We start from the raw sequence: 57,671 nt of genomic DNA on the forward strand, positions 1-57,671 counted from the left end.
TAACAGTTCAGCAAAATCTTTTGGCTTATAATTTGTGATATTTGATGTATTCATAATAATTTACTCCTTTGAGTATATTTAAACACATTTAATCACATTTGACAATATATTCAATTACTTATTTTCTCCTCCTTTACCTCTAGCGGTTACCTTTTTAGAATATAATATCACTTATAATACTGTATTTCAAACTGCAGTGACTCATTTTCCCTGAATACATTTATCTTTGGTGAATATACTACGGACAGCACTATATTATTGAACCTTCCTCTTTGTGCAGCTTCAAGTGCGTCCGCACCAAACCTTTGCCTGATATAGTCAAAAAAGCTTTCTATATCACCAAAATAAATTGCATTGATCGGCGTGCCATATGAGGATATCAGTGAAAGCCTAAGCACATTGTTGTTTTTGCCAACCACCCACATGCGGCTCACACGTAGATTTTTATCCGCAAAAACAGGCTTTGGATTGTCCTTTCCAAACGGTGCCAGCACTGAAAACTCAGACACCAGTCGCATTGATACATAATCCACCGGCATCGGCACATCTATATGTATTTTGGGCACGAGGTCATCGTCAGTAAGCGACGCATACTCATTTATTTTCTGACGGAATGGCTCAACATTTTCTTGTGGCAGTGAAAGTCCTGCAGCCATCGGGTGGCCTCCAAACTTCGTAAACAGCTCACTGCATTTGCACATTTCCTCATACATTGAGTATTCCTCTATCGAGCGCCCTGAGCCCTTTACACCGTCCTCACTCTTTGTGAGTATAAAGGTTGGCTTATTGTATTTCTCCCTGATACGGCCTGCTATGATTCCTGCTATGCTCTCATGCACATCCGGCAGATATATGACAAGCACCCTGTCTTTTTCGTAATTGTCCCTCTCATATATCTCAACTGCGGTTTCCACACCCTTTGCAGTCATTTCCTTTCTGTCATCATTGAGCGCTACAAGCTCTGATGCGATGCACATGGCATCCTCCTGCCTGTCGCATAAAAACAGCTCAAGTGCTCTTTTGGCTGTATCCAGACGGCCGGTCGCATTGACACATGGCCCAAGGACAAATCCAAAATGATATGCATCTACATTTTCAGCCTCTATATTACAACATTCCAGCAGGGCTTTCATGCCGATATTTGTCGTATGATGAATACTCTTTAAGCCGGCCTTTACGAGTATACGGTTTTCACCTGTCAGCGGCATGACATCACCGACTGTTGCAAATGCCACATTCTCTATAAAGTCCATGGCCTCTTTCTCATCTATGCCGATTTTTCTATATAGTAATATGACGATTTTCCAGGCAACCGCTGCTCCGCAAAGCTCCTTGTACGGATAGCTGCACTCTATCTGATGCGGATTTACAATGGCATCTGCTTTGCTTTCCTTGTAAATCTTTTTACCCTCTATATCATCAAACGGCACTGCATGGTGGTCTGTTACGAGAACTGTCATTCCAAGCTCCTTTGCATGGGCGATTTCCTTAATCGCTGCAATTCCGTTGTCACAGGTGACCACAGTGTCTATCCCATCCTCATAAGCCTTGTCGATCAGGTGCACATTCAGACCATAGCCATCCTTAACTCTGTCTGGAATCATATAGTCCACACACGCACCTGCTCTTTTAAGTGCCTTCACAAGAATATATGTAGACATCACTCCGTCTATATCATAGTCACCGATTATCCTGATTTTGGCCTTGTCAGCTATCTTTTGTGTAAGAATGTCAACCAGCCTTTGACCATCCTTTAAAAGAGCCGGGTCTGCAATGTCTGAGATTTTGCCGTTTAAAAATTCATTTACCGCGTCATCTCCTATCACACCTCTGTTTCTGATTATCCGCGCCGTCACCTGGTCTATTCCAAACCTCGCTCCGATTGCCGCAAAATCAGCTTTCTTCGCACTAACATACCACTTTGCCATAATCTACCCTTTCCAGGCGCAGCCCACACGCCGGTGCTGTGTAGCCTGCCTGTGCCCTATCCTTTGAAGCTAAAATTCCCATCACAGCATCCGGATTTTTCCTTCCGTCGCCCACCTCGATAAGCGTTCCTGTGATGATTCTTATCATATTCTGTAAAAATCCATCTCCGGTGTAGCTGATAACAATATCGGCTCCTGTTTTTTCTATATCTATAGAAAAAATCGTCCTGACCGTTGACTTTTTCATATGTTTGTTGCCACAAAAGGCTTTAAAATCATGCTCTCCGAAAAGATATGCTGCTGCTTTTTTCATCCTGTCTGTGTCAAGCGGCTTATCATAGTCGTATACATATTTTCTCCTGAACACATCGGACACGATACCGGTGTGTATTGTATACACATATGTCTTTGACACGGCATTGTACCTGGCATGAAATCTGTCAGGCACATTTGAAATATCTGTCACCGCAATATCTGCCGGCAGATGCTCATTCAGCCATATAAATATCTCCTCCTTGGAAAAGTGCTTCGGCATGTGAAAGCTTGCCACCTGCCCCACCGCATGCACTCCCGCATCCGTGCGTCCTGAGCCTATGACCTCAACCGGCTTTCCTGCCAGCGTGAAAAGCACATGCTGAAGCTTTCCCTGTATTGTATCATCTGTGGATTTCTGCACCTGCCAGCCCTTGTAGCGTGTGCCGTCGTATGCCACAATTATCTTGTAATTTTGGGTTTCTGTGTTCATAAAATTTTCTTTCTTTATCTAAAAATAGGGTTCTGAATAGTTACTTTTAATTTATATAATATCACATCGTTTTTTCTCTTTCCAGCACTGTTTTGCACCTTTAATCCAATTAAGCAAGCTCCGCAATACGTGTCACCGCTACATATATATTTGATATCTCATACCATGTACTGTAGTCCACCACGCCTGATACCGGAAGGCCGAATACAGCCTGAAATTTTTCCACGGCTTCCTTTGTCTTTGGTCCGTATATTCCATCCGGCACAATAGACGGAATTGCCGGATATGCCTTTGCGATGCGGGCGAGCTGCCTTTGTATCTGGTATACATTCTGTCCGGACGAGCCTATGCCTATATTGTAGCCCGGCCATGACGCAGGGATTCCTGATACAGCCTCCGCGGTATTGATATACATGTTGCTGCCGTAAAAATATCTGAGTATCTCAATTGCACTGTAGCCCTGATCCCCAAGGCTTTTAGAGCCCCACTGTGTCATCCAGCTCGGGCAGGAAACCTTTTGTCCGTCACAGTACTGCGTCAGAATCGGCTGCTTCACATTAGGTCTCGACAGATAGTTTTCAAACATTTCATTTACTATCAGCGAGATATTGTCATATATATTTCTGCCATAGATGAATTTGTGGTCATATGCCGTGGATGAGGTGATATTAAAATTATAGCCCTTTCCGCGATAAAACTCCGTATATATCCTGTTTAACGTAAATGACATAATTGCAAGCACATTTGCCCTTATAGTGGCATCAGGCCAGGTCGCATATATCTCACTGGAAGCGACATTTTTGATGTAGTCCTTATATCTGACATAATAATTTGCCGCAGTGGAATCCGATGGCGCTCCATCATGCACAATAACATATTCCGGAATCACCACACGGTTAAGTACAATCTCACCTGTCTCAGCAACCGGTATAATCTCCGGCTCAGGTATCTTGGCAGGATAATCACCGTAGAGTGTATGTGCCGGAATAACAATATTGTCCACAGCATTTCCCGGTGCATCAAGTGCTTCCAGCTCAATATCCTGTATGGAAAGTCTGTCTGGCATCACCTCAACGCCCGAAACCGTGATATTTCTGTATCCGTTAGCTGAAACAGTCACCGTCACCTCAGAATACGGCTGTGACTCACTGGGCGACATAGAATACTCAAGTGGCGGAGTGGCAATCTCAACTGCCTCTATGCTTCCCGATTCATTGGTATCAGTCTCCTCTATCCTCCCCTGCGGATCCCCGGAATAGCTGACTGCTACCCTTGCATCCGCAACCGGCGTCCCCATGTTTTTCTGTCGTACTCTCACCTGAAGCCGCCCCTCATCAATGGACTCCTGTTGTAAAATGTGCAGATTTTTCATGAATATTATTACCTTAATATCTTTTTACAATAATATGCACAAAGTTCGGCGCATATGATATAATGAGCGTAGGCAACGAGCAGTGCCAAATTGAAAATATATAAAAAGGCCAGCTTGCTGAGCACTTTTTATATATTTTTAATTTGATAGGGCGACTGCCCGTACAGTCAGGAAAATCTCTGATTTTTCTGACTTGCACTGCGTGCAATACACTTACTAAGGTGGTTGGGGGACGTGCTCTCATCTGATCCGAGTCTTACGGAAAGGATGATTTTATGCACATAAAACATAAGAAATAGCCGTCCTGCCTCTGGTAAAGTCTGGGAACGGCTATCTCTTACGATAACTTATTAACTTAATTTGCCGGATCAGGTGAAGTGCACTCACCTACCGACTGCCTTACTAAGTGTATTATATGTCACTTAGCAGCTTTTGTCAATTTTATTAATATTCAGGAGGAAATTATGCATACATTTCAACCATATCCCATCGACATGCTCGATATCAATCCATTCACCAAGCTTAGCAAGGAGTGGGCTCTCGTGACAGCCGGTGACAAGGAAAAATCAAACACCATGACTGTTTCATGGGGTGGAACCGGTGTCCTCTGGGGCAAAAATGTCGTATTTATTTTCATCAGGGAATCCAGATACACTAAGGATTTCATAGACAATGGTGAGTTTTTCTCACTTTCTTTCCTAAGCGAGAAATACCGCGATGCCTTAAAATACTGTGGTGCTCACTCTGGACGTGGCGAAGACAAATGGTCAAAGGCCGGTCTGACTCCTGCCACACGCCATGGCATCCCATATCCGGACGAGGCAAATCTCGTATTCCTCTGCCGCAAGATGGCTGCTGTGCCTGTTGACGAGGCTTCATTTACTGATAAAGCCATTATGCATCAATGGTACGGTGATCACGATATGCACACTATGTATGTTGGTGAGATTATTGAGGTTGCGGCTCGCTAGATATATGCTTTGCGTAAATGACTACGGGACGAGAAGAACCCTAACATATATTTATGCGCTTAAAACTACGTGACTAAGACATTGTAAGAATTATGCTTTAGGGTTTTCTATGCTTGACGAAACCGGCTTTTATGCGCCGTCCATGGTGCATAACGCCTTGCCCTGCCTTCCATGGCAGGGCATTTCTGTGTTTCATGGCATAATTCTAACAATATCTAAGTCACTTCGTAAGCGCTTATAAATACATATTAGGGTTCTTCTCGTCCCTTACTCTATGGTAATATTACACAAATTCAACCATTGTGCAACAACACATACTAATTATCCAGCCTATTACTGTCACAAAAGTCCATATATAATCTAGCGGCAGCCGGTGCTCATAGCTTCGATTGCCACGGCACCACCGCGCACAACCGATATATGCTTATACTGTGATTTGAGCAGTGCAATAAGATCATCATTGCGGTGCTCTGTGAGCTTGCTCTCTAAGATCACGCTGTCGGCATTCTTGTCCACCACGTCAATATTAAAAACCTGCGCTGTCTGGAATACATCGGTGATTTCCTCGCGGGTGAGCTTTGATACCCTGACATAGAGGATTTCCTTCATATGCAGAGGCACATCAGTCAGGTCAATCACCTTGATGACCTCGACCATTCTGTTGAGCTGCTTTTTTATCTGCTCAAAGGTAATATCATCGCTTGTAACACAAATAGTCATTCTGGAAATAGTCTCATCCTCTGTTGTTCCAACCGTAAGAGACTGTAAATTGTAGGATTTTGCGGAGAAAAGTCCTGAAACCTTTGCTAAAACACCGACCTCATTCTCCACATAAAGTGCAATCCATCTGTTTTTCATTTCAATATTGTTCATCTTATGCACCTCCTACTTTAAAATCATTTCGCTCATAGGATTTCCGCTCTTGACCATTGGAAGAACAATCTCATCCGTAGCAATCATAAACTCAATAATTACAGGTACATCCTTGTATTTCTTTGCCTCTGCAAAGGCTGCATCGATATCCTCTTCCTTTTCCACACGGATTCCGTGTCCACCATAGCTTTCAACAAGCTTGATGAAATCCGGTGTGTATGGCGGACATGCCTCGTTTGGTCCCTTGCACTCATCAGGGCAGCCCTTTCTTCTGCGAAGACAGGTTGCAGAATATCGCTTGCCATAGAAAAGCTGCTGCATCTGGCGCACCATGCCAAGGTAGTAGTTGTTGAGCACGCAGATGGTCACTCCCGCTCCCTGTACAACTGAGGTGGCAAGCTCCTGTATATTCATCTGAAGTCCGCCGTCACCGCTTATGCATACAACATCCTTGTCAGGATTTGCAATCTTGGCACCTATTGCCGCCGGAAGACCAAAGCCCATGGTTCCAAGACCTCCCGATGTAAGAAGCTGGCTGCTATTGTCAAGCTCTAAGTACTGTGTAGCCCACATCTGATGCTGACCTACATCTGTAACGTAGATTGCATCCTTATAGTTTTTATTGATATGCTCCATAATCATCTGAGGTGTCATGCCCTTGTCTCTTCTCATGCCAAGAGGATTTTCCTCATCCCATGCCTTAATCTGCTTCTGCCACTCAGCAGTCTTTTTCGGCTCGGCCCACTCGTTTAACTTGTCAAGTGCCACATTGGCATCGGCAACGATAGGCACATCAACCACGACATTTCGTGAAATAGATGCAGTATCCACATCAATATGTACTATCTTGGCCTTTGGCGCGAACTCGTTTAAGTCACCTGTTATTCTGTCGTTAAATCGTGTACCTATTGAAAAAAGTAAATCACACTCACTGACTGCCTTGTTTGCCGCATATTTACCGTGCATACCGCAGTTACCCACATAAAGCGGATGAGTGGTCGGTATAGCGCCCTTACCCATTATTGTGGTGACAACAGGCACATTCTCTGCCTCCGCAAAACGGCGCAGGTTTTCGTTGGCTCTTGCAACATTTATACCGCCTCCGGCAAGGATAAGCGGCTTTTTGGCACTCCTTAACATCTTGTAGGCACGCTTAAGCTGTCCGACATGTACTGTATCATTTACACGGTAGCCTCTGATTTCCACCTTGTCCGGATACTCTGCAGGACCTGATGAGGTCTGGATATCCTTTGGCAAATCAATCAGTACAGGGCCCGGCTTTCCGGTCCTTGCAATATGAAATGCCATCTTTATAATTTTTCCAAGGTCATTTCTGTCACGGACTGTAACAGAATATTTTGTGATATTTCTGGTGATTCCGACTATATCCACTTCCTGAAAGGCATCATTTCCTATGAGCGGAAGCGGTACCTGTCCCGTAAAGCAAACAAGCGGGACATTGTCGTAATGCGCATCTGCAAGACCTGTAACTGTGTTGGTAGCACCGGGGCCGCTTGTCACAAGGCAGACTCCGACCTTTCCTGTAGACTTGGCATAGCCCTCAGCCTCATGAATCAGGCCCTGCTCATGTCTCGGCAGAACCAGATTGATTGAATTAGTCTTGTATAACTCATCGAATAAATCTGTAACTGTTCCTCCCGGATAGGCGAAAATAGTATCTACGCCTTCCTCCTCCAATGCTTTTACAAATAATTTTCTTCCTGTGATGTCCATACTGCTGTCATCCTCGTTTCTATATTTAATAGTTTATTTTACTTTCTCATATCGAAGGAAATAAAACTCCAAATCAAAGTATGTCTGCTCTTCGCTGTCTCCTGTAATCTGCCACTCAGGCTTCTCATCAAGATTTGGGAAATATGCATCCGCATCATACTCGAAGTCCACCTTTGTGATGTGGGCTACATCGCATTCATCCACGAGCTGCTCATAGATTTTCTGTCCACCAATGATATAAATATCCTCTGAATTGTATTTTTCAAGCTCCTTGTGAAGCTCGTCAAGTGAGTGAACCACGACAGCGCCCTCCACCTCATAGGATGGGTTGTGTGTGAGCACTATGTTGGTTCTATTCTTAAGTGGTCTGCTGTTTGGAAAGCTCTCAAGTGTCTTTCTGCCCATGACTACAACCTTTCCCGTAGTCATCTCGCGGAAAAACTTCTGATCCATAGGTATTCGAACGAGCAACTGGTTGTTTTTTCCAATTGCCCAGTTATTATCAACTGCTGCTATTAAATTCATGATTTTCTCCCTGTTGTAATCGTTGCTGTTCACACTGACAGGTGAACAATAGCCTTCTATTACTTGCTTCTTATACTTGCTTCATATCCACGTTCTTTAGACTGCAATAGGTATATCCTTAATCTGCTCACCTGTCACATAGTCTGTTATCTTGATATCATCCGTCGTAAACTGATAGAAATCCTTTATATCAGGATTGAGCCAGAACTTTGGAGCATCGTACTGTGGTCTCTCAATCAGCTCCTTAACGATTGGCACATGCCTGTCGTAAATGTGTGCATCTGCAATCACATGCACCAGCTCTCCGACTCTCATGTCACACACCTGCGCCAGCATATGCATAAGCACCGCATACTGGCATACATTCCAGTTGTTTGCCGCAAGCACATCCTGTGATCGCTGGTTCAAGATACCGTTTAATGTGAGCCTGTCATCACCCTTTTTCTGTGTCACGTTGAAGGTCATGCTGTATGCGCACGGATACAGATTCATCTCATGCAGATCCTGATGCACATATATATTGGTAAGTATTCTTCTGGAAAAAGGTGTATGCTTCAAATCATAGATGACTCTGTCCACCTGATCCATCATGCCTTCCTTATACTGATGCTTTACACCAAGCTGATAGCCGTATGCCTTGCCGATTGAGCCATCCTCATCTGCCCACTCATCCCACACATGGCTTTTTAAATCATGGATATTGTTGGATTTCTTCTGCCATATCCAAAGCAGCTCATCCGTAGCACTCTTTATATATGTTTTTCTTAAAGTGATAGCCGGAAACTCCTTAGACAAATCATATCTGTTGACGACACCGAATCTCTTTATTGTATAGGCGCTCGTGCCGTCCTCCCAGTGTGGACGCACCAGTTCTCCCTCAGTGCTTGTGCCATTTTCCAGAATATCCTGACACATCGCTACAAAAACCTTATCTGCATAACTCATATTATCTGCTCCCTAATCATATATATTCAACCGATACAATTACCCGTTTACTGTCTATTGTATCTAATTATAAGTTTTTTTTCAATATATACAATGTGCAAATTCAAATGATTTTTTTAGCTTTTTTCTTCATAAATAATTTAAGTTTTTTATTATTCTTTTCGATTAAGGACACAATTTGGACAAATTTATTTAGTATAGTATTACTCGTAAAGGAGATACACCTTTACAAATTCCCTTTTTTAAACATTTTTTCATAAACTAAACTCCTCGAAAAGAAGCCGCTTCCCTCGGCTTCTTTTCACGTTATGGGGGTTTACATTTCAAGCTTTTTCCAATATTATGATTAAAGGATCAAAAGTTAGAGTCAGATTACGGGAATGCGTAGCATGTAGTAATCTGATTAATCATAAATGAGGAGATTCACAATCACATGAAATTTTTTCTCGCACCGATGCAGGGGCTGACCGGATATATAGTAAGAAACGCTTTTCACCACCATTTTGACTACATAGACAAATACTACACACCGTTCATTCCTGCCGCAAAGCGCATGAATGCCAAGATAAAACGAGATATAGACCCGGTAAACAATGATGGGATTACTCTCATTCCGCAGGCCATGTCTATAGTGGCAGACGAGGTCATTGACCTGCACAGGCAGCTTGCACCTTACGGATATGATGAGATAAACGTAAATCTCGGCTGTCCGTCAGGCACCGTCGTATCCAAGAAGCGAGGCTCCGGCATACTCGCATATCCTGATATGCTGGATAGCTTTCTCGATGAGCTGTATACAAAGGCCGATTTTCCTGTTTCGATAAAAACCCGCGTGGGCTTTAACGATGATGAGCTCTGGCCCGAGCTTATCGAAATATACAGTAAATATCCGATAAGTGAGCTTACCGTGCATCCGAGAGTCCAGAAGGATTTTTATAAAAATACACCTCGCCTGGATGATTTTGCCCTCGCCGTGCAGAAGATAAATCCTGATAAAACCATACTCTGCTACAACAGAGATATCACTGATACCGGTAGTTTTAAAGCACTAACCGACCGCTTCCCTGATATTGATGAAATCATGGTAGGCCGCGGACTGTTTGCTAATCCTGCTCTTATTGCAGAGCTTACCGGTGTCCGCATGGATAAAGCTGAGCTTCGCGAGCGCTTAAAGAATTGGCACGATGAGATTTTATCCGGTTATCTGTCTATCTTTTCCGGTGAAAAGGATGCCATTTTCCGCATGAAGGAAATCTGGGCATATATGCATGGGCTGTTCCCTGACTCTGAGAAGCTCTGGAAGAAAATAAAAAAATGCCAGACGCTTAATGACTATCAGTCAATCGTTCGAATGGCATTTGATGCTTTTTAAAATATAAACACTTTACTTTCTTGCAATTCTGTGAAGCTGTGGCCTTATGGTGATATCTGTCATCACAAGGCCTTCTCTTTGCTCTAAAACATAAAGCACTGCGTCTGCAACCTCATTCGGCTGCAGCCTTGCGGCTTCATTTTCATCCACTGTAAAATCAGCATTCCTGTACAGCTTGGTGTCGGTCATATCAGGCTCAATATTTACCACGCGCACACCGTACTTTCTCGCCTCCTCAAACAGGCTGTGGGAAAAGCTCGTAAGCCCCGCCTTTGTGGCACCGTAGGCACAGCCGTGCGGATTCGTCTTCTCGGCAGTGATTGATGAGATATTTATTATCGTTCCTTTGTTTTTCTTTAAATCGCGAAGCAGCAGATTTGTGATAATCATCGGCGCCTCAAGATTTGTCCTCACCATCTGTGATATTTTTACAGGATTAAGCTCCTCGTGAAGAGCGTAAAAGCCGACTCCTGCATTATTTATAAGGAGGGATATGTCATGATTTTTATTAATTTCTTTTATTGTTTTGGTAAGCTTTGCAGTATCGGTAATATCGCATACTATATGCTCTGTCCCTGCGGTATAATCACTTTGGTTGAAGCTTCTTCCTATTCCATAAACCAGCCAGCCGTTTGCAGCAAGCTGCCCGCATATAGCTTTTCCGATGCCGGATGACGCCCCGGTTACAATTGCCTTTTTCATCTGATTGCTCCTCCTAATTATCACTTCCACATAAATATCCTGTCATTATCCACATATTTTGAGACAGCCTTTATCATAAACTCTTCCATATCATTTCGTATGTTCTCCGGATACTGGTAATACCCATTCACGTTGTCGTATGGAAAATTCACCACAGCGCTATGAGGCATATCCTTTCGCATTTTTTTCAGATAGTCCTGCGATATGCGGAAGCTTCCGATACTCACATCCCAAAGCTTAGAGCCATCTATCTGTGAAAACACGTCATCAACCAGCGTGCTGTACTCCATTCGCCAGTCCTTGCAATATATCATCGGATCAAAGCACAGCCGCACAGGAAATCCACTGTCCATGGCACATTTTGCAGCCCAAATCCGCTCCGCCGGTATCGACGCAAAATGCTCATACTCTGCTGCAACCCTTTGATGAGAAACTGTATAGGCAATAATTACTCTGTCACAGGCTTCGTAATCGCTCCACAAATCACATCTGCCACTCTTGGTGCGGATTTCAATTGTAAGATTATCATGCTTTTTTGTAAAAGCAATCCATTCCCTCACAAAGCCGCCAAGCGACTCAATGGCCACAAGGTCTGCATCATATGACACACAAAGGTATATGCTTTTTTTCGCTAAAAGACACTCAAGCTCTGCAAAAATATCCTCCAGATTTACAAACATCACAAGATTACCTGACGGATACATGCCCTTTAAATAGCAGTATTCGCAGTCAAATATGCAGTTCATCATGCATGAGCAATAGTAGAAATTCTCATTTCCAAAGCTCTGGCACACCGGTGCACCTTCATATATACAGCCGCTTGTATTCTCTGCCAGAATGAGCGCCTTGGCATTGCTTTGAGCAGAAATACTCTGCTTTTTGCGGCAGAAAACATCCTTGTAGTGGTCAATTTCTATGACTGTTGTATTATTCAGCTTTTCTAAAATCTGCTTTGTACGTGGGTGCTTTGCCACGCCTTTTTCCACATATACATGTGAAAACATTTTATTGTATTGGCACATTTGACATTTCCTTCTTACAATAATCTCTGTTTCAATTCAAACAGACATTTCTTTCCCTCACGCTTGCTCTCACACGGCAGCATGCCCTTTGTATAGTACTCATCCAGAACAGCTTTATAATCTATACCACTTAGTCTGCAATACTTTATAAGCTGTGCCAGCTGATCTCCCATTACCTTGGAACAGCGCATATCGCTAATCAGCCTGTCCATATTCCAAGCGGATTTAGCTACAGTATTTTTGCCTTTAGCATTCTCATCTATCGAAGCCTTATCAGCGCATGCACTTAAAAGCGTATCAATGTAGCCGCATATTTTTTCTTCCTGCAAAGCAAAAAGCCCTGTAATTTTCGACTGGTCTATTCTCTCTCCGGCATCTGAAACAAGCTTTATAAAATGCATACGGTGCGGCCCCACGAAAAACGCTGCTGCCTGATATACGGCGGCTGCCTCCATATCATATACAACCGAATCGCTCCCTTCATTGAGCACCCTTATGACCGTTACTATTTCACACTCCATAAGATTTGTTTTCATCAGCATATCGGGGTAAAATGTACGCCCCGTCATCTGCTCAGTGAGCTTGTTTCCAAGAAATATACTGCCTAAACAGGTCTCATTGCCAAAACCGGCGCCACACCCCACATTCAAAATCTCATCATCCGGTGAAATCCCATAAGCACCACCGATATTTGAAACCGCTGCTGCCGCATTGATTTCTCCGACACCTGTAATCACAAGCCTGATACTATCATTTGCAAACACGTCAAATCTGACCGTTTCAGGGCTTTTTTCCTTTTTTAAGCCGTAGTGGTCTATTATATTTTTTGCCTCAGCGTAAAAAGCGCTAAATATATAAATCATAGATAATTCCTTCAAATATTCCTGCATGCATCAACAGGATTTATCTCTCAAGCTCCTTTAAAAGCTTAGTCCTGTTGCTTCCAACCATGAGCTTTTCATTGTAGATATCGTATTTTTCACATTCATTCTCAGCTAAAAAGCTGCTGATTTCCGGTGTAATTGTCAGCTCTGTCACAAAGACAAGCATCTCCTGTCCGTCTGAGAATACATCCTCCACAAAATCAAATGCATGGTTTAGCTTCTCTCCTGCCGCATCCTCCATCGTCGAAAGCTTCTCAGATTCTTCGGTGAAATCATCCATCACCGTATCAAAATCACCCTTGATATGCTTTAAGACATCCTGTCTGATGTAATACTCCCTTGGCAAAATAAGAGAGCTCTCCTTCAATATCTCCATATTCCTTGAAAACTGCTCCACAGCACTGTTGTACAGCGCCTGCTGCTCCTCAAGGCTGCTTTGTGACTTTCTGTATTCCTTCAAAAACTCATACCATAGCTGCACCATTTTCCGCTCTCTGGCCACATCCGAAAAAACAACCGTCAGTCCGCTTAAAAGCAGATTTACCACAGTGATTCTCTCATCGAAATCAGCATCAAACACACGCTTATACACTGACTTTTTCACGTTTCCGGAAAGTATATCGCTTATACCGTAATCCTCATTGTATTTCCTGTAGATTTCCAGATATGCGTACACATCCTCTGCTATATCTGGATGATGGATAAACTCACCTATTACGTCCTCCGTGACTGCAAGCTCTCCCGCCTCATACACCTTAAGCAGGCTGCTTAAATCCTCCCAGCCTCTTGCCGTGACGAAATTCATGCCGTCCACGTCTGTTTCCACCTTATAAAAATTGTTTGGATGAAGCTCCAGATAGCTTAAAAGTGCATCATGGATATGCACATTTCTGGCATATTCCTTCCACACCTGATAGTCAGCTTCTATCGATATATATCTGACACGGTCGAGTGTGACCATATCAAAATCGCGCACTGATTTATTGTACTCAGGCGGATTGCCTGCCGCAACAATCACCCAGCCCTTTGGAACAGCCTGATTGCCAAAGGTCTTGCACTGCAAAAACTGAAGCATCGTTGGCGCAAGTGTCTCGGACACGCAGTTTATCTCATCAATAAAAAGTATGCCCTCCTTAAGCCCTGTTGCTTCCATCTTTTCATAAACGCTGGCTATAATCTCGCTCATCGTGTATTCCGTGACGGAATAGCTCTTTCCGTCATACTCACGCTCCTTTATAAACGGCAGTCCTACCGCCGACTGGCGCGTGTGATGTGTGATGGTATACGCCACAAGACCTATTTTGCACTCTCTTGCAATCTGCTCCATAATCTGTGTCTTGCCTACGCCGGGCGGTCCGATTAAAAGCATCGGCCTCTGCCTGATCTGCGGTATCGCATACTCTCCGTGTGCATCCTTTGACAGGTATGCTTTCACTGTATTTTTTACTTCGTTTTTTGCCTGTTTTATATTCATAATGTTTCCTCCAGCTCCACCTGCATCGCCCATGGCGGCACCTCATTGCCCTCATACGCACCAACCGACACAAATGCACACTTGTACGGCGGACACTTTGCCGGGAAAATCCCCTTGCCATCAGTAAAATATATAAGTCCGCACATGTTCTTAAGCTCACCCTTGTCCAGAAGCTCTCTCACATACGAAAATGCCGGTCTGAAATCCGTGCCTCCGCCTCCTACGAGCGTAAACTTGTTTAAAAGCGGCTTAATCTGCTTTTCATCTGTAATTTCCTCGTCCGTCTTTACGCTGTCATCACACTGTATGATGCGTATTTTATTCCTGACAAAAAAGCTGTCCGACTCCGTGAGAATCGTAAATGTCTCCTGCAAAAAGTGCTCCACCAGCTCCCCGCTCACAGAATAGCTCGTATCAAGCACTATGACAAAATCCCTTATCTTGTATGTCTCCCTCGTCTCAAGCGGCTCAATGAGCGGCATATTGCCATAGAGCGAAAGTCCATACGCGTAATATCCCATATCAAACGCATCGTAATCTGCGTGCACCTCCTCACGAAGCACCGCAAACCTGCGCAGAAACTCCTTGTAGCTTCGTCTGCTTCTTTTCGCAGACAGCTCCCTCATCATTACCTGCTCGCCCTCGGATTCGCTGTCCTTTGAATGGCTTTTCTCCATGCGTGTCTGTCTGGATATTTTCTGCCACTGCTTTTGTGCCTCGGATGAGCTTAGTGGCATAGCATTGTCGTTTTTCTCCTGCGGCCACAAGGCATGGTCATCTGTGTAAAATTCCCGTGCCAGAAGTACAAGCTCGTTTTTATCATTTGTGTTTGCAATCTCATCTGTATCAGTGATTTCTTCAGCCTTTATTTCTGCATACTGCTTGCATAGCCACGCGTACAAGGCTCCCGGTGCAATCACGATATGCTCTTTTTTAAGCCTCTCATACGTGGTTTTTCTTATATAGCTTAGGATACGCTTTGTGCTTTTCTTTTCCATTGTATCAATCGTATACTCAACCATTATATCACATGCTGTATTCCACAGGAATTCATCCCGCTCACCTCTGGTCCACAGGTGAAAAAACAGACAGTGCAGCACACTGTGCAGATAAGCCCGGTTCAGATACATGCCATTTTTCTTAAATATATCAATCAGCCTGATGGGATTGTAATAAATATATGTACCGTCAGTTGCCATGGAGTAAAGCTGCTCGTTGGCTTTTGGTGAAAGAGCCGAGAGCGCAAGCTTCATAAAGGGCATGTCGAGATAGAGCTCACACTGTATTTCATCTATTATTTTCTGTGACATTTCCTCCTGCCACTCTGAATCCGTCTGGACATGTTTTTTCATGAAGCAGCCTCCTTTCCCCATACACTTCTCCATTTCTCGCACAAATGGTGCGAGTTTTATTCTACTACTATATTTTCGGAATTTATTATACTATAGTAACCTTATTTTCTCAATAAAATGTAATGCACAAACAATTGATTACACTATACACATTCAATACATCATCCCTGTCTTTCAAAATATAATCAGCATTTCTCCCAATAATCACGCATGGTTCTTTTTCTGCCAGATCCAAAATAACTTTTCTCTGTGCCTCATATACCATATCTTCTACTGATTTTCCAGTAATATCACGACTGGTAAATGCATATGCAAAAATTCCTTTCTTTGGGGACAGCTCGGCATTTTCCTTAATATACTCCGGTGCCAATTTTTTGTCATGGTTTATACCTCCTTAACTTAAGCTTTCCACTTTATTTTTATTAATTTTCTTTAAAAATAAATATCCTACAAGCATGAACTCACATAAAAGTGCCACCTGCAAATAGTTTGGTAAAAGAAAACTTGTTCCAAGCATAATTGCATTAATACAGTCATCAAAGAAAGAAAATAACCTACCAATCCTCTTTGTTATGTGGTAAAATAAAGAAAAAATTTATTATGAAATCTAATGGAGGGTTGGACATGAAAATTTTGAAAAGTATTCTTAATTATATTCCATTAGCCACGTTTATCATATTTGTGGTTACTGATGGAATTATTTCTTTAACATCGGCATTAATTTTTGTTATTTCCACGATTGGTCTACTGATTAATTGGAAAAAGAAAAAACCAGAGATGCAGAATTAAGAAACTTCCAGTTTTTCAATTACAGGTGACATTGAAAGAGCCAGCCCATTCAAGGTGCTGGCTCTTTCAAAAATCTCATTCTAATAAATTGCACGACAACTTAGTGAAAAATAAGCTTCCCATTATGAAAAAATGAATAGAAAATGTATAAAAATGGCAAAAGCGAATAATTATAAAGGTTTATGCATTAGACACACATTTGTAAAAAGGGAGTAGAATTTTGAGCAATAACATAGCCTTTGCATTTACACTTAAATTTAAAACTCAAACCGCCTCTTCCTGGACACCGCCAGATTTTCTTTCTTAAACCTGTGCAAAATCACACTGCCCTCACTCCATTCATCCTGTGCTGCAAGTGCAATCATATCAGTAACAGCAGAAGCATTTGCTATAAAACCTCCGTCATCGTCTGTAAGCTTAAGAAAGCTCATAAGAAGCCGGGCGTCACGTTTTTCAATAATAAGCTTTGACAATCTTTTCAGATGCTTCACAATATACTCCAAAAACTGCTGCCTCGCTTCTTTTGAAAGCTCATACGCATAAATAAGCCTGTAAAAAGCCATATCTAAAAGGTCATCCTCACTCTCCTGCGCCAGTGCCTCTAAAAATATTTCATCATACTGCTTCCACACAAAAACCTGATTCATAAAAGCCTGTCGGGCTCTAAACCCCTCTCCACTCATGTTCAGCTTGAAAATATGTGCAGGACCAATCTCATCATAAGTCTGGTCGTACTCAAAAAAGCATGCCTGCGCAATCGCATTTCCACTGCTATCTGCCCATCTAACCCTCACAAGCGTGCTTATCTGAGAAAGAATCTGCTTAAGACATGACTTGTCGCTCGGTAAGCCTCTCATCACAAGCATGGAAAGCTGCGTGCAGTTCATGAAAGCGTCACCATCCACATCACATATGTCGGATGGCAGTTCAAGCACAGACAGCCTTGAACAATTGTAAAAGCACAGCCTGCCAATCTTTTTCATTCCGTCCGGCAATATGATGCTCTCGATATAATCATCACACAGCTCCGTCATATCAGGGCGCAGAATATCATCAATCCCAAGCTCTGTTTTCATTTTTTCAGGCATGCTCTTGAAGGAAAAGCAATACTCCGCAAGCTCTGTCACTCTCATGCCATCAAGCATATCCGGCACTACACACACCGGATTTTTCCCATACATATGAAGAAGCCTAATGCAATCGTCATTAAGCCTCTCATATACACATATATAATTATCGTTTATTTCAACTTCTATATTTATCATCGTTATCTTTAATTCTATATTTTTATTACCATATTGTGTTAATTATGTGCATTAGATATATCTGCGTAAAATTTATTCAACCTTCAACAATTCATCTATTGTATTCTCAAAATCATAAAACAAATCAATATATGTTTCAACAATTGTATTACAATGTGTCCTTACAACCTCACAATCATAGTCATGTGCGAGTTCATTTCTGACCTTAAGCATATCCATCCACGCATCATCAGAAATCAGCTTTGCCTTAAATGATTCACGTAACACCTCACGCGGTGAACCTGTAACAAACCCTGTTATCGAATAATATTGTACCAGAATATCTTTCATTACCTTCCACGATAAATCAAAAGTAATGCTAAATTTAGCACTTGTCCCACTCAAAACAAACGAATCTGTAAGGTCTCTCTGCCTGGCCTCAGCTAACGCATCTAATGAATTACCAAAAGATTTAAAACGTCTCTCAAATTTCGCGTCCATACTGTCTGATATCCTCCAATAATAAGTCATTCCTGCATGTATCCAAATTCAGTAAATCAACACTGTACAAGGTAGGCAAATCCTCCACTTCATCAGAAAGTGCATCAAAATCCTTCACTCCCGATACCGCTACATCAATATCACTGCGTTCCAATGCAGTACCTTTAGCTCTTGAACCATATAAAATTACCTTTTGCGCATCATACTGTCTGCAAAGCTCTGCAACCCTGCTTATAACCTCTTCAACCTTCACTAATCTGACCTCATGTATAAAAATTTGCACTACATATTAGTTAGTTTATCACAATTCTGTCATTATTTCCACCACAACGTAAGAGGCGATGCCGCGAAATAATGCACATACTTTCACAGCGTAAGGGGCGCTGCCGCGGGCACCGCGGTGGCACACGTACTATCACGTGTGTGAATAGCGCAGTGGGTTAGAAACTGTAGAAATTATGCCACAAAGCACAGAAACGCCCCTGCAAGGACGCAGGGGCGAGGAGAACCGCGCCACGGACGGCGCGTTTCGACGGTTTCGTCAAGCATAGAAACACTCCAAGCATAATTTCGTACAGTATGTTACCCACGAAGCGTAGCACGCGGGATAGTGCGTGTGCCATCACGGTACCCGCGGCAGCGCCCCGTACTACATCCACAAACAGTGAAATAACTAAATCTACTCAAGCAGATTCTTCATACTGTTCACACTGATAAGAATTGTCGATCCATTGTGCAAAAGTGCCGTCGTAGTCGGCGGAAGCACTCCTGCCACACCAAGAGCAATAAGCCCTGAGTTAAAACCAACAATCTTGCGATAATTGCTCCTTATACGTTTCATAAGAGCATTACTTATATATTTGAGAGTAACAATCTGGTAGAGATCATCCGAGCCCACCGTAATATCAGCAATCTCGCGGGCAATTTCAGCGCCATCACTGATTGCAATACCGACATTTGCCGCAGAAAGAGCCGGTGAATCATTTATACCGTCGCCAATCATAATGACCTTTCTGCCCTTAGCCTTTTCTTTCTCCACAAAGGCAGCCTTGTCCTCAGGTAAAACCTCGGCGTAATATTCATCTACACCCACTTTTTTTGCAATGACAGAAGCTGTACGCTCACTGTCGCCTGTCATCATGACAACCTTTGATATACCAGCCTTCTTTAATGAAGTAACAACTGCTGCTGCCTCTTCGCGCAGAGGGTCCTCAATACAGATAACTGCCGAAAGCTTACCCTCAATAGCCAGATACAGGTGAGAATAATACAGCGGAAGCGACTCAAACAACGGCTCCTTTCCGGTAGGAACAACACATTTTTCGTCCTCAAAGACGAAATGATAGCTTCCGATAACAGTACGCTTACCATTGATTGAGGTCGCAATTCCATGAGCCACAATATACTCCACCTTTGTATGCATTTCCTCATGGGAAAGCGCTCTCTTAGAAGCAGCATCTACCACTGCCTTTGCCATGGAATGAGGGAAATGCTCCTCCAGACATGCTGCTACACGAAGCATGTCATCCGATGAATACTCATCATTGAAGTTCACCACATCAACCACTGTCGGATGTGCCTTTGTGAGTGTACCGGTCTTGTCAAAGACTATGGTATCAGCCTCTGCAACGGCCTCAAGGAACTTTCCTCCCTTTACCGTTACATTATAAAGGCTTGCCTCTCTGATAGCAGAAAGCACAGAGATTGGCATGGCAAGCTTGAGTGCACAGCAGAAATCCACCATGAGAATTGACATAGCCTTTGTCACATTCCTTGTCAGAAGATATGTAAGCCCTGTAGCTCCAAGTGTCCACGGAACAAGCTTGTCAGCATAGTGCTCAGCCTTACCCTCGAGCTCAGATTTAAGCTTCTCGGACTCCTCTATCATAGTAACAATCTGGTCAAAACGGTTGTTTCCTTCAGCCTCCTTGACCTTGATAGTAATCTCACCCTCCTCGACAACAGTACCTGCAAACACAGTATTGCCAACAGTTCTTTGAACCGGAACCGACTCACCTGTCAGTGAAGCCTGATTGACCATCGCATCGCCATCCATGACCTCTCCGTCGAACGGTATGACATTTCCCATGTGGACAACAACCTTATCGCCCTTTTCAATCTTTGAGGACTCAACGAGTATCTCCTGATTCTCAGGTGTCCTAAGCCATACCTTACTCACATTAAGTGACATGCTTCTGGCTAAATCATCAACAGACTTCTTGTGCGTCCATTCCTCCAACAGCTCACCTATTCCAAGCAGAAACATAATAGAGCTTGCGGTAGAAAAATCCTTTGTGACAAGCGAAACCGTGATGGCAGTAGCATCAAGCACCGGCACCTCAATTTTTCTCTGCAGCAGACACTTAAGTCCCATTCCAATATACTTTATAGAGCGTCCAACAGTAAGCGCTGTCCTGATTGGCCAAGGCAGCAGGAGCTTTTTACTGTAATGCCAGACAACACTTCCGATAAGCTTTTCCTGATATGAATTATTAAGCTCTCTTCCGGATGTCTTAATAACAGTCTGTGGCACATTGGCACTCTCATAATGAAAGTGGCGAAGCAGCTCTATAATCTGCTCCCTGTCTCCAACATACTCAATCACGGCATCAGCAGTCCTGTCATAAACCTTTACAAAGGTGACATTCCTGTGATTGTGAATCACATAAAGCAGAGTGTCTGCCTGCTCATACGTCATGCGGTACTGCTCCATATGAACACGCATACGGCCTCTTGACTCATGCTTAATCGTAAATTTCATATGACCGCCTCTTATCTTTTATGCCTCAGCAGTCTCTGCTGTGACCTCAGCCTGTTCTGTTTCCTGCTCATCAGCCTTAGCACACTCGCATACATCCTCAGATGCATCCGAAACCTTAGCAGCCTCTGCCTTAGCCTCGCGCTCATCATTGATGCTCTTAGCCTCAGCAAGAATATCCTCTGCATTCTCCTGAACAGTATTAACAGTCTTCATAACACAATCCTTAGCACGAAGAGCTGCTGCTGTACACTGTGTATAAGCACGCTTAGCATCCTTGCTTGATAAAATCTTGATACCTGCTGTACCAAAAGCAACACCTGCTGCGAATAAACCTGAAGCCTTCCAATTAAATGACATAATGTTTTCCTCCTATATATTTACAAAAAATCCAGTTAAAGTTTACTTACAAGAAACATTATATTTCCCGGAAATACTGTTATTCAAGCCTAATCTCATGCAGTTTTAGCTAATCCATGCCCGAAAATCCCCCTGCCATGCGCCCTCCCGGACTTATTGATAAAGTTTATCACTTCAATTGATACATACACAAAAGCATAACAACATTAAAGGGACTCCAAAAAACACACTATGTATATTTTCAAGAAGGAAGTTGTTTATCCAAAATGAAATGGAATAACCATATCAAGTAAAACTGCAAGAACTATACTAATCGTTCCCATTAGCGCAGAACTCCTCAATGTGTCTCTCCTCAAAACAATAAGTCCAATAATAAAGACTATCACTTCCAAAACAGATTTTGCTTATGCCTGCATGGACACAATAATCGAGAATACCCTTGATATTCTCCTCAGTATTTTGGTGCTTTCTTTATAGATTCCGTCCCTGATACTGTATTGTTACTACATAAACGATTTTGCGTTGTTCATCAATGCGAAAAATAGCCATGTAGTTATCAATTATTAACTGTCGGTAGCCTTTTCCGGCATATCTGCCTTCGTTTCGCTCTTGGTGGGATTGAGGAAAGGTATCTAAGCTTAAAATGGCTTTTTTAATTCGGGCATCTTGTCCTTTGGCATTTTCAGGAGACAATTTCTCGTTTGCAATATACTCGTAAATGCTGTCTAATTCACGGATTGCTCTAGGATTGACCTTTACTTTGTATTTATCCAAAATGTTTTTTCTCCAATTCTGCAAAAACTATTTCTGCATCAACGGCTTCTGCTCCGTTAGCGATTTCCTGCTCGGATTCGAAGATTGCTTGGTCGATGCGATTCATTCTTGCAAATTTATCATACAGTTCACTGCTCATTACAACCAAGTCGCTATATCCGTTTTTGGTGATAAAAATAGGCTCCTGTTCCTTATGTGCAATATTGGAAATCTCGGTTGTATTGCGTAAATCCTTAATAGGCATAATAAGTGGCATGATACTTCACTCCTTTCATTAACATAATTATAGCATAATTATGCCAACGAAAACAACCACGAAATGCATATCTTCACAAAATAATATATGGACAAAATTGAAAAACTTATTAAAAAAAATTAAAAATAATGGTTGACAGATACACCACTATCGTGTATTATATAACATGTGCCAAGCATAAGAGGGCACACAACTTAATACATGCGATAGTGGCGTAGTTGGTAACGCGCGACCTTGCCAAGGTCGAGACCGCGGGTTCGAGCCCCGTCTATCGCTCTTTAAAAAGAGATATCCTTAATGGATATTTCTTTTTCGTTATAGGAGTGTAGCGAAGCCTCTCACCCGCGGTGCAGCTTCTTGTCTCCGTTCCACGTCTACACTTCGTTTCAAAACCGGAATCCACCGGAAGCCGTGAAACGGTCGGCGCAGAACAATTTATCAATACAACCGTTTTATCTGGTATCGTCAAACTTTTTTTAAAAATTTCAAAATTACTGTTGACAGATGCTCCTCTATCGTGTATTATATAACACGTGCTCGACACGAGAGAGCACACAAACATAACAAATGCGATAGTGGCGTAGTTGGTAACGCGCGACCTTGCCAAGGTCGAGACCGCGGGTTCGAGCCCCGTCTATCGCTCTTATAGCAAAAAAGAGATATCCTTAATGGATATCTCTTTTTTACTATAGGAGTGAAGCGGAGCCACTCACCCGCGGTGCGGTTTCTTGTCTCCGTTCCACTCCGGTCGGCGCAGAACAGACGTCCCCCGGACGTCTTGCGCCCGTCTATCGCTCTTATAACAAAAAGAGATGTCCGTAATGGATATCTCTTTTTCGTTATAGGCAGGAATATCTGTCATATTCTTTCGTCCCCGAACATATTATATATAAAACAACCACAGGAGGCGCATATGAGTGCAAAAACAAAAATCGTTGTTGTAAAAATGAAGCATGTCATTCTGACCGGAGTGCTCCTTGGCATACTGCTTCTTCTGATAATTTTCGCTGCTACATATTATTTTTCAGGTGATGAACCAAAGCCTGCGGCAGAAGAAACCGGCATGTATACACCCGGTGTGTACAATACCTCTGTAGCGCTTGGTGGAGCGGCTATCGATGTGTCTGTGGCGGTGGACAGCAATAATATCAACTCCATAAGCCTTGAAAATATGACTGATTCGGTGGAGACAATGTACCCGCTTGTTGAGCCTGCGATGAACGAGCTCGTGTCGCAGATTGTGCAAAACCAGTCTACTGACAATGTTTCTTTCGCAAACACCAGCCAGTACACCTCCAAGGTGCTGCTCAATGCCATTGATAACACGCTCTCTAAAGCCAAAAAATCTGATAACTCAAATACCGAAGAAAATGCAAAGACTGTATCTGACTCTTCAAATACTGAAAATACCTCGCAGTAACCTGCGAGGTATTTTAGCTTAATCATATAAATCGTAAAATATATATTATGTATCAAAAATAATCTACTGCTCACTGTCTGTTGATAATCCCTGAAGATAATCACTGACTGCGCTGATATCTGCGTAATAGCAGTTCACCGGACGACTCTTCTCATAGTACTGATATCCTGAGTAACCGCCCCAGCCTACCAATGCGACTACCGCTGCCGCTGCAACAATCTGTGCTATAACACGCTTTACTTTATTTCTGGCATTTGTCTTTTTACGATTTGCCTTTTCATTCTTATATTTATCAACCTTTGCCTGACTCATTGCTTTTCTCCTTTAACTCAATGCAATAATTCTACTACATTTTGCGGGAGATATCAAGGCATTTCATCATAGCTTCAAAAACACTGCTTCTCATGCCCTTTTCCTCAAGCACGCGCACTGCCTGGATAGTGGTTCCTGCCGGTGAGCATACCATATCCTTGAGCTCGCCCGGATGCTTTCCTGTCTCAAGCACCATTTTTGCGCTTCCAAGCACTGCCTGGGCTGCAAATGTATATGCCTGGCTCCTTGGCATACCGCCTGCTACAGCTGCATCTGCCATAGACTCAATAAACATAAACACATATGCCGGTGAGCTTCCGCTGACTGCTGTCACTACATCCATAAGTTTCTCGTCTATCACCTCAGCCTTTGAGAAGCCGGAGCACAAATCAAGCACTGTATCAAGCTCTGCCTGCGATACTTTTTCATTTGCGCATACTCCCATCATACCCTCGCCAACCATGGCAGGTGTATTTGGCATGGTGCGTATAACCTTTAAGCTCTTTCCAAACATCTCGTCAAACCACGAAAGTGACTTACCCGGTGCAATCGAAACAATGATTTCATCGTCACTAACAGTGTCCTTTATCTCTGCTATAACCTCCTCATAGTACTGTGGCTTTACAGCTAAAAACAGAATGTCTGCAAACTCTGCTACGCTCTTGTTGTCCGCTGTCAGCCTGATTCCAAGCTCCGCAGCATTTTTTTCTCTGGAGCTTTCGGTCTTTGCAGATGCGAGAATATCATTTGCACCACACTTACCTGATGCAAGCACTCCGTGTATCATTGCCTTTCCCATGTTTCCACAACCTATGAAGCCTAATTTCTTACTCATATTATCCTCCTGTCGTAATCAATATATCTGACTATTCAAAGCATCCAAAATCATGTTTAACAGTCAGTATTTTTGCAAACTATTTTAGCACACTTCATGCAATCATGCAAAATGCTAATATTCCTATATCTTATTAACATTACAGGCCAAAGCCCGAATGTACAGGCAGGCCTCTGTGCTCAACAGGAGTGGAAAAAACTATCTGTGTACGTGTCTTACCGAATTTCTGCAGATTGTTGATAAAGTCATCAAGCTCCTCCGTGTCTAAAAATTCCACCTCTATGAGCATGGAATACTCTCCTGTCACACAGTTGCACTCTATGACATTCTCCACGCTCTCAATAAACGGATAAAACTCCTCCTTTTGTACAGGCTCCAAATCCAGATTGACAAAGGCCTTTATCTTATAGCCCAGATTAACCGAATCAACAGTGGCATGATAGCCCTTTATGATTCCCTTGCTCTCCAATCTCTCTATTCTGGCTGTTACAGCCGGTGATGACAAAAATACCTGTGCCGCAATCTCCTTTATCGCTATACGTGCATTTTCCTGCAGCAGCTCTACTATTTTCTCATCAATCATATCAAGTGCATTCTTAGTCAAGGTACCGCCTCCTAATCTCTCTTTTGTAAATGTGATTTTTCCAACAAAAAAGAGGGCGCAGATAACCTAATATCTGAACGCCCTCGTTCGCTTTACTTTTTTAATTAATTACTTTAGAAAAATAATATCATTAATCAATATTACTTGTCAAGATTAAGATCTGTAATCTCCGTTAATTTTTACATAATCATATGTAAGATCACAGCCCCATGCCTTGGCTGACACATCTCCCTGGTGTAAATCTATGTCGATGTAAATCTCATCCTCATGCAGTATCTTTGCTGCCTCCTCCTCTGAGAAGTCAACTCCGGCACCGTTCTCGCACACCTTGATGCTTCCTGCTGTTGAGCGAAGATGAAGCTCCACCTTGTCTATATCAAAATCAGCCTCCGCATAGCCTATAGCACAAAGGATTCGTCCCCAGTTGGCATCCTCTCCGAACATAGCACACTTTAAAAGTGGTGAACGGATAACGCTCTTTGCCACAATAATTGCTGTATCAAGGTCAGGCGCACCTGCGCAGGTACACTCTAAAAGCTTTGAAGCACCCTCTCCATCCTTTGCAAGCATTCTTGTAAGATTTGAAAGCACCTCGTACAGTGCATCCTTAAAGGTCTGATAATCATCATTCTCAGTAGTAATAGGTGTGTTTCCGGCAAGGCCGTTTGCCATGATGCTCACCATGTCATTGGTAGAGGTATCGCCGTCAATGCTTAAGCAGTTGTAGGTAACCTTTACAATCTCGCTCAAGGCTTTCTGGATGAGCTCTGATGAGATGGCAACATCTGTTGTGATAAAGTTTAAGGTGGTTGCCATGTTCGGATGTATCATACCGCTTCCCTTTGCCATACCGCCGACTGTACACTCACTGTCTCCGAGCATAAACTTCACCGCATACTGCTTTGGAACAGTATCTGTGGTCATGATAGCGTTTACCGCCTTGTCGTTGCCGTCTGCCGAAAGCCCCTTTGCAAGCTCCTTTATATGGCTCTCGATAGGCTCAATAGGAAGCACCTGGCCGATAACTCCTGTAGATGCAACGATAACCTCGTTTGGATCAATCGAAAGCTCTGCTGCTGCAAGCTCACACATTCTCTGTGCCTTTTCCACTCCGTCTGCATTGCAGGTGTTGGCATTTTTGCTGTTTGCAATAACAGCCTTTGCCGTATGTCCTGACGCCTCAAGGTGTGCCTTTGTCACCTGAATAGGTGCTCCCTTCACCTTGTTTGTAGTGTAAACAGCTGCTGCCTGACACTCTGCTTCTGAATAAACTAAAGCCAGATCGTTTTTGTTTTTGTCACTGTTTAATCCACAGTTCAGTCCGTTTGCAACAAAGCCCTTTGCTGCGCAGACGCCCTTTTCTACCTTTGTAAAACTCATTTGTATAATACCTCGATTCTTCTAAATATGTCTAATCCCCAACATATCGTATTATTGATGCATGAACGATAGCCTATAACAGCCTTTCGTTACTCTATCTCTTTCATGACGCTCTTGTAAGCCGGACGGATAATCTTGTTCATGCCGACAATCTCCTCAAGCCTGTGAGCACTCCAGCCGACGATTCGCGCGATGGCAAAAAGAGGTGTGTAAAGCTCCATAGGAATACCAAGCATCTCATAAACAAAGCCGCTGTAGAAATCTACATTCGGAGAAACACCCTTAAAGATATGGCGCTTTTCAGCGATAATCTCAGGAGCCACCTTCTCTATTGTATTATAGAGATTCATCTCCTTATCTCTATTCTTTGCCACCGAAAGCTTCTCCACATAGCCTCTGAATATACGCTCTCTCGGATCAGAAAGCGAATACACGGCATGTCCCATTCCATAGATGAGACCCTTGTGGTCAAATACCTCACCATCCATCATTTTTCTAAGGTATGCTCTCACCTCATCCTCGTCATCCCAGTGTTTCACATGCGAACGGATGTCCTGCATCATCTCCATCACCTTGATGTTGGCACCGCCGTGCTTTGGTCCCTTAAGTGAGGACATGGCCGCCGCGATAGCAGAGTATGTATCTGTACCTGCCGATGTAACCACACGGGTGGTAAATGTGGAGTTGTTTCCACCGCCGTGCTCCATGTGAAGAATAAGCGCCATATCAAGCACCCTTGCTTCAAGCTCTGTGTATTGATTGTCAGCTCTGAGCATACGAAGGAAGTTTTCAGCTGTCGAAAGCTTTGGATCCGGCCTGTGAATATACATGCTCTGGTCATTTTCATAATGATTGTACGCATGATAACCGTAAACTGCAAGCATCGGGAATATCGCAACAAGTGATAAGCACTGTCTGATATTGTTATCGATGCCCGCCTTTGCTACAAGAGGATCATATGAAGCCAGTGTCAGTATACTTCTCGTCATGGAATTCATGATATCCTTTGACGGAGCCTTCATGATGACATCCCTCGTAAAGTTTGTAGGAAGGGTCCTGCTTCTTCCTAAAACCTCTGTAAACTCAGCCAATTCACTCTCAGATGGCAGCTGCCCGAAAAGCAGCAGATAAGCAATTTTTTCAAAACCAAACTCGCCGGGCTTAAGGTTGTTTGTAAGTGTCTTTACATTGTAGCCCCTGTACCACAATTGTCCGTCACATGGCACGCTGCTGCCATCCTCGCCCGTCTTAAATGAAACAATCTCCGAAATATTCGTAAGACCTGTCAGAACTCCCTTTCCGTTTACATCCCTAAGACCTCTGTTGACACCGTATTCCTTGAAAAGACTATCTGAAATTGTGTCATTTTTAATACAGATATCCTGTTTTTTTGCAGCGTAATCCGCTAATAAATTATTGCTTTTTGTCATCCATTCACCCTTCCTTTTTACCTTTTAGAATATATTATATCCGTTTTCTTAGAAATTGGCAAACCCATTCATGAATCCGTAGCCAAAAATTTTATTTGGATAGTCGGTTTTTTCTTTTCTGCGGCAGTTTCTTACCATGGCATTTTTTATATCCACACCGTTTGCGAGCAAAACATTGCCTCTCACTATCATCCACTCCATGATGAGAGCCGCCACCGCTGCAGTGATTGCAGCAGCCGCCGATGTGCCACTTAGTGCTATATACATTCCTCTTAGATTTGCCCCTGTGATATCCACAGCCGGTGCTACGAGATCCGGCTTTATTCCACCATCTGCGTCAAAGCCCCTTCCCGACTCTAAAAGTAATGCATCATTTAGGGAATTATAGCCTCCCGCCGTTATCACAAGCTTGGCATCCGAAGGCATGGTCAGCGTGGTATCAGGCTCCGAGACAATAAAGCTCACATCAGTATCAAGAAGTCCTGTCATCGGGAGCCACATATTAAAAACGCCTCCAATAGTACTAAGTGGAAATACCCTGATGGTCCACACTCCCTTCACCACCTTTTCAAAGCGGATAAATATAAGCAAATCCCTCGTCTGTCTGCCGGTCTGCCTGTAGTCAATAGTCACCTGTGTTCCTTCAAGCAGAAATGAGTATTCACCGCTGTCTATTCGCATTGGTACCCCGGCTGGATTTGATTGTCCGCTAGGCGATATGACAGAAAGCGTAAATAGCTCAGGTGAAAGTGCCCAGCATTCCAGATAAAAGCCATCCATATCCTGCTCAACATTTATCTCAATATCATCGACTGTATCTGTTATGCGCCCTTTATAATGATGCCTGCTGTTCGCCTCATTGCCCGCTGCCGCAACCACAGCCCTGCCTCTTTTTGCCGTGATATAGTCCAGATACTCTGAAAGATCCTCGGCTCCCGTGTGGCTTCCGTTATTGCAGCCAAGCGCCATGCAAAAGACAGCCGGTGCTCCCTTTTGACCTGCAAACTCATCTGCAAAATGCACTGCTCTCATCACATCAACCTCCGAGTACACTATTTTACGATCCGGAATAAAGTAGAAATCATACAGCTTTTGAGGTGCCCTTTTCAGCTTTACGACAATAAGCTTAGCCTGTGGTGCCACCCCTGCAAAATCATCCTGCGGTCTGTCATTGCCACATATCACGCTCGCCACAAACGTACCATGCCCATCCTCATCGCCAGGTATGCTCTCATATGGATTTTCCGATAAAATAGCAGCATTTATCTCATCCTCAGAATAAACCGTATCCGTATTCTGATCCCAGAGCACTGCAATCTTCGTCTTACCCTCAGGTGTCATAAAAGCCTCCTGCGCATAATTCACACCTGTGTCAATAACCACCACATACACACCATTTCCGTATAGTCCCGGAACAAACTCCCTTTGAAGCCTGAACACACCGCTCTTTACAAGTCCCTGCGTGGATAAAGGAGCAAGACACTTTGGAATAGCCGAATACGAATAAACTCCCACCAAAAGTGGTGGGAGTCTTTCGTAATCCTCATATGTCCATATCTCGTAATCATCGCCCAATGTCTCTATGATATCAGGAGCTATTACCGGTGGAATGAACTCCTTTTTTGATACTATGAACTGCATATTTTACCTCATATGATATAATATTTAGATATGAGGGTCAAAAGATATTTTGACCCTCATATAATTATATTCTATAAATAAAAATATGCTACCATTAATATAAACAAAGCTTCGACCAAAATTTACTCGCGGCTTCCATGACATGTAAAATAAATCACCTGGTAATCCTGCGAAAGCACCGCAAGCAGCCTTCTGCCTCGAGCAAGCTTCTCATCATCCAGATTCACAAACGGATCATCAAGTATGAGGAACGGCTTCTCGCCCGGATACATCGCATCCACAAGCGCAAAACGCATACATATGCCTATCAAGTCCTTGTAGCCTGCCGACATGGTTCTCACATCGCGAAGCTGCCCCTGCTCCTTCATCCTTATTGAAATATTGGCATCCACCTGCCAGTCTCTGTCTGTATTTTCTGTCAGGATACCGAAGTACTTCTGGAAGCCATTGGAAATAGGCGCCATGTATCTGGCAGTAAACTGCTCCTTTGCCCTGGTCAGATAGTCTGATGTAAGCCCAAGTATCTCGTACTTATGCTTTTCCTCAGCCTGTATCTGCTTGCAGTTGCGATACTCCTGCTCCTTTTCATCCCTCATATCAAGCTGCTCCTGCAGATCATCCATCTGTCTGCCGTACTGCACTAAGGATGCCCGGATTTCATCGAGGCTGCCTTCCACCTTTGAAATCATCTCATTGAGCTCATCAAGTGTATACGGACACTCATTTGGTGCAAGAAGCTTGTCCATATCGTTGTCATTCTCAAACTGCGTTTTCTTCTGAAGCGCACTGTCCATATTTTCCTTTGCAAAGCCGGCCTCTGCGAGCTGCTTTTTCATCTGTGAAAGTGCCTGTGTATATTCTGTAGTGCTGTCATATCCATAGAGACTTAAATACTCATCAAGCGAAGCCTTTGCCTTCTCATAGTCAGCCTTTGTCTTGGCGCGCTTTCCTATCTGCTCGTTGAAACGACTGTAGTCATGAGCCTTTGTGCGAAGCTCATAAAGCTTCTCCTGATACTGCGATTCATCTGCTTCAATCGAAAAGCTGTCAAAAAACTGCGATACCTCATGCTCCATTGATGTAATGCCGCCTTGAATCTGCTCAAGCTGCTCCTTTAATTCCTGAATCGGTATCTCCTTCTGCTTTATATTTTCCTCACGCTCAGCCATAAGCCTGATGTATGCTCTCTGCTTTTTGTTGTTCAGACGGATTCCATAGACCATCATGACAACACCGCAAAGCGCCATAACGATTCCTGCTATGCCTACCACAAGAAGCATGATTTCCTTCACATTGTACTTCTCATTCAGGCTGAATACCGTGGCAACAGCCGCTGCCAAAAGACCGATAACCATAAGAACAATGCCTGCAGGCACAAGCTTTGTCTTCTCAGGTGCCTCCGGTTCCGCCTCATCATCTGCCATCTTTGCAAGTGAGGTCATCTGCGAGAGCTTGAGCTCCATGTGGCTGTACTCATTCTTGACACTTTGGATGTTTGCAATCTTCTTTTGCATCTCATCAAGACCGTCATCCGATGGCACACCATCCTTAAACATGCCTGAAAGTGTATCTAAATACTGCTCCTCCTCCGGTGTAAAGCTCAGATTATCTTCTACAGCCTTTAAGCTTTCAAGCTCTCCTGCCTGCTTTGTCTTTTCCAAAAGCTCCGTCTCATCCGGTGCTTTTTCGCCGAAAGCTGCCGCTGCGGTATTGTAAATACTCTCTTTCTCCTTTGCAACGGCACAAAGCTGCTCGTAGTTTTCACGCAGTGCCTGCTTTCTGCTGTCCTCAGATGCCACCTGAAGCGCCCTGCCGTACTCGGCTCTGATACCGGTAAGCTCCTTCTTCTGGGCAGTTTTCTCATCTATTTTCTCTGAAAGCTGTGCTGCTGCCTCATCCGCGGCCTGATACTTCTTAAGCTCCTGTTCTAAGGCTGTGAGTGTATTTACACGCTTTTTGATGGAGCCTGTGATACGGTTTGGGGACATCTTGTTCATCATGTCCTTAATGTCCGCTGTCGCCGACTCGAAGTTGTTGATGTCATTTGTATTTTCTGCCATATTGCCAAGCTTTGCGCTGATGCTGTCTGAGGACGAAAACATACAGTCTGCCTGCGCTATGTATATCGTTCTCCTGAACGAGCTGCGGTCGAGGTCAAAAAGCTCCTCTCCAAGCAGTGGTGAAAAATCATCACACTCAACCATGGTTGCAAGCCTGTACAAGTGAAAATCATCCTGCTTTTCTGTGAGTCCAAAGGTCCTTACAAGTCTGTACTCCACTCCATCGGCCTCAAAATCGAGCTCTCCACCATAGGTGCCGCCCTGCCATGGCTTATAGAGCTTTCTTTCCCTCTCAAAAGCGCCCGGCTCCTTTTTCGTGTCAAAGCCGTACAGCATAGCCTTCAAAAATGCCGCAAGTGTACTCTTTCCCCAGCCGTTTGGCTGGTTTATGACATTGACTCCATCATTGAAATTGATATTAAGATCGGACAGCTTTCCGAAGTTGTTTATGTGACAAGCTATTAATTTCAATTTCTAAATCTCCTCCCCGCTAAGCGCCGATATACCGCACCTGATGACCTCAGACTTCTGCTCCTCGGTCATATCTGAGCCAAGCACCATCCGTATGAACTCACCCTTAAGTGATGCATCCTTTTCGTATTCACTGTAATTGATGAGAAGCCTTGTCTCATCATACACCTTTTCATAGTAGAAATATTCCTCAAACATATCCTTGAGGAAATCTGTGTTTATCTCACAATCCACGTCCACCTCACCTACAAGCACGAACTTTACCATGCTCCTCGATGAATATTCACTGTCCGAAATGGCCTTTTCCATCTTTACAGCCACATCCTGTGTGGTCATGGCTCCTGTCACATCCACATACAGCGTGTAGAGGTTTCTGTATGCAAACGGTACAAAGCTAAAGCCTGCCGTGAGCTTCTCATCATCTATATCTAGCACCACAAAGCCCTTTTGTCCGCACTCATCAAAGCCTCTTCCCTCTAAGCAGCCGCTGTAGCAGTACATGCCGCGGTTGTCAAGCTGTCCGCTCTGATACTCATGCACATGACCGAGTGCCAGATAATCAATTCCCTTATTCTTAAGGTCGCCCGTGGAAATCTCATCACCAAGCTGTCCGTGGAGAGTGACCACATTGTAATTGTCATTGTCGAGCACAAGAGAATTGTACATGGTAGCCTGGTTAGACTTGTCTATCTCAAGACCTGTGATTGTGATATTTCCATAGCTGTATGAGGTCCACTGATTGGAAAAAAGCTTAAGATTGTCAGGGATTTCATCGAGCTTCGATATAAAATTGTCCGAGTCGTGATTACCCTTTAGATAATAGAAATCGATATCCGGATTTGACGTAATCGAATCCTTTACCAGATTTCTGGCAGTCGCTGACACATTTCTCGTATCAAATAAATCGCCTGCTATGATAATCGCCTTTACATCGTTATTTTTGGCGTACTCTATCATCCTTGAATATGTACGCAGTATTTCCATTTTTCTCTCTTTTGCCTGCTCCTTTGACAGATTCGAGGTCATCTTCGAATCCAGATGCAGGTCTGCACAGTGGATAATTTTCATTTTTCCAATTCCTCTTGATATATGAACGTTTTATAAATCAATTAACAATTAAACGTGTTTACTGTCTGCAAGCTCAGGTGTACCCCTCATCTGAATGAGCGGGCCGCCCTTCTTCTCAACGTAATCCTTAGTGATTGTAACCGTGCCGATATTATCATCCTTTGGTATCTCATACATGATATCGAGCATGAAATCCTCTATAATCGCACGAAGGGCTCTGGCTCCGACCTTCTTCTCCTTTGCCATCTTGGCAATGGCATAGAGTGCATCGTCATCGAACTCAAGCCTTACCTCATCCATCTCAAGAAGCTTCTGATACTGCTTGATAATGGCATTCTTTGGCTCCTTCAATATCTTTACAAGCATATCCTCGGTGAGAGCCTCAAGTGAGAACATGATAGGAAGTCGTCCGATAAACTCAGGAATCATTCCAAATTTACGGATATCATCAACAGTGGCCTGCATGAGCAGGTTCTCATCGCCATCATACTTGTCCTTTAAATCAGCCTTGAAGCCGATAGAAGCCTCCTTGTTCAGACGCTCCTTTATGATATCCTCAAGGCCCGGGAAAGCGCCTCCACAGATAAAGAGAATATTTCTCGTGTCAACTGTAGTCATCGGAACCATGGCATTCTTGCTGCTGGCACCAACCGGCACCTCAACCTCTGAGCCCTCTAAAAGCTTAAGCATACCCTGCTGCACTGACTCTCCACTCACATCACGCTGGTTGGCATTTCTCTTCTTTGCAAGCTTGTCTATCTCATCTATAAAAATGATACCGTGCTCAGCTCTCTCCACATCATTATCTGCTGCCGCAAGAAGCTTACTTACAACACTCTCGATATCATCACCGATATAGCCGGCCTCAGTAAGAGAGGTAGCATCTGTTATGGCAAGCGGCACATCTAAAAGCTTTGCAAGAGTCTTTACGAGATATGTCTTTCCTGAACCTGTAGGTCCGATCATGAGCATATTTGATTTCTCAATCTCCACACCATCGAAACTCTTTGAACTCTGCTTTGCAGTGGTATTCTCTTCCTGCGCCTTGTGCTTATTGTCAGCCATGACACGCTTGTAGTGGTTGTACACTGCAACCGACATGACCTTCTTTGCATGCTCCTGCCCTACCACATAGTCATCAAGACTTGCCTTGATCCTATGCGGTGCAGGAATTGAGTGAATGTCAAGAATCGGCTCGACCTTTTTCTCTTCCTTTGGCTTTTTCTTCTTAAGCTTCTGGCTGTTTGGTATGCCTCCTGTCAAATCTGACAAATTTATCATGCTGATATTGGGCATATTGCCAAAATCCATATTGCTGATATTTCCCAGATTTCCGAAATTGCCAAAATTACCGTTACTCATGGAGTCAAAGGTCTTTTGCATACAATCGTTGCAGATGCACAGATTTGGCTGGATATGTATCATCTTTCCTGCCACGCTCTCCGGCCTGCGGCAGATGTAGCAGACATCCTCGTAGTCGTTTGACTTGTTATCATTTGTATTATCTATGTTATTTGTAATATCTTCCTTATTATCCTGAATATTGTCAGGTACTTCCTTGAAATCATCATTATTCATAGGTGAATTACCGCCTTTGTATCATTTGGCTGCTTTATCAGCCATTTAACTATTATACACTACTGAATAAATGCGTGCAAGCAAGCTGAGGCGCTTTTGAAAAAAAAGAACCGACAGATCAAAAGACCTGCCGGATCCATTTTCTTAATATCTATTATCTTCCACAAATAATTTCTAAGATACTTTTGCAATCCCTGGCAATTATTGGAGTTCCCAAAATTATTGCTACAATTGAACAGCTCAAATCAAATAATCTTAATATTCTTTCAATCTTACGATCATCATAATGTGGAATCATCCATTCGCCCCATGGATATCTATAAATCTCATTTTCCAATGGTTTATATACTTTAATAACTATACACCATAATAAGGCCGTAACATTAATAATGAGTCCACAATAATAAACTATTGGAGCATATGACTCCTTTTGAAAAAAGAAGAACACCAACTTTGAAAATATTAAAAACCATACGATTTGTGTAATTATGGTAAAATAACTTCCCATTCTCCAGTTGATTCCAAATATAACCAGCGGAAAAAATGCAATTATTAAGCCACATGGACGTCCTGCTGTTATTCCTGCCGTATGATATGAATCTGCTTCTAACTGCAATATCGCACACATTAAAATAATAGTTGGTGACAATATTGCAAGATAAATATTCCATACCAAAATAATAATTTTACTATGTTTATTCTCGTTCATACTCTAATAAAAAATGATTACATATTCTCAATATAAATATCTGTCCGTATTGCATATCTACCACTAAATGAATACTGCAAGTTCGTAAGAACTGCACTTTGAATTAGTCCAGTATAATCATATACAAATAACGGTATTACAGATATCCAGACTCCTATTAATGAATTAGTGTCTGTTTTCCTACTAAATATATCATACAACTATCCATATCAAAAGTCTATATTCTGAAAATATTTTCATATTTTTACAATTTTATCAATTTAGTATCTGTATATTTTTATCCCAACTGTCAATCAATCGACTCTCCTGCCTTTTTCTTGACATACAAATGGGCCGCATAACCGGAATTGATGTTCTTCTAATCAGCATAATTCTCTTGTTCACCATATGCATCTTTATAGTATAATATGCCATTACTGTAGCGAATCTCTCCATCTGACACATTTTCATCAATGACATATTGTTTTCTGCCTGTTATGGGACATTTATAAATCACACTTTCCTTCTGATAATAAACATATTTGTCTGTCACAAAAAAACATTTGACTGTAGCAATATTTTCAAGAATCTCGCTTGCGTCAGATGATTCTTTATCTGCTAATCCATAAAAATCCTCTGTGTTATCACCACCTGAGGAATATACAAGCTCGTTTTTAAACGAATTTAAATCAACACTGTATACACTAATGCCTACATTTCTATCATTTTCCAAAAGATAATAACACTTGTCCTCACTAAGATAAATATTTGTAATCCTTCCTGAAAGCGGAAAAACATTTCTGGTAACTGCAACAGTATTATTACTGTTATCCTTGCGATATACGACATCTTCATTTTGGTCAATATAATAGACATATTCATTCTTTGACAAACTTATCTGTCCGTTAAGTGTGCCATCAATCACCACATCACCACCAGCTGAATTCTTACTACAGCCTGTCAGAATCAAACATATAATTATTCCTGTTAAAAATCTCTTTTTCAAATGATAATGTGAGAATTTCAAAAAGATAATAAGTAATAGAATTACAATCACAAAACAGCTTACTAAAAGTATTTCTGCAAAATATTTCTTATACCAAACATATACTTTGAAAAATCTTCTAACTGTCTTTCTTCATAGTCAGCAGGGTTCAGCCGTTTCATTTCCTGCCACACCTTACGCTTGTAGGAGGGCAGGTCAGAAATGTATTCACAGCCGACGTTTGTCTGCATATCCTTAAAAATATCGCTCATGTAATCACTCCAATCTGAAATTTTGGTAAGAAAAAAGCAGTCAATCCTAAGACTAACTGCTTTGTGTATAGGTGTATAAAATTATCATATTTTCCTAATGATTTATAACTGTTTATCAAAATACATAATTGCAAGCAATTCAAGCAAATTACGCAAACCAATAAAAAGTTCTCCAAAAAGAATTACTCGGTCAAGTGTAAACATAATTTGAATATCTATAAATAATGGTACTGATGTTGCAATCGCTAATAATACAATCAATGTCCAATTTGCTATATTAGCAGACTGATTTGCTTTTAGCTGTATCGTCAACCAGCGTTCATCACCCTTATATTCAACTTGCTTTTTTGCTTTCAATATATAAAGCCACAACGTTGCTCCTAATGCTAAAACAAGAAAAATCAAGATAATAATTTGCTCATTCATACTATTTGTCCTCCCTATGCTCGAAAACTTCATCAATAGAAACACCAAATACTTCTGCAATTTTAAATGCCAATTCTAATGACGGAGTATATTTATATTTTTCTATTGATATAACTGCTTGTCGTGAAATTCCAACTTTTTCAGCTAAATCTGCTTGTGTCCAGTCCCTTTCAGCACGTAAAACTTTAATTCTGTTCCATATCAAAGTTATCGCTCCTCTCCAAAATATAATGTACTGATTGCTTTTATTGTAATGTACTCATTACATTTTGTCAACACAAGAATACATATAGAATTATGATTTAAAGCAGGATTTAAAGCAGGATTTTCAATTTTTATTTTTTTAATTTCTGTTCTAACATTCATAATTGATAATACAATATAAATCCTATTATACGGAAATTCCCTTAACGGTACTTCTGGCGGTACAGACACGGGGATAATTCCACCATGCAGACTGCACTTCAAATCATAGATACGCTTTTTAAGCTGGGTACTCGGTGTGCCGTCCTCATTCTGCAAGAACACATCACGCACCGCTGTAAATTTTAATTCTCCAAATATTTTCTCTTTGTCAATAACAAACCCGTTTGATAATCTCATAAATTCTTCACTCCTTTACTTTTCTTCAAGCAGAATAATAGAGCATCTACCGGGTGAATTTATACGGACACATCGTTCCTATATTGTTAATATGACACACATATACAGAATTACATCTAGTACCATAGAATTATCGAATCATTTAACTATACAAATTGCACGTTCTTACTATAAAGATGTTATAAATGCATTTGCAAAATATACCAGGAGATTTGATATTACAGGAGAATTTTAATGCTTATAGAAACAATCTTGCATTTGAGGATAAATCTCTTCCATTAAAATGATTAACACAATTTCTTCTAACAAAAAAACATGCTTAGTCAGATTGCTATCTGCATAAGCATGTTTTTTATTAAATGTTTATTTCAACAACAGCTCAATAAGAAGCTTATTTACAACAGCAGGATTTGCCTTGCCCTTTGTAGCCTTCATAGTCTGACCTACGAGAGCTCCGATGGCTTTCTTCTTGCCATTGTGGTAATCCTCCACTGCCTGTGGATTTGCATCGATGACAGCCTGGATTGTGGCTTTAAGCTCACCCTCATCATTCATGCTCTTAAGACCGTTCTCCTCGACATACTGCTCAGGATCGATATCCTCCGAGAATATTTTCTCAAATACTTCCTTGGCAACAGATGAGTTGATCGTGCCTGCATCTACCAGATCTACAAGCTTTGCAAGGTTTACAGGTGAGAAGTTTATCTCATCTGCATCCATATCGTTATCCTTTAACAGTCGCATTGTCTCAACCATCAGCCAGTTTGAAACCTTCTTCGGCTTGCCGCAGAGCTTTGTGGCAGCCTCAAATATATCTGCCATGTGCTTTGACTCTGTGAGAATCTTTGCATCGTACTCAGGGATGTCATATTCCTTCTTGTAGCGCGCAAGCTTCTGTGGACGAAGCTCAGGCTGCTTTGCCTTTATCTGTGCAATCCATTCATCGGATACGACAATTGGCACGAGGTCAGGCTCCGGGAAATATCTGTAGTCCTGCGCATCCTCTTTTGAACGCATGGCATGTGATGATTCCTTGTTGTCATCCCATCTACGGGTCTCCTGTACTACCTTTCTGCCCATCTCAAGAAGCTCTATCTGACGCTCACGCTCGCCCTCTATGGCATGTGCGATAGCCTTGAAGGAGTTAAGGTTTTTCATCTCTGTACGTGTACCAAACTTCTTTGCGCCTACCTCTCTTACTGAGATGTTGACATCGGCACGCATTGAGCCCTCATTTAATTTACAGTCAGATGCTCCGAGGTACTGGATGGTCTGACGCAGTGTCTCCAGGTATGCGATAACCTCCTCAGCGGAACGCATATCAGGCTCAGATACTATCTCTATAAGAGGTACTCCGGAACGGTTGTAATCTACGATAGATACGTCCTCCCACTCGTCATGTACGAGTTTTCCGGCATCCTCCTCCATGTGGATTTCATGGATTCTGACGTTTTTCTTTCCGTTTGCTGTCTCAATCTCCACTGAACCGTTGCGGCAGATTGGCAGATAAAGCTGTGATATCTGATAGTTCTGTGGGTTATCAGGGTAAAAATAGTTCTTTCTGTCAAATTTGCTGTACTGTGTGATGGTACAGTTTGTGGCGAGTCCTACTGCCACTGCGTACTCTACAACCTGCTTGTTTAAAACAGGAAGTGAGCCCGGCTGTCCTGTGCAGACAGGACATGTATGTGTATTTGGTGCGCCTCCGAACGCTGTGGAGCAGGCGCAAAAGATCTTTGTTTTTGTAGCTAACTCTACATGGACCTCAAGTCCGATGACTGTCTCATAGTTTTTCATATCCTTTTTGCCTCCTTCCTACTGTGCACCGGCAGATTTACTTGTGTCTGCTGTATTTTTGTTACTGTATTCCTCTGCAATAGCGCTTCGCTTAAGCTCTCTTGTTTTTTCAAAGCTGTAGGCTGCACGGATGATATTCTTCTCCTTAAAGCAGTCTCCGATGAGCTGTAATCCGATTGGAAGTCCGTTTTTGTCCATACCGCACGGAAGTGATATTCCCGGAAGACCTGCAAGGTTTACAGAAATCGTGTAAATATCACCGAGGTACATCTGGATTGGATCACTTAAGCTCTCTCCAAGCTTTGGTGCTGTGGTAGGTGCTGCCGGTCCGAGTATCACATCATATTTGGCAAATGCATCATCAAAGGCTTTTTTGATAAGTGCTTTTACTCTTAATGCCTTTAAGTAATAAGCATCATAATATCCTGATGAAAGCACGAAGGAGCCGAGCATGATTCTTCTCTTTACCTCCGGTCCAAAGCCCTCAGAACGCGATTTCTTGTACATGTTGTGGAGGTCTGTGTACTCCTTTGTACGGTATCCGTATTTGACACCGTCGAATCTGGCAAGGTTTGAGCTTGCCTCTGCGCAGGCGATTACATAGTAGGCCGGGATGGCATACTCTACAAGTCCGAGGTCAAATTCCTCTACAACAGCACCCTTTTTCTTTAATTCATCTGCCGCTGCAAGGATTGCCGATTTTACCTCCGTGTCAAGTCCATCTCCAAGATAATCCTTTGGAATACCGATTTTCATGCCCTTTACGTCATCGACAAGCGCCTCTGTAAACTTCAAATCATCTCTGTTTACTGATGTTGAGTCCTTCTTATCATATGAAGAGATTGCCTCAAGGATTGTAGCACAGTCTGTGACATCCTTTGCGATAGGTCCAATCTGGTCAAGAGATGAGCCATAGGCAATGAGTCCATATCGTGAAACTGTGCCGTAGGTTGGCTTGATTCCTGTCACACCGCAGAAGGAGCTTGGCTGTCTGATCGATCCGCCTGTATCTGAACCGAGTGCAAACGGCACCTCCTCTGCTGCAACTGCTGCACAGCTTCCGCCTGATGAACCGCCCGGTACGTGCTCAGTGTTCCATGGGTTTTTGGTTGCTCCAAAGGCAGATGTCTCTGTGGTGCTTCCCATGGCAAACTCATCCATGTTGGTTTTTCCCACGATGACACAGCCTGCATCCTCAAGGCGCTTAACAGCCTCCGCTGTGTAGGTCGGGATGAAATTGTAGAGTATCTTTGATGAACATGTGGTGAGAAGCCCCTTCGTACACATGTTATCCTTTATGGCTACAGGCACACCCGCAAGCGCTCCTTTTAGCTCTCCCGCATCAATTTTTGCCTGAACCTCTGCGGCTTTTTTAAGCGCACCCTCTTCGTCTATTGTGACAAAGCTGTTTATCTTTTCTTCTTTTGCTTTTATAGAAGCAATGGCAGCCTTTACAGCCTCTTCCACTGTGACTTCCTTTGCCTGTATTTTCTTGCCGAGTTCCACGGCAGTTAAAGACATTAAATCCATTTTTCTCCTCCTTGCCGTTATTCGCCGATTGTCTTTGGTACCTTGAATCCGCCGTCCTTCTTGACCGGTGCATTGGCAAGTGTTGCTTCACTTCCGTCACCGTTTGTGACAACATCATCTCTGAATACATTGTTTACAGGGAATACATGGCTCATAGGCTCAATTCCCGAAGTATCAAGCTCCTCAAGCTTGTCAATATAATCAAGCATATCTGCCATATCCTTCTTGGCAGCCTCTGCCTCCTCCGGTGAAAGCTCAAGCTTTGCAAGGATTCCGACATACTCCATAGTCTCGTCTGAGATTACGTTTCTCATGACTCCGTCCTCGCCCATCACCTTTGTGGTAACAGCCTGCTGCTCTGGGATTTCTTCCTCAGGCTCCTCGTCAAGTGCTGCACTTCTGACCTTTGCATAGACAGAAACATCACATATGCCCTGATTGTTTATATCAGCATGACGGAGAGTACCCTCATAATCCATGCCTGCTGCAGCCATCACCTTGCCTGAATTTGGATTTTCAGTATCATGTCTGGCACATACACGTCCGGCTCCAACCTCGTTTATGAAAAATCTGATGATTGCTGTAAGTGCCTCTGTTGTATAACCGTTATTCCAGAAACGTTTTCCGATACAATAACCGATTTCAACCGACTCAACTCTCTCATCAATTTTAACTGCACTTATAGTTCCGATAGGCTGCTCGAGATCATTAAGCTCAATAGCCCACTGGTAAAAATCTTTCTCGTCATACTTAGCTATCCAGTCTTTTATGATAGTCTCTGTAATATCAACGCTCTCATGTGCCGGCCATGTAAGATATTTTGTCACTTCCGGGTCATTCGCCCAGTTGTAAAACATGTTCTCGGCATCTTCTATTTCAAATCTTCGAAGAGTAAGCCGCTCTGTGGCGATTTCTCTTGTTCCTATATGATTCATACGATATCCTTTCTCTCTTTCCTGATATTTTAATTTTTACTTGGGATGTATCAATATCTGCCCCGGGTGCGCATCAACACCCTGCAAAGCATGGGTGCATATATATTGTGAAGACAAATTTTTAACAGTTCCGACTCTCACAGCCTGCAATACCTCACAACCTACATCCTGCCAACAACCTATCCGCAGGAAATGTCGGAACAAGCTTAAAAATTTTCTGAGCAAAATATATACACACATGCAACCTCAAAACCTACATGCGCACCCACCATAATTAAATCCTGCATATCGGGGACTGCCAAAACCTGCACTCGGGTGCGCTAAACACCCTGCAAAGCATGGGTGTATATATATTGTGAAGACAAATTTTTAACAGTTCCGACTCTCACAGCCTGCAATACCTCACAACCTACATCCTGCCAACAACCTATCCGCAGGAAATGTCGGAACAAGCTTAAAAATTTTCTGAACAAAATATATACACACATGCAACCTCACAGCCTTAAAGCGCACCCTCCACAACCCAAAAGCTGTGATTTATGGCTCCAATCTGCTAAGGTCACGAGGAAACAGTGTAGCCTCACGCACATTGTCCTCTCCGATAAGCTGCATTGTAAGTCTCTCAAGTCCTATTCCAAGACCTCCATGTGGCGGCATGCCGTGCTTGAAGGCTGAAAGATAGCTCTCCATGCCCTCTGTCTCCATGCCACGCTTTGCAATTTTTTCCATAAGCTTGTTGTAGTCGTGGATTCGCTGACCACCTGTTGTGATTTCAAGTCCTCTGAAAAGCAGGTCAAAGCTTAAGGTGTATGTCTCATCTGCCGGGTCATCCATGGCGTAGAACGGTCTCTTCTTTGAAGGATAATGTGTGACAAATACAAAATCACTGCCATACTCTTCCTTGAAGTACTGTCCGATAAGTACCTCCTCCTCCGGCTCTAAGTCGAATGGGTTCCTGAACTGTCTGTTATATTTTTCTGCGACACGCTGCTTTGCCTCGTCAAATCTGACTCTCGGTATGCTTGTCACGTCAGGCAGCTCAATCTTTAAAAGCTCAAGCTCCTTGGCGTATGAGGTCTTTAAAAGCTCCATGGTGTACTGCAAAAAGCCTGTCTCCATCTCCATGATGTCCTCAAAGCCGTCAATGTAGCCCATCTCGAAATCGAGTGATGTATACTCATTCAAATGTCTCTTTGTATTGTGCTTTTCTGCTCTGAAAACAGGTGCAGTCTCAAATACCCTGTCAAAGACACCTACCATCATCTGCTTGTAAAACTGCGGGCTCTGCTGCAATATAGCCGGTCTGTGGAAATATTCAAGCTTAAAGAGGTTGGCTCCTCCCTCGGCTGACTTTGCACCAAGCTTTGGCGTATGAATCTCTGTAAATCCATTATTATAAAGGAAATCCCTAAATCCCCTTGTGATACCCTCCTGTATGCGAAACGTAGCACGCTCTCTTGGGTTTCTGAGTGCCACTGCCCTGTTATTGAGCTTTGCCTCAAGCGATGTATTCAGTTTCCATTTGTTGATCTGAAGCGGCATAGGCTCCGCCGGCTCAGATAAAATTGTGATAGTGTCAAGACGAAGCTCGAATCCGTTTGGAGAACGGTCATCACTCTTGTATGTGCCGCATACCTCCACGGTATCTGCTTCCTTTAGATCATCGACGCTAAACTGGGATTTGCCCGGCTCGTATACACACTGTATGAGTCCGTCCCTGCGTCTTAAAACGATGAATGCAACCTCGCCCATATCTCTTATGGTGTGAATCGCACCCTTTACCTTGATGTTTTTGCCCTCGTAATCGCCTGCAAGAATTTCTGCGATACCAAGGTCTTCCTTTTGAACTGCTCCTGTTAAGAATTCCATATTTTTGTGCTCCTTTGATTTTTTAAGCGGGACGGAATATAAATTTATGTATTATTGTATATAGCCCACGAATTGCTACGTGCTGCGCACTCCCGCACTTCTACGCAAATTCGCAATTCGCACTATCGTGCTACTTGCTCATTTACGTTAGCGTTTCAGACAGATACACATAACTGTAAGTAAACTTACGTTATGTGCCTCTGTCGAAACTGGGCTATATACGCCAAAAAGCCCCGGAGCATATCAAATTAATGAAATGCTCCGGGGCGAAAATTCTAAAATATTCCGCGGTACCACCCGCTTTGAGAAAAAGGACTGTTCCTGTTTCTCCACTCTTATCCGTAACGTGGATGAATCGTATCTGCCTACTTTTGAAATAAACCATATCAATCGTTCAACAGATCTGCTCCGGTAGTGTTCCTGCAATCAGCTCTTCCAAACAGCGCTCTCAGTCGGTGACGCTGTATTCCTGTCGGTGTCTGGTGATCCAAGTCTCCTTCAACGCATTTATTGTTCTTTTGTTGTTTAACGTTATAACACAATAAACTTATTATTTCAACCCATCATAGTCAAAACTTAAGAAAATTAAGTATAGGAATATATTATAGTTTTTCTTAATTATGGTTATAACAAAGTCTTCTTATAACACCCTTTGGATCACTGAGCAGCATCCTCACAAGCCATATGATCATGCCGAGTGCCACTACAGATATTCCAAGGAAAAAGTCATTTAGCATATCTGCTGCCTTTGGTGTAAAATATCCTGCTCCAAGCTCCATATACTCAAAGACCGCGTCCACAAACCACATGAGTGATGCTCCCCAGAACATCAGTGCCATAAATCCAAGCTTAAGCTGCTCTCGTCTGTCACACAGATACCATACTATCGTGCTTATTATCGCTGCAAAAACTGATACAAGTAATGTCATACTTCTATACCTCCTTTTTTGTCATATCAACTTCCGGTAATCTATCAATAGCATTTGTTATTCCTACCATGATTCCCCAGACTACAGTGACAACTATCGCCATTGTGACACCTACTGTGCCCATCTCATGAAGCATCTGCATTGCATCCTGTGGATTTGATGCAGCCGTCAAAAATGGGAAAAACGGCACCACCTCTCCATGCCATACATGCTCAAAAGCCAAGAGTGCACTGCCACCCCAGAGCATGCTGTTGAGCCATCTCATCTTGTGAAGGGTAGTATGTGATTTCTGCGACATATATTCTTTTTTCTCCTCTTCACTGAGATTTAAGCTCTCAAGCTGCTTCTTTTCTCTGTTCTCCATCACCTTTGTTACTATTGTTGTTGCAACAGCCTCTGTTGCCGGTACTATAAAGCATGCCATAATTTGTTTCCTCCTTGATTATTATATTGTTTCTTTTATTTGTGAGACAGAAGCCCGACACAATACTGTCAGGCTATGCGTCACTTTATAAATACTTATTTGATTACCCGGTAATCACCGCTTCCATATCAGAAAACAGTTCCTCGATATCCTGCGACTGTTTTGCCAAAACCCTCACGCAGACACCTTTCTTTGCCCGGGTGATGCCTGCGTACACTCCCTGATATTTTTTATCTGAAATATCAATATCCAAAAGCTTGTTTTCTTTTTCATCGTCACCACAGTAGAAGCATGTGCCCTGATGAGTATAATTTCTGTAATAATACATATTTGTCATATCTAGCTCTGCCGGTATGAGATTGCACCTATCAAGCCAGACAAGCCGGTTGTCATACCACACTCTTGTGCGGTTTTCGTAATGTCTGAATGCAAAGCTTTCGCCCATCGCCACTCTTCCCGCAGTAAAAATATCGCTCCAGAATATTTCACCGCCTTTATCTATTCTGATATCTGTCTCTGAGACAAAACAACTGTTTTTAAACGGAACCACAGCGCACGGTCTGTAAATAAGTGACGCATTCTTTTGCACATTTATGCTCATGTGCTTTTTTGCACTGCCATCCGTGCCCATATCAAACAGCTTGCTGTATGACTGCTCCGTAATCAGAAGCTTTGAAGCTTTTTCACAGGTAATATCATAAATAAGCTCATCGCCCTTTAATATGCCGGCAGATGCCATCATAAAAATCATATGCAGTCTGTCGTCCTCTGACCTGGGCTCGCCTATTTTAAGCGGTGCCGAGAAATAGCTGTTCTTTTTATAAGATTTTAAGGTGTCCTGATTGTAAGCTGTGGTCAGTGTGAGTTGTGCTGCCATAGGCTAAATCCCTTCAAACAATACATTTTTCTTTATCCATGCGATAACAGCATCCACGCTGTCGCCATGCATGAGGTCCGTAAACAGGAAGTCTCTGCCCTGTCGCATCCTCTCGGAATCATTTTTCATGACTTCAAGGCTTGCGCCAACCATAGGAGCAAGGTCTGTCTTGTTGATGACAAGTAAATCCGAACGTGTCACACCGGGACCTCCCTTTCTTGGAATTTTCTCTCCCTGCGCTACATCGATTACATAGATAGTGGCATCAGCCAGATCCGGACTAAATGTAGCTGAGAGATTGTCTCCTCCACTTTCGATAAATATTATCTGCACATCCGGGAATCTTTCAGCCATCTCATCAACAGCCTCCAGATTCATGCTGCAATCCTCTCTGATAGCAGTGTGAGGACAGCCTCCTGTCTCCACTCCTACAATTCTCTCTGCCGGAAGTGCTGAGTTTTTGATGAGGAACTCTGCATCCTCCTTCGTGTAAATATCATTTGTGACCACACAAATCGAATATTCCTTTGACATTTTTCTGGTGAGACGCTCGATAAGTGCTGTTTTTCCTGAGCCTACCGGTCCTCCCACACCAATCTTTACATATGACATTTCAATCACCCGCTTTTCTTTCGTAATTATTTTTTCATTAACCAGAAATATATGCTAAGCATCAGGACATATACTGTCTGGTATACAATCTTTCATGACGCATGCAGTGTATATCGTTTGCAACTGCTGATACACCAAGCTCATCTATCGTCACATCCAAAGTTTTTTTCACACACTGTTCCAATACCGGAAAACAGCCATGCAGTATACGCTGTCCCTCCATCTGACTTAGTGGCACGAGCTTTACGGCATTATTGACAATTGCTGAAATTGTTCCGTAGCCATACATGGTAAGAAGCTTTTCTTCATCAATACCGCAAAACAATGCATAAATGCCAAGTGCAATTGGATGAAAACCTTCTTTATACCATTCAACCACCGGTGCCTTATCATCCATTCTCTCGAGTGCTTTTACAAAACGTTTTCCCATGCGGCTGCTGCCCATACGCACCTCCATAGGTATCTTCATTGCTCCTGCAAGCTCATCAAGCTTTGCAATAAACTCTTTGTCATTAGCATACTCATAGGCCAGATGCATAAGCCCTAAATCCTGATAACAGAAGGTATGCAAAAAGCCATCCAGATATTGCTTTAGATCCTCCGGCGTCCTTATCCAGTCTTCAAGCACATAGCTCTCCAAACCGTTTGACAATGTAAATGCACCTATCGGGAAAAAAGCATCCACACTCTGCATTATCTTCATGAAGCCTATCATATTGTCCATATTTTCACACCGTTTCATAATCAACACGCCTGACAGCTCAAATCCCTGTTCTTGTGCTCATGTATGCCTGTCTCATGATGATGGTGTCCATGTGTATGTCCGTGATGGGCTTCAGCTACGTGTCCATGCGCATGGCAGACTGTATAGTTTTCAAACAGGCCTCTTTTCTTCTCTGCATCAAAACCAAGCTTTTTCAGATACAAAAATGTAGGCTCATCATACACCACACTCACCTCATTATCCGAAATAGCAAGTGAGAGATGTCTGTTTCCAAGCTCAAAGCATAGACGCCCCATCTGTTTCATGGTATCAACCCTGACAGTTGTAAGCTCACACGGTAGCTGCTCTATTGCTATTATTTTCTCATTGTCTGCGTATATGACATCATGATTTTTCAGATGCACATCAGCCGGCACAACTATGCCTATCTCCTCGCCATGGTCTGTCTGCTTTTTTATTCTTTTCTTCTCAAGCTCAAACCACTCCATGTATACCTTATCCACCTCACGTGAATTGACTGTGAAGCTCTCAAGATTTCCTAATACCTTATCTGTTACCATATTATCCAATCTACCTTCTTGAATGCTAGTCTTTAAAATTAAAACAGGAAATACTTCTGTGTCAGTGCAAGCTCATCTGCAGCCTTGCATGTGATAAGCTCACCGTCCACGCGCACCTCGTAGTTTTCAGGATTTACATCTATATCAGCTATGACATCATTGTTTTTCATGTCATGCTTTCCGATATCTCTGCAGTGGCTCACAGGAAGCACCTGCCTCTTAAGAGCGAGTTTTTCCTTTATTCCGGCATCATATGCTGCCTTTGATACAAATGAGATGCATGTATTTGCTCTTGCCAGTCCATATGCACCAAACATGTCCGTATATACGACAGGCTCCGGTGTAGGTATGGATGCATTCGCATCTCCCATCTTTGAAGCTATAATAAAGCCACCCTTTATGATCATGTCAGGCTTTACTCCAAACATCTTTGGATTCCAAAGTACAAGGTCTGCAAGCTTTCCCACCTCAACAGAGCCCACATACTGTGAAATACCGTGTGTGATTGCCGGATTGATGGTGTATTTTGCAACATATCTTCTGATTCTGAAATTGTCGTTTCTTTCACAATCCTCCGGTAATGTGCCTCTTTGCTTTTTCATCTTGTCTGCGGTCTGCCATGTCCTTGTGATGACCTCTCCTACACGTCCCATCGCCTGTGAATCCGAGCTCATCATTGAGAAAATTCCCATATCGTGCAGAACATCCTCTGCTGCAATTGTCTCAGGACGGATTCTTGAATCTGCAAACGCGATATCCTCCGGCACATTTTTGTCAAGATGGTGGCAAACCATAAGCATATCCAGATGCTCATCAAGTGTATTCTTTGTAAAAGGCATGGTAGGATTGGTAGATGACGGAAGCACATTTTCAAATGCCGCTGCTTTTATGATATCAGGTGCATGTCCTCCACCGGCTCCCTCTGTGTGGTATGTGTGAATTGTCCTGCCCTTAAATGCATTAATAGTATCCTCCACAAAGCCTGCCTCGTTTAAAGTATCTGTATGGATGGCTGCCTGCACATCATATTCATCACAGACACTCAGACAGTGGTCTATAGCATCAGGTGTACTGCCCCAGTCCTCATGCAGCTTTAATCCACATGCACCTGCCTTGATCTGCTCCCTTAATGTATCAATATCCGATGAGTTTCCCTTTCCGAGGAAACCAAGATTGATTGGAAGCTCCTCGGCTGCTTCAATCATCCTTTCTATATTGAATCGACCCGGAGAGCATGTGGTGGCATTTGTTCCGTCCGCAGGTCCTGTTCCTCCGCCTATCATTGTCGTAATACCACTGTAAAGAGCTGTCCTCACCTGTGTTGGACTGATGAAATGAATGTGAGTATCAAGTCCTCCCGCTGTCACGATAAGACCCTCACCGGCAATTACCTCTGTTCCTGCTCCAATCACGAGATTTTCATCAACGCCATCCATTATTGCAGGATTTCCTGCTTTTCCGATGCCGCAGATTTTTCCATCCTTTATGCCTATATCTGCCTTTACGATACCCCAGTAATCAACTATGACAGCACTGGTGATTACTGTATCGGGACAATTATCATCCCGCACCTTACACGACTGTCCCATTCCGTCTCTTGCTGTTTTTCCACCGCCAAACTTTGCCTCGTCTCCATATACGGCATAGTCCTTTTCCACTTCAAGAATGAGTGATGTATCTGCCAGACGGATTCTGTCACCTGTCGTAGGTCCATACATATCTGCATATTTTTTTCTGCTTATCTTATTCATCTATAGACACCCCCTTAAAGCCCTTTTCCTTTGCAAGCTCAAATGCCTTCTTCTTTACATCAGGGTCATCTATCCTGCCATTTACAAGACCGTTAAGACCATAACCCTCACGGCTTCCACCTATCTCAACCAGATTTACACGCTTTGTCTCTCCAGGCTCAAATCTGACTGCATTGCCGGCAGGTATGTCAAGTCTCATGCCATATGCCAGGCTTCTATTAAACTCAAGTGCCTTATTCACCTCAAAGAAATGAAAATGTGAGCCAACCTGTATAGGTCTGTCGGCTGTATTCGTCACCTCTATGCTTGCCGTGTCTTTGCCTGCATTGAGCTCAATATCGCCGTCCTCAATAAGCTGCTCACCGGGTGTCACCTTACCTGACGGGCATATAGGATTGTGTACGGTGACAAGCTTTGTGCCATCCGGGAATGTGGCCTCCACCTGTATCTCCGGAATCATCTCCGGCACTCCGTCCATACAGTCATCCGCTGTAAGTATCTGTGTGCCAAGGCTCATAAGCTCTGTCACACTCTTTCCGTCCCTTGCCAGCTCCAAAAGCTCTGAGCTTATATAAGCTATAGCCTCGGGATAGTTAAGCTTTAAGCCTCTTGCCCTTCTCTCCCCGGCAAGCGTTCCTGCCAGATGCAGCATCAGCTTGTCGGTCTCTCTTGGTGTTAAACGCATTATCCTCTCTCCTTTTCACAAAAAAACGAGGGAACCCTGTACGGATTCCCTCGTTGGAATTTAAATTTACTTTAATTATTTACTTTTTATTGAATATTACCCCTCAAATTATGTCTTGTCAATATTAAAATCTGAATATATTTAAGTTAAACACTCTTGCCTTTATCAAAATCATATTGTAGAGTATATCTGGTATAAATAATTGACAGCTAATAATGAGGCAGGTAACACTTATGAAAAAACTTTTATTTTTTGATATAGACGGTACTCTTGTGGATTTTGGTGCAAGCACCATGAGTCCATCAACCACCGATGCTCTTGTGAGAGCAAAACAAAACGGGCATATGATTTTTCTTTGCACCGGACGAAGCTACAACCAGATTTATCCTTCACTGAAGACCTTTGACTTTGACGGTGTCGTTGCTGCTGCCGGCGGCTATGTCACTGTAGGTGATCATGTAATTGCCCATCATGTTTATGGTCAGAAGCTTTTACAGAGAGTTCTTGACACTGTTGGCAACAACAACACCGGGCTTATCTTCCAGACAAAGGATAAAAGCATCACAAACCACAAGTGGGCCGACAAATTCATCTCGGCATTCTCAAAGCAGTTTGACATGCATGTAATACAGGACAACCCTACATTTAAGGATATTGTGATCGATGATGCTCCTGTAGGATTTTCTGAACGCTATGCCGATGTGGAGAGTACCATATACTGCAATTGCGACTACCACATTGATGATTTAAGAAAGCTGCTCGGCGATGAATTTGTAGTAACTCTTAGCAGCTTTAAAGAGCCTGAACCATACAGCGGTGAGATTACTCTGCGCGGTGTCAACAAGGCAACCGGCATCCGCGATGTGGTGGAGGCTCTTCATATGAGTCAGGCTGATACCATTGGATTTGGCGATGGTCAGAACGATTTCGATATGCTGCGCTACTGCAATGTCGGCGTTGCCATGGGCAATTCCAGCAATGAAGTCAAGGCTGTGGCCGATGTAGTGACAGACGATATCAAAGAGGACGGACTTAAAAATGCCATGGAGCGCCTCGGTCTTATATAAGATATATAATATGTCTAGTCCGTCATCAGCTTCTGAACCTCGGCAGCATCCATATCCGCTGTCCTTCCATGTGTGACAATCTGTCCCTTTTCCATGACATACAGATAATCCGAGATTGAAAGGACAAAGTCAAGATACTGCTCTACTATAAACACGGTGATATCCATCTCCTTGTTTACCCTGCGGATGGCAGTTCCGATATCCTCTATAATGGATGGCTGGATGCCCTCTGTAGGCTCATCCAGTATAAGAATATTCGGGTTTGCAACAAGCGCTCTTGCAATGGCAAGCTGCTGCTGTTGTCCGCCCGACAGGTCTCCACCCTTTCTCTTTGCAAACTTTGGAAGAATCGGAAACAAATCATAAATATAATCCGGTACATTTCCTTTTCCACCGATCGCCTGAAGCCCAAGCTCAAGGTTCTCCTGCACTGTCATCTGCGGGAAAATATCTCTTCCCTGAGGCACATAGCCTATACCAAGCTTCACCCTGTCATAGGTTTTCATCTTTATGATATCCTTGCCGTTTAAAAGTATCTTACCATCCGGAGTCTTTACAAGTCCCATGATACTCTTTAATGTAGTGCTTTTTCCTACACCGTTTCTGCCGATCAGACAGGTAATTGTCCCTTTTTTCACATCAAGTGACAGATTGTCAATTACCTTGCTTTCTCCATAATATGAATCAAGATTTTCTACTTTAAGCATGCTTCTCACCACCTCTTCCAAGATAAACAGCCTGTACTGTCTCATCTGCGAGCACATCATGCACATTTCCCTCCATGAGCACCTTTCCCTCATGAAGCACTGTCACACAATCTGCAATCTGTTTTACAAAATCCATGTCGTGCTCTACAACAATTACCGTGCACTCCTTCTTAATCTCCTTAAGAAGCTCACCCGTCTTAAAGGTCTCAGGCTTTCCCATTCCTGCTGCCGGCTCATCAAGCATGATGATTTCAGGCTTTCTGACAAACTGCATAGCTATCTCAAGCCACTGCTTCTGTCCGTGTGCAAGTGAACCTGCCGCTTCGTGCTTTTTATCAAGAAGACCTACCTTGTTAAGTGTCTCATCTATGAGCTTTTTTTCTTCCGCGGATGTTCTGTGAAAAATTGACTGCCACACACCCTTATTTCCTTTGAGAGACAACTCCATGTTTTCAAAAACTGTCAGATTGACAAATACTGACGGCACCTGAAATTTTCTGACCACACCCTCGTTTACAATCCTGTACTCCTTCATTCCCGTCAGACGGATTTTTTCATCGTCCTTTGGATAGAAGGTCACATTGCCCTTCGTCGGCTTTGTTTTTGCACATACAATATCTAAAAGAGTCGTTTTTCCGGCACCGTTTGGTCCAATAAAGAAATGTATTGTATTTCTTTTCACATTCACATTTACCTCAGTGAGTGCCTGGAATCCGTCAAACACGACAGAAATATTTTTAATTTTTAATACAGTATTATTGTCTGTTCCCATATTCAGGCCTCCTTCTTAGCTTTCTTTCTGGCTATAAATGCCGGAATCTGATCCTTTACTATTCCAACAATGCCTCCCTTGAAAAAGAGAATTGTGATGACAAACAAAAGACCTATTATGTACTGCCAGCTCTCCGCCATTTCTCCTGAGCTTAGATTGTACTCACACAGATTGATAAGGAAAGCACCGATGACTGCACCGATTAAGGTTCCTCTTCCACCGATAGCTACCCAGATAACCATTGTGATGGAATATGTGATAGACATCTGTGTAGGTGTGATTGAACCGTTAAAATTCACAAACAAGGCTCCTGCGATTGCTGCAAATATTGCAGATACCACATAGATAAAGGTTTTGAATCTGCTCACACAGTAGCCTGAAAAATATGTACGGTTTTCGCCATCCCTGATTGCAATTAAAAGCTTTCCAAGCTTTGTATGGACAAGTACATATGAAAGGGCATATATCACAATCAGAAATACAAGTGCTACATAAAACAATGTGATCAGATTGCCCTCATTTCTCGGTCCTCGCAGGCTTCCAAGAATAGACTGTATCTGGCTGATTCCCACATTACCGTTTGTGTAAGGTGAAAGTGCTATAAAAATAGAGTACGCAGCCCATGTGAGTGCCTGTGAGATAATTGAAAAATAAACACCCTTTACCCTGTTTTTAAAAATGAAGTATCCGATTAGTCCCGATACGGCAAGCGGTACAATAATTATCATGATAAAGGTTCCCGGAAGTGAAAGAAACGGTCTCCATATAAGAGGCAGCTTTTTTAATCCTCCAACCTGCATGAAGTCTGTTATATTGCCATTGGTCTGTACCAGCTTTAAGTACATGCCCATGCCGTATGCTCCGAGGCAGAAGTACAGTCCATGTCCCAGACTAAGTATTCCTGTATATCCCCAGATTAAATCAAGTCCGATAGCTACTATTGCAAATGCTATACATTTTCCAAGAAAAAGCACTGTAGTACTCTTCACAAGGTCATTCATCAAAAGGAGTGGCATCACTGCCAGTGCGATGACAATTAATGTAAAGCAAATATTATATCCGTTTTTCTTTAATACTTTCATCTGCCTATCCTCCTGTTTATTCGTCGAGCGCTCTGCTTCTTACTGTGAAAAGTCCCTGTGGCTTCTTCTGCAAAAATACTATGATTATCAAAAGTACAATGGCTTTTGCAATAGATGATGATGTGATTGTCTCAAAGCCGATGCTTGAAAATCCTATGATTGAAGATCCAAGTACTGTTCCTAAAAGCTTTCCTACACCACCGAGTACAACTGCCATAAATGTGTTTACGATATAGTTTTGTCCTACCGTTGAATCAATTGAACCAAGCAGTGCGATTGAACAGCCTGCAATTCCTGCAAGTCCTGAGCCTATAGAAAATGTAATATTGTCAATTTTTCTTGAATTGATACCCATACACTGCGCCATTGCCCTGTTTTGCATTACAGCTCTCATCTGCCTGCCGTAGTTGGTGTGATACATGAGTGCCCAGACCCCCAACAGACAAACTGCTACGAGAACTATAATAAAAAGTCTGGTCATCGAAAGTGATGCTCCACCGATCTTGATACTGCCTGAAAGCACACTCGGAGTCTTTACGAGCACTCCCTGCGTACCAAAGATTGTTCTTGCTGCCTGCTGCAGTATAAGGCTTATGCCCCAGGTGGCAAGCAGACTGTCAATCTCACGGCCATACAGCCTTGAGACCACGAAGGTCTCAAGAAGTGAGCCGATTATAAATGTTACCGCAAATGCTATTATGATTGAAACAAAATAACCAATATCAGCACCGCTGTTTGTAAATATTGGGGAAACGAGCCTCTGAACCACATATGCCGTATATGCTCCTATCATCATGAACTCTCCGTGCGCCATATTGATGACACGCATGAGTCCAAATGTAATTGCCAGTCCAAGAGACGCTAATAATATAATTGAAGATAAGCTCAGTCCGTTAAATATGAGATTCATAGAGCTCCTCCTTTCTTAGTATCACCGCTTATAAAGCTGCTTTTATTCGAGTGGCTGTACGCCTGCCTTTACTGCCCAGTCATATGTCTTTAAGTATGGGTCAGGATTAACAGGCTCATCTGTAGCTGAAACCTCGTAGATTAATCCATCCTCTTTCACCTGACCGATTCTTACAGGCTTTGAAAGATGCTGGTTCTCACCATCGACTGTGATAGTTCCCTCTGGTGCATCAATGCTTAATCCATCGAGTGCTTTTCTTACTTTATCAGTGTCAAAGCTGTTTGCCTTCTCGCAGGCTGCCTTCCACATATAGACTGCATCATAAGCTGCCTCTGCCGGGTCACTTGTCACTCTGTCCTCACCATACTTTTCCTTGTATGCTTTTACGAACTCTTTGTTTTTCTGTGTATCTGTAGTCTGATAATAGTTCCATGATACAAGATTTCCCTTTAAAATATCCGCACCGATTGTCTTTACCTCCTCCTCGGCGATGGAGAATGACATTGACATGATATCATCTGAGGTAATATTTTTATCAGCCATCTGCTTGAAGAATGAAACATTTCCTGTTCCGTTTAAAGTGTTGATGATGACATCCGGCTGTGCTGACTGAATCTTTGAGATAATTGAAGAGAACTCTGTCTGATCCATTGCCGCATACTCTTCACCTACCACCTCAGCGCCATCTGCTGCCTCGATCTGTGCATTGATAATCATATTTGCTGTTCTTGGGAATACATAGTCAGAGCCGATTAGGAAAAATTTCTTGTAGCCCTGATCCAAAAGGTACTCGATAGCAGGTACAATCTGCTGGTTTGGAGCTGCTCCCATATATACGATATTCTCTGATGACTCCATGCCCTCGTACTGTACCGGGTACCACAGTAAGCTGTCATAGTCCTCAAAAATCTGTTTTACCGCTTTTCTTGATGAAGATGTCCAGCATCCAAATACTGTCGCTACCTCATCCTCTCCGAGAAGCTTCTCTGCCTTTGTGGCAAAGGTTGATGGCTCTGATGCACCATCCTCCTCGATATATTTGATTTTCTTTCCAAGTACTCCACCGTCCTTGTTGATTTCATCGATTGCAAGTACCTCTGCGTCTCTTACCGAGCCCTCACTGATTGCCATAGAGCCGGTCAGCGAATGTAAAAGACCAACTGTTACAGTATCTCCATCTGCTGACTCAGTTCCTGAGCCTCCCTTGCCACATCCGGCAAGTCCAAGTACCATTGCTGCCACTGCTGCGAGTGATATCACTCTTGTCCATTTCTTTGTCATATGCGTTCCTCTCTTTCTCATCCTGTCTTCATCCTATATCTGATCAACTGTCTTTCTTGCAAGCTTTATATCCTTATAATGGATAATGAGCTCGGCACAGTCATCATAGCCTATTCTCTCGCTGTTTAGCGTCATATCGTATGCCACCGGATCCGTCCAGCTGGCTCCGCCTGTGTAATAGCTGTAATAATCTGATCTGTACTTATCTGTCTGGTAAATCATCTGGTCTGCTTCCTGAGCCGTCACATCAAGCCTGTCCATGATTGTCGCCCTGCAGGCACGCCTCGGTGCTTCCACATACACGCTCACCACATTGTCATAATCCTTCAAAATGTAGTTGGCACATTTTCCAACGATGATACATGACTCTGTCTTCGCCAGCTCCCTTATCATCTGTGACTGGATATTGAACAGATTCACATCTGAAACAAAATCCCTCTGGCTTGGCTCAGCAAGCTTATTTATCTTTGGGAATTTCTTTAAAGCCATGGCAATTTTCTTGCCGTTTAGCTTTTCATCGGCTTTCACGAAAAGTGATTTGTTGATGCCGCTGTAGTCGGAAGCCATCTGAAGTATCTGCTTCTCATAGCACGGTATACCAAGTTTCTTTGAAAGCCTAAGTCCTATCTGTTTTCCACCACTTCCAAAGCCTCTGGCAATGGTGATAACATAATTGTCCATCCTTGTTTCCTCCCTTCCTTGTCATGCGGATATCATGGTTTCCATAAAACAAAAGGAGCCTCATTCCTCTTGGAAATCAGCTCCTTCGCCATCACATCTGCTTTGTTTTGTTGCAGTTATGATA

At 42.9% G+C, this 57,671-nt stretch carries 57 protein-coding genes, 2 tRNA genes and 3 pseudogenes; 8 read left to right on the plus strand and 54 right to left on the minus strand.

All coding sequences use genetic code 11. From position 1 onward, the window contains the following. Positions 1-167 precede the first annotated feature (167 nt). The 3 genes from recJ to ACW6PM_RS09390 form a co-directional block, all read right to left on the minus strand. Entirely contained in the window at positions 168-1,928 is a 1,761-nt protein-coding gene (gene recJ, locus ACW6PM_RS09380) for a single-stranded-DNA-specific exonuclease RecJ (protein WP_456056988.1), read from the minus strand. Next, positions 1,909-2,673, minus strand: coding sequence for a tRNA pseudouridine(38-40) synthase TruA (truA, locus tag ACW6PM_RS09385; RefSeq protein WP_456056989.1), 765 nt, complete (start codon positions 2,671-2,673; stop codon positions 1,909-1,911). Before truA ends, recJ begins: the two co-directional genes overlap by 20 nt. A 109-nt stretch (positions 2,674-2,782) precedes the next feature. Next, complete coding sequence (locus tag ACW6PM_RS09390; protein ID WP_456056990.1) at positions 2,783-4,045, minus strand: peptidoglycan-binding protein; 1,263 nt, start codon at positions 4,043-4,045, stop codon at positions 2,783-2,785. Between the two features lie 464 nt (positions 4,046-4,509). Here ACW6PM_RS09390 and ACW6PM_RS09395 point away from each other — a divergent pair, with 464 nt between their 5' ends. After that, the gene (locus ACW6PM_RS09395) at positions 4,510-5,016 is read left to right on the plus strand and encodes a flavin reductase family protein (protein ID WP_308651245.1); all 507 of its coding nucleotides are present in this window, start codon (positions 4,510-4,512) and stop codon (positions 5,014-5,016) included. A 360-nt stretch (positions 5,017-5,376) separates the two neighbouring features. Here the strand turns inward: ACW6PM_RS09395 and ilvN are convergent, their stop codons facing one another. From ilvN to thyA, 4 genes are all read right to left on the minus strand, one after another. Continuing rightward, positions 5,377-5,874, minus strand: a complete 498-nt coding sequence (ilvN, locus tag ACW6PM_RS09400; protein ID WP_308651260.1) for an acetolactate synthase small subunit — start codon at positions 5,872-5,874, stop codon at positions 5,377-5,379. A 27-nt stretch (positions 5,875-5,901) separates the two neighbouring features. Continuing rightward, a complete protein-coding gene (gene ilvB / locus ACW6PM_RS09405) occupies positions 5,902-7,623 on the minus strand; it encodes a biosynthetic-type acetolactate synthase large subunit (RefSeq protein WP_456056991.1) in 1,722 nt (573 codons plus the stop codon). A gap of 33 nt (positions 7,624-7,656) precedes the next feature. Then, entirely contained in the window at positions 7,657-8,148 is a 492-nt protein-coding gene (locus ACW6PM_RS09410; protein ID WP_012742108.1) for a dihydrofolate reductase, read from the minus strand. A gap of 96 nt (positions 8,149-8,244) precedes the next feature. Continuing rightward, positions 8,245-9,093, minus strand: a complete 849-nt coding sequence (thyA, locus tag ACW6PM_RS09415) for a thymidylate synthase (protein ID WP_308657346.1) — start codon at positions 9,091-9,093, stop codon at positions 8,245-8,247. A gap of 433 nt (positions 9,094-9,526) precedes the next feature. On the opposite strand from thyA, the gene ACW6PM_RS09420 reads away from it, so the two are divergent. Next, a complete protein-coding gene (locus ACW6PM_RS09420) occupies positions 9,527-10,465 on the plus strand; it encodes a tRNA dihydrouridine synthase (RefSeq protein WP_456056992.1) in 939 nt (312 codons plus the stop codon). Between the two features lie 12 nt (positions 10,466-10,477). On the opposite strand, the gene ACW6PM_RS09425 is transcribed toward ACW6PM_RS09420, so the two are convergent. The 6 genes and pseudogenes from ACW6PM_RS09425 to ACW6PM_RS09450 all read right to left on the minus strand — a co-directional run. Beyond that, positions 10,478-11,167, minus strand: coding sequence for an SDR family oxidoreductase (locus tag ACW6PM_RS09425; protein ID WP_456056993.1), 690 nt, complete (start codon positions 11,165-11,167; stop codon positions 10,478-10,480). A gap of 20 nt (positions 11,168-11,187) precedes the next feature. Next, positions 11,188-12,189 (minus strand): spore photoproduct lyase family protein, encoded by a 1,002-nt coding sequence (locus ACW6PM_RS09430; RefSeq protein WP_456056994.1) that lies wholly within the window; start codon positions 12,187-12,189, stop codon positions 11,188-11,190. A gap of 14 nt (positions 12,190-12,203) precedes the next feature. After that, a complete protein-coding gene (locus tag ACW6PM_RS09435; RefSeq protein WP_456056995.1) occupies positions 12,204-13,052 on the minus strand; it encodes a spore photoproduct in 849 nt (282 codons plus the stop codon). A 40-nt stretch (positions 13,053-13,092) separates the two neighbouring features. Beyond that, on the minus strand, positions 13,093-14,580 hold the full coding sequence (locus ACW6PM_RS09440) for an ATP-binding protein (RefSeq protein WP_456056996.1): 1,488 nt from the start codon (positions 14,578-14,580) through the stop codon (positions 13,093-13,095). Continuing rightward, the gene (locus ACW6PM_RS09445; RefSeq protein ID WP_456056997.1) at positions 14,544-15,899 is read right to left on the minus strand and encodes a vWA domain-containing protein; all 1,356 of its coding nucleotides are present in this window, start codon (positions 15,897-15,899) and stop codon (positions 14,544-14,546) included. Before ACW6PM_RS09445 ends, ACW6PM_RS09440 begins: the two co-directional genes overlap by 37 nt. Positions 15,900-16,044: 145 nt before the next feature. Further along, a pseudogene (locus ACW6PM_RS09450) lies at positions 16,045-16,269 on the minus strand (cytidylate kinase family protein); the annotation flags it as partial. 254 nt (positions 16,270-16,523) lie between these two features. Here ACW6PM_RS09450 and ACW6PM_RS09455 point away from each other — a divergent pair. After that, the gene (locus ACW6PM_RS09455) at positions 16,524-16,688 is read left to right on the plus strand and encodes a hypothetical protein (protein WP_178047413.1); all 165 of its coding nucleotides are present in this window, start codon (positions 16,524-16,526) and stop codon (positions 16,686-16,688) included. Positions 16,689-16,945: 257 nt separating this feature from the next. Here ACW6PM_RS09455 and ACW6PM_RS09460 read toward each other — a convergent pair whose 3' ends face one another. The 7 genes from ACW6PM_RS09460 to ACW6PM_RS09490 form a co-directional block, all read right to left on the minus strand. Then, positions 16,946-17,953: a leucine-rich repeat protein gene (locus ACW6PM_RS09460; protein WP_456056998.1), complete on the minus strand. Its 1,008-nt coding sequence runs from the start codon at positions 17,951-17,953 to the stop codon at positions 16,946-16,948. Positions 17,954-18,025: 72 nt separating this feature from the next. Then, positions 18,026-18,433, minus strand: coding sequence for an HI0074 family nucleotidyltransferase substrate-binding subunit (locus ACW6PM_RS09465; RefSeq protein WP_456056999.1), 408 nt, complete (start codon positions 18,431-18,433; stop codon positions 18,026-18,028). Then, positions 18,417-18,686: a nucleotidyltransferase family protein gene (locus ACW6PM_RS09470; RefSeq protein WP_456057000.1), complete on the minus strand. Its 270-nt coding sequence runs from the start codon at positions 18,684-18,686 to the stop codon at positions 18,417-18,419. The genes ACW6PM_RS09465 and ACW6PM_RS09470 overlap by 17 nt, the downstream gene beginning before the upstream one ends. 426 nt (positions 18,687-19,112) lie before the next feature. After that, positions 19,113-21,194, minus strand: coding sequence for a heavy metal translocating P-type ATPase (locus tag ACW6PM_RS09475; RefSeq protein WP_456057001.1), 2,082 nt, complete (start codon positions 21,192-21,194; stop codon positions 19,113-19,115). Between the two features lie 18 nt (positions 21,195-21,212). Beyond that, positions 21,213-21,551 carry a DUF6110 family protein gene (locus ACW6PM_RS09480; RefSeq protein WP_456057002.1) on the minus strand — a complete coding sequence of 113 codons (339 nt, stop codon included), beginning with the start codon at positions 21,549-21,551 and terminating at the stop codon, positions 21,213-21,215. Positions 21,552-22,022: 471 nt separating this feature from the next. After that, entirely contained in the window at positions 22,023-22,325 is a 303-nt protein-coding gene (locus ACW6PM_RS09485; RefSeq protein ID WP_308651257.1) for a type II toxin-antitoxin system RelE/ParE family toxin, read from the minus strand. Continuing rightward, on the minus strand, positions 22,318-22,581 hold the full coding sequence (locus ACW6PM_RS09490) for a type II toxin-antitoxin system prevent-host-death family antitoxin (RefSeq protein ID WP_012742051.1): 264 nt from the start codon (positions 22,579-22,581) through the stop codon (positions 22,318-22,320). Before ACW6PM_RS09490 ends, ACW6PM_RS09485 begins: the two co-directional genes overlap by 8 nt. A gap of 203 nt (positions 22,582-22,784) precedes the next feature. On the opposite strand from ACW6PM_RS09490, the gene ACW6PM_RS09495 reads away from it, so the two are divergent. From ACW6PM_RS09495 to ACW6PM_RS09505, 3 genes are all read left to right on the plus strand, one after another. Next, positions 22,785-22,857, plus strand: a tRNA-Gly gene (locus ACW6PM_RS09495). Between the two features lie 293 nt (positions 22,858-23,150). After that, positions 23,151-23,223: transfer RNA gene (locus ACW6PM_RS09500), tRNA-Gly, on the plus strand. 271 nt (positions 23,224-23,494) lie between these two features. Further along, positions 23,495-24,001, plus strand: a complete 507-nt coding sequence (locus tag ACW6PM_RS09505) for an FMN-binding protein (protein ID WP_456057003.1) — start codon at positions 23,495-23,497, stop codon at positions 23,999-24,001. 63 nt (positions 24,002-24,064) lie between these two features. Here the strand turns inward: ACW6PM_RS09505 and ACW6PM_RS09510 are convergent, their stop codons facing one another. From ACW6PM_RS09510 to ACW6PM_RS09580, 15 genes and pseudogenes are all read right to left on the minus strand, one after another. Continuing rightward, on the minus strand, positions 24,065-24,313 hold the full coding sequence (locus tag ACW6PM_RS09510; RefSeq protein WP_456057004.1) for a hypothetical protein: 249 nt from the start codon (positions 24,311-24,313) through the stop codon (positions 24,065-24,067). 34 nt (positions 24,314-24,347) lie between these two features. Further along, a complete protein-coding gene (proC, locus tag ACW6PM_RS09515; RefSeq protein ID WP_456057005.1) occupies positions 24,348-25,148 on the minus strand; it encodes a pyrroline-5-carboxylate reductase in 801 nt (266 codons plus the stop codon). 139 nt (positions 25,149-25,287) lie between these two features. After that, positions 25,288-25,731 (minus strand): Lrp/AsnC family transcriptional regulator, encoded by a 444-nt coding sequence (locus tag ACW6PM_RS09520; RefSeq protein ID WP_308657307.1) that lies wholly within the window; start codon positions 25,729-25,731, stop codon positions 25,288-25,290. A 174-nt stretch (positions 25,732-25,905) separates the two neighbouring features. After that, a complete protein-coding gene (gene argJ, locus ACW6PM_RS09525; protein WP_308657301.1) occupies positions 25,906-27,132 on the minus strand; it encodes a bifunctional glutamate N-acetyltransferase/amino-acid acetyltransferase ArgJ in 1,227 nt (408 codons plus the stop codon). Between the two features lie 89 nt (positions 27,133-27,221). Continuing rightward, positions 27,222-28,562 (minus strand): citrate/2-methylcitrate synthase, encoded by a 1,341-nt coding sequence (locus ACW6PM_RS09530; protein WP_456057006.1) that lies wholly within the window; start codon positions 28,560-28,562, stop codon positions 27,222-27,224. Positions 28,563-28,610: 48 nt separating this feature from the next. Beyond that, positions 28,611-30,203 (minus strand): S8 family peptidase, encoded by a 1,593-nt coding sequence (locus ACW6PM_RS09535; protein ID WP_456057007.1) that lies wholly within the window; start codon positions 30,201-30,203, stop codon positions 28,611-28,613. 122 nt (positions 30,204-30,325) lie between these two features. Beyond that, positions 30,326-32,734, minus strand: a complete 2,409-nt coding sequence (locus ACW6PM_RS09540; RefSeq protein WP_456057008.1) for an ATP-binding protein — start codon at positions 32,732-32,734, stop codon at positions 30,326-30,328. Between the two features lie 3 nt (positions 32,735-32,737). Next, positions 32,738-33,802: a metallophosphoesterase family protein gene (locus tag ACW6PM_RS09545; protein WP_456057009.1), complete on the minus strand. Its 1,065-nt coding sequence runs from the start codon at positions 33,800-33,802 to the stop codon at positions 32,738-32,740. Positions 33,803-33,850: 48 nt separating this feature from the next. After that, positions 33,851-35,380 (minus strand): ATP-dependent Clp protease ATP-binding subunit ClpX, encoded by a 1,530-nt coding sequence (gene clpX / locus ACW6PM_RS09550; RefSeq protein ID WP_456057010.1) that lies wholly within the window; start codon positions 35,378-35,380, stop codon positions 33,851-33,853. 154 nt (positions 35,381-35,534) lie between these two features. Beyond that, on the minus strand, positions 35,535-36,089 hold the full coding sequence (locus tag ACW6PM_RS09555) for a hypothetical protein (RefSeq protein WP_456057011.1): 555 nt from the start codon (positions 36,087-36,089) through the stop codon (positions 35,535-35,537). A 358-nt stretch (positions 36,090-36,447) separates the two neighbouring features. After that, positions 36,448-37,038 carry a hypothetical protein gene (locus ACW6PM_RS09560; protein ID WP_456057012.1) on the minus strand — a complete coding sequence of 197 codons (591 nt, stop codon included), beginning with the start codon at positions 37,036-37,038 and terminating at the stop codon, positions 36,448-36,450. A 125-nt stretch (positions 37,039-37,163) separates the two neighbouring features. After that, positions 37,164-37,325, minus strand: a pseudogene (locus tag ACW6PM_RS09565) (conjugal transfer protein); the annotation flags it as partial. 102 nt (positions 37,326-37,427) lie between these two features. After that, positions 37,428-37,751 (minus strand): hypothetical protein, encoded by a 324-nt coding sequence (locus tag ACW6PM_RS09570; protein WP_456057013.1) that lies wholly within the window; start codon positions 37,749-37,751, stop codon positions 37,428-37,430. Position 37,752: 1 nt separating this feature from the next. Then, a complete protein-coding gene (locus ACW6PM_RS09575; protein ID WP_055061724.1) occupies positions 37,753-37,956 on the minus strand; it encodes a helix-turn-helix transcriptional regulator in 204 nt (67 codons plus the stop codon). Between the two features lie 2 nt (positions 37,957-37,958). Continuing rightward, positions 37,959-38,354 carry a DUF961 family protein gene (locus ACW6PM_RS09580; protein WP_456057014.1) on the minus strand — a complete coding sequence of 132 codons (396 nt, stop codon included), beginning with the start codon at positions 38,352-38,354 and terminating at the stop codon, positions 37,959-37,961. Between ACW6PM_RS09580 and ACW6PM_RS09585 the strand changes: the two genes are divergently transcribed. Next, a complete protein-coding gene (locus ACW6PM_RS09585) occupies positions 38,254-38,589 on the plus strand; it encodes a LytTR family transcriptional regulator DNA-binding domain-containing protein (protein WP_308658205.1) in 336 nt (111 codons plus the stop codon). The genes ACW6PM_RS09580 and ACW6PM_RS09585 overlap by 101 nt on opposite strands. Positions 38,590-38,717: 128 nt before the next feature. Here the strand turns inward: ACW6PM_RS09585 and gatB are convergent, their stop codons facing one another. The 13 genes and pseudogenes from gatB to ureA all read right to left on the minus strand — a co-directional run bounded on the left by gatB (position 38,718) and on the right by ureA (position 51,047). Next, the gene (gene gatB / locus ACW6PM_RS09590) at positions 38,718-40,151 is read right to left on the minus strand and encodes an Asp-tRNA(Asn)/Glu-tRNA(Gln) amidotransferase subunit GatB (protein WP_456057015.1); all 1,434 of its coding nucleotides are present in this window, start codon (positions 40,149-40,151) and stop codon (positions 38,718-38,720) included. An 18-nt stretch (positions 40,152-40,169) separates the two neighbouring features. Continuing rightward, positions 40,170-41,681 carry an Asp-tRNA(Asn)/Glu-tRNA(Gln) amidotransferase subunit GatA gene (gene gatA / locus ACW6PM_RS09595; protein ID WP_456057016.1) on the minus strand — a complete coding sequence of 504 codons (1,512 nt, stop codon included), beginning with the start codon at positions 41,679-41,681 and terminating at the stop codon, positions 40,170-40,172. Positions 41,682-41,698: 17 nt separating this feature from the next. Beyond that, positions 41,699-41,995: an Asp-tRNA(Asn)/Glu-tRNA(Gln) amidotransferase subunit GatC gene (gatC, locus tag ACW6PM_RS09600; protein ID WP_306748814.1), complete on the minus strand. Its 297-nt coding sequence runs from the start codon at positions 41,993-41,995 to the stop codon at positions 41,699-41,701. Positions 41,996-42,169: 174 nt separating this feature from the next. After that, a pseudogene (locus ACW6PM_RS09605) lies at positions 42,170-42,616 on the minus strand (GNAT family N-acetyltransferase); the annotation flags it as partial. Positions 42,617-43,153: 537 nt separating this feature from the next. After that, positions 43,154-44,485, minus strand: a complete 1,332-nt coding sequence (gene aspS / locus ACW6PM_RS09610) for an aspartate--tRNA(Asn) ligase (RefSeq protein ID WP_456057017.1) — start codon at positions 44,483-44,485, stop codon at positions 43,154-43,156. 614 nt (positions 44,486-45,099) lie between these two features. Beyond that, complete coding sequence (locus ACW6PM_RS09615) at positions 45,100-45,414, minus strand: hypothetical protein (protein WP_308649307.1); 315 nt, start codon at positions 45,412-45,414, stop codon at positions 45,100-45,102. A 4-nt stretch (positions 45,415-45,418) separates the two neighbouring features. Then, positions 45,419-45,838: a hypothetical protein gene (locus ACW6PM_RS09620; RefSeq protein WP_456057018.1), complete on the minus strand. Its 420-nt coding sequence runs from the start codon at positions 45,836-45,838 to the stop codon at positions 45,419-45,421. Positions 45,839-45,941: 103 nt separating this feature from the next. Next, positions 45,942-46,715 carry an urease accessory protein UreD gene (locus ACW6PM_RS09625; RefSeq protein ID WP_456057019.1) on the minus strand — a complete coding sequence of 258 codons (774 nt, stop codon included), beginning with the start codon at positions 46,713-46,715 and terminating at the stop codon, positions 45,942-45,944. Between the two features lie 3 nt (positions 46,716-46,718). Beyond that, a complete protein-coding gene (ureG, locus tag ACW6PM_RS09630) occupies positions 46,719-47,327 on the minus strand; it encodes an urease accessory protein UreG (RefSeq protein ID WP_317351886.1) in 609 nt (202 codons plus the stop codon). Positions 47,328-47,388: 61 nt separating this feature from the next. Then, the gene (locus ACW6PM_RS09635; protein ID WP_456057020.1) at positions 47,389-48,069 is read right to left on the minus strand and encodes an urease accessory protein UreF; all 681 of its coding nucleotides are present in this window, start codon (positions 48,067-48,069) and stop codon (positions 47,389-47,391) included. 2 nt (positions 48,070-48,071) lie between these two features. Then, the gene (locus tag ACW6PM_RS09640; RefSeq protein ID WP_456057047.1) at positions 48,072-48,611 is read right to left on the minus strand and encodes an urease accessory protein UreE; all 540 of its coding nucleotides are present in this window, start codon (positions 48,609-48,611) and stop codon (positions 48,072-48,074) included. A 38-nt stretch (positions 48,612-48,649) separates the two neighbouring features. Then, on the minus strand, positions 48,650-50,362 hold the full coding sequence (gene ureC, locus ACW6PM_RS09645; RefSeq protein WP_456057021.1) for an urease subunit alpha: 1,713 nt from the start codon (positions 50,360-50,362) through the stop codon (positions 48,650-48,652). Further along, a complete protein-coding gene (ureA, locus tag ACW6PM_RS09650) occupies positions 50,355-51,047 on the minus strand; it encodes an urease subunit gamma (protein ID WP_456057022.1) in 693 nt (230 codons plus the stop codon). The genes ureC and ureA overlap by 8 nt, the downstream gene beginning before the upstream one ends. Positions 51,048-51,280: 233 nt before the next feature. Between ureA and ACW6PM_RS09655 the strand changes: the two genes are divergently transcribed. Next, the gene (locus tag ACW6PM_RS09655) at positions 51,281-52,114 is read left to right on the plus strand and encodes a Cof-type HAD-IIB family hydrolase (RefSeq protein ID WP_456057023.1); all 834 of its coding nucleotides are present in this window, start codon (positions 51,281-51,283) and stop codon (positions 52,112-52,114) included. A gap of 14 nt (positions 52,115-52,128) precedes the next feature. On the opposite strand, the gene urtE is transcribed toward ACW6PM_RS09655, so the two are convergent. Genes urtE through ACW6PM_RS09685 form a run of 6 tightly spaced genes read right to left on the minus strand, consistent with a single transcriptional unit; the run spans position 52,129 to position 57,547 of the window. Further along, positions 52,129-52,821 carry an urea ABC transporter ATP-binding subunit UrtE gene (urtE, locus tag ACW6PM_RS09660; RefSeq protein ID WP_443594353.1) on the minus strand — a complete coding sequence of 231 codons (693 nt, stop codon included), beginning with the start codon at positions 52,819-52,821 and terminating at the stop codon, positions 52,129-52,131. After that, positions 52,814-53,593 carry an urea ABC transporter ATP-binding protein UrtD gene (urtD, locus tag ACW6PM_RS09665; protein WP_456057024.1) on the minus strand — a complete coding sequence of 260 codons (780 nt, stop codon included), beginning with the start codon at positions 53,591-53,593 and terminating at the stop codon, positions 52,814-52,816. The genes urtE and urtD overlap by 8 nt, the downstream gene beginning before the upstream one ends. Before the next feature lie 2 nt (positions 53,594-53,595). Beyond that, on the minus strand, positions 53,596-54,675 hold the full coding sequence (urtC, locus tag ACW6PM_RS09670; protein ID WP_456057025.1) for an urea ABC transporter permease subunit UrtC: 1,080 nt from the start codon (positions 54,673-54,675) through the stop codon (positions 53,596-53,598). Positions 54,676-54,691: 16 nt separating this feature from the next. Next, a complete protein-coding gene (gene urtB / locus ACW6PM_RS09675) occupies positions 54,692-55,585 on the minus strand; it encodes an urea ABC transporter permease subunit UrtB (RefSeq protein ID WP_456057026.1) in 894 nt (297 codons plus the stop codon). Between the two features lie 42 nt (positions 55,586-55,627). Next, complete coding sequence (gene urtA, locus ACW6PM_RS09680; protein WP_456057027.1) at positions 55,628-56,866, minus strand: urea ABC transporter substrate-binding protein; 1,239 nt, start codon at positions 56,864-56,866, stop codon at positions 55,628-55,630. A 33-nt stretch (positions 56,867-56,899) separates the two neighbouring features. Next, positions 56,900-57,547 carry a cytidylate kinase-like family protein gene (locus ACW6PM_RS09685; RefSeq protein WP_456057028.1) on the minus strand — a complete coding sequence of 216 codons (648 nt, stop codon included), beginning with the start codon at positions 57,545-57,547 and terminating at the stop codon, positions 56,900-56,902. Positions 57,548-57,671 lie beyond the last annotated feature (124 nt).

The organism is Agathobacter sp. (assembly GCF_977054825.1).

What these genes read in the sequence shown, in the direction of transcription:
- ACW6PM_RS09545 (WP_456057009.1), bottom strand. Translation starts at nt 33,802, where the DNA reads ATGAAAATTATCCACTGTGCAGACCTGCATCTGGATTCGAAGATGACC.
- ACW6PM_RS09530 (WP_456057006.1), bottom strand. Translation starts at nt 28,562, where the DNA reads ATGACAAAAAGCAATAATTTATTAGCGGATTACGCTGCAAAAAAACAG.
- ACW6PM_RS09490 (WP_012742051.1), bottom strand. Translation starts at nt 22,581, where the DNA reads ATGCCACTTATTATGCCTATTAAGGATTTACGCAATACAACCGAGATT.
- ACW6PM_RS09460 (WP_456056998.1), bottom strand. Translation starts at nt 17,953, where the DNA reads ATGATAAATATAGAAGTTGAAATAAACGATAATTATATATGTGTATAT.
- ACW6PM_RS09570 (WP_456057013.1), bottom strand. Translation starts at nt 37,751, where the DNA reads ATGAATGAGCAAATTATTATCTTGATTTTTCTTGTTTTAGCATTAGGA.
- ilvB (WP_456056991.1), bottom strand. Translation starts at nt 7,623, where the DNA reads ATGGACATCACAGGAAGAAAATTATTTGTAAAAGCATTGGAGGAGGAA.
- ureG (WP_317351886.1), bottom strand. Translation starts at nt 47,327, where the DNA reads ATGTCATATGTAAAGATTGGTGTGGGAGGACCGGTAGGCTCAGGAAAA.
- ACW6PM_RS09520 (WP_308657307.1), bottom strand. Translation starts at nt 25,731, where the DNA reads ATGATTGATGAGAAAATAGTAGAGCTGCTGCAGGAAAATGCACGTATA.
- argJ (WP_308657301.1), bottom strand. Translation starts at nt 27,132, where the DNA reads ATGAGTTTTACAAAGGTAGAAAAGGGCGTCTGCGCAGCAAAGGGCTTT.
- ACW6PM_RS09615 (WP_308649307.1), bottom strand. Translation starts at nt 45,414, where the DNA reads ATGACATTACTTGTATCAGTTTTTGCAGCGATAATAAGCACGATAGTA.
- ACW6PM_RS09580 (WP_456057014.1), bottom strand. Translation starts at nt 38,354, where the DNA reads ATGAGATTATCAAACGGGTTTGTTATTGACAAAGAGAAAATATTTGGA.
- ACW6PM_RS09440 (WP_456056996.1), bottom strand. Translation starts at nt 14,580, where the DNA reads ATGGGCGATGCAGGTGGAGCTGGAGGAAACATTATGAATATAAAACAG.
- clpX (WP_456057010.1), bottom strand. Translation starts at nt 35,380, where the DNA reads ATGAATAATGATGATTTCAAGGAAGTACCTGACAATATTCAGGATAAT.
- recJ (WP_456056988.1), bottom strand. Translation starts at nt 1,928, where the DNA reads ATGGCAAAGTGGTATGTTAGTGCGAAGAAAGCTGATTTTGCGGCAATC.
- ACW6PM_RS09555 (WP_456057011.1), bottom strand. Translation starts at nt 36,089, where the DNA reads ATGAACGAGAATAAACATAGTAAAATTATTATTTTGGTATGGAATATT.
- ACW6PM_RS09395 (WP_308651245.1), top strand. Translation starts at nt 4,510, where the DNA reads ATGCATACATTTCAACCATATCCCATCGACATGCTCGATATCAATCCA.
- ACW6PM_RS09390 (WP_456056990.1), bottom strand. Translation starts at nt 4,045, where the DNA reads ATGAAAAATCTGCACATTTTACAACAGGAGTCCATTGATGAGGGGCGG.
- ACW6PM_RS09640 (WP_456057047.1), bottom strand. Translation starts at nt 48,611, where the DNA reads ATGGTAACAGATAAGGTATTAGGAAATCTTGAGAGCTTCACAGTCAAT.
- ACW6PM_RS09425 (WP_456056993.1), bottom strand. Translation starts at nt 11,167, where the DNA reads ATGAAAAAGGCAATTGTAACCGGGGCGTCATCCGGCATCGGAAAAGCT.
- ACW6PM_RS09475 (WP_456057001.1), bottom strand. Translation starts at nt 21,194, where the DNA reads ATGAAATTTACGATTAAGCATGAGTCAAGAGGCCGTATGCGTGTTCAT.
- gatC (WP_306748814.1), bottom strand. Translation starts at nt 41,995, where the DNA reads ATGAGAAACGTAATCTCAGACGAGACTATGGAGTATGTCGGAATCCTT.
- ACW6PM_RS09420 (WP_456056992.1), top strand. Translation starts at nt 9,527, where the DNA reads ATGAAATTTTTTCTCGCACCGATGCAGGGGCTGACCGGATATATAGTA.
- gatB (WP_456057015.1), bottom strand. Translation starts at nt 40,151, where the DNA reads ATGAAAAACTATGAGACAGTCATCGGACTTGAGGTCCATGTAGAGTTA.
- urtA (WP_456057027.1), bottom strand. Translation starts at nt 56,866, where the DNA reads ATGACAAAGAAATGGACAAGAGTGATATCACTCGCAGCAGTGGCAGCA.
- urtE (WP_443594353.1), bottom strand. Translation starts at nt 52,821, where the DNA reads ATGCTTAAAGTAGAAAATCTTGATTCATATTATGGAGAAAGCAAGGTA.
- ACW6PM_RS09455 (WP_178047413.1), top strand. Translation starts at nt 16,524, where the DNA reads ATGAAAATTTTGAAAAGTATTCTTAATTATATTCCATTAGCCACGTTT.
- ACW6PM_RS09505 (WP_456057003.1), top strand. Translation starts at nt 23,495, where the DNA reads ATGAGTGCAAAAACAAAAATCGTTGTTGTAAAAATGAAGCATGTCATT.
- urtC (WP_456057025.1), bottom strand. Translation starts at nt 54,675, where the DNA reads ATGAAAGTATTAAAGAAAAACGGATATAATATTTGCTTTACATTAATT.
- urtD (WP_456057024.1), bottom strand. Translation starts at nt 53,593, where the DNA reads ATGGGAACAGACAATAATACTGTATTAAAAATTAAAAATATTTCTGTC.
- ACW6PM_RS09685 (WP_456057028.1), bottom strand. Translation starts at nt 57,547, where the DNA reads ATGGACAATTATGTTATCACCATTGCCAGAGGCTTTGGAAGTGGTGGA.
- ACW6PM_RS09655 (WP_456057023.1), top strand. Translation starts at nt 51,281, where the DNA reads ATGAAAAAACTTTTATTTTTTGATATAGACGGTACTCTTGTGGATTTT.
- gatA (WP_456057016.1), bottom strand. Translation starts at nt 41,681, where the DNA reads ATGGATTTAATGTCTTTAACTGCCGTGGAACTCGGCAAGAAAATACAG.
- ACW6PM_RS09510 (WP_456057004.1), bottom strand. Translation starts at nt 24,313, where the DNA reads ATGAGTCAGGCAAAGGTTGATAAATATAAGAATGAAAAGGCAAATCGT.
- truA (WP_456056989.1), bottom strand. Translation starts at nt 2,673, where the DNA reads ATGAACACAGAAACCCAAAATTACAAGATAATTGTGGCATACGACGGC.
- ACW6PM_RS09430 (WP_456056994.1), bottom strand. Translation starts at nt 12,189, where the DNA reads ATGTGCCAATACAATAAAATGTTTTCACATGTATATGTGGAAAAAGGC.
- aspS (WP_456057017.1), bottom strand. Translation starts at nt 44,485, where the DNA reads ATGGAATTCTTAACAGGAGCAGTTCAAAAGGAAGACCTTGGTATCGCA.
- ACW6PM_RS09435 (WP_456056995.1), bottom strand. Translation starts at nt 13,052, where the DNA reads ATGATTTATATATTTAGCGCTTTTTACGCTGAGGCAAAAAATATAATA.
- ACW6PM_RS09535 (WP_456057007.1), bottom strand. Translation starts at nt 30,203, where the DNA reads ATGCAGTTCATAGTATCAAAAAAGGAGTTCATTCCACCGGTAATAGCT.
- proC (WP_456057005.1), bottom strand. Translation starts at nt 25,148, where the DNA reads ATGAGTAAGAAATTAGGCTTCATAGGTTGTGGAAACATGGGAAAGGCA.
- ACW6PM_RS09445 (WP_456056997.1), bottom strand. Translation starts at nt 15,899, where the DNA reads ATGAAAAAACATGTCCAGACGGATTCAGAGTGGCAGGAGGAAATGTCA.
- ACW6PM_RS09480 (WP_456057002.1), bottom strand. Translation starts at nt 21,551, where the DNA reads ATGTCATTTAATTGGAAGGCTTCAGGTTTATTCGCAGCAGGTGTTGCT.
- ACW6PM_RS09410 (WP_012742108.1), bottom strand. Translation starts at nt 8,148, where the DNA reads ATGAATTTAATAGCAGCAGTTGATAATAACTGGGCAATTGGAAAAAAC.
- ilvN (WP_308651260.1), bottom strand. Translation starts at nt 5,874, where the DNA reads ATGAAAAACAGATGGATTGCACTTTATGTGGAGAATGAGGTCGGTGTT.
- ureA (WP_456057022.1), bottom strand. Translation starts at nt 51,047, where the DNA reads ATGCGTTTAACACCAAGAGAGACCGACAAGCTGATGCTGCATCTGGCA.
- ACW6PM_RS09625 (WP_456057019.1), bottom strand. Translation starts at nt 46,715, where the DNA reads ATGGCAGCACAACTCACACTGACCACAGCTTACAATCAGGACACCTTA.
- ACW6PM_RS09465 (WP_456056999.1), bottom strand. Translation starts at nt 18,433, where the DNA reads ATGGACGCGAAATTTGAGAGACGTTTTAAATCTTTTGGTAATTCATTA.
- urtB (WP_456057026.1), bottom strand. Translation starts at nt 55,585, where the DNA reads ATGAATCTCATATTTAACGGACTGAGCTTATCTTCAATTATATTATTA.
- ACW6PM_RS09635 (WP_456057020.1), bottom strand. Translation starts at nt 48,069, where the DNA reads ATGAAACGGTGTGAAAATATGGACAATATGATAGGCTTCATGAAGATA.
- ureC (WP_456057021.1), bottom strand. Translation starts at nt 50,362, where the DNA reads ATGAATAAGATAAGCAGAAAAAAATATGCAGATATGTATGGACCTACG.
- thyA (WP_308657346.1), bottom strand. Translation starts at nt 9,093, where the DNA reads ATGAGTTATGCAGATAAGGTTTTTGTAGCGATGTGTCAGGATATTCTG.
- ACW6PM_RS09620 (WP_456057018.1), bottom strand. Translation starts at nt 45,838, where the DNA reads ATGGCATGCTTTATAGTACCGGCAACAGAGGCTGTTGCAACAACAATA.